Genomic DNA, 57,671 nt, shown 5'->3' with positions numbered 1-57,671 from the left:
TTTCCGTATCACGCGTATTATCGCACCGGATACTTAGGGGAATTTTTCCTTCAAATCGTTTCGAATCTTCCGATTTAAGGAATCTTTCTACTGCTTCGGTAACATCGACCGTCCATTCGTCATAACCTCCAACGTGTGCGCCAACCTTCTCTGTATAAATGTAAACTTCTGTTTTCTGTCCGGCACCTTCGAAGTGTAGTAATGTGCGTCCTTGCCGGTATGGATTGTTAATATCCAGCAACTTTTTGTACCATCCCGGACCCTGATAATAATTGACATCAGGATCAACCGCATCTTCTGCATTGAAGCAGTGAGGCAAACTTACCTGAGTCCATAATGGAACACTCTCCGGATCTCCTACAATTGCGGGGCGAACAACTTCCCAGATGCTTCCCAAATCTTCTCTGAGAAACTCCCAGCCATCATTCAGCCTTTCCTTTTGCTGATAGTTGATCTGAGCAAGAGTGTTTAGTGTTATACCGAAAAATATACATAGCAACAGTGTATGTTTACTTTTCATTTTAAACTTTTCATTCTTCATTTCAGAAAATTTTACCCGTTTGTTCTAGTTTCTGTTTTCTCAACAATGCCTCCAGAAAATAGTAGTCGGCATATACCAATGGTTTGTCTATTTCAAAGCCAAGCATTTTCCCCCCTGTCGAATGCAATAACAAGAAACCATAATCGCCACCTTCTTTTGCCAGATAGTTTTCGGATAGATTTTCGAGGATAGTATCGGCCCATTTTTTATACTGCGCTCCGTTTTCTTCATCGTACATGCTCAATTCATACAAGGCAGATGCCGTACATGTGGCAGCAGAAACATCTCTAGGTTCGTTAGGTATTTCGGGTGCGTCATAGTCCCAATATGGAATCAGGTCGTCAGGGAGATTTTTATGTGTGAACACATAATCTACCACATGCTTAGCCTGTTCTAAAAACTCTGTTTTGCCTGTTTCCCTGTAACACATGGTGTAGCCATATATTGCCCAGGCTTGCCCACGCGACCAGGCCGACTCGTGGGAGAATCCCTGATGTGTATTTTTCTTTAAAACTTCGCCTGAGATTGTATCATAATCCACTACGTGATAGGAACTGTAATCTGCACGGAAATGATTTTTCATCGTAGTTTCGGCATGATTCACAGCAATGTTGTAAAATGCAGAATCCTTACTTTCTTTAAATGCCCAGAAAAGCAGTTCCAGATTCATCATATTATCTATGATGACGGGAGATTGCCATTTATCTTTGTTGTGATCCCACGAGCGGATAATTTTAGCATTGGGTTTGTAACGGGTGATAAGGGTGTATGCCGATTCCAGCAATATTTTTTTATAATTCTCGTCGTTTGTCAGGCGATAGCCATTCCCGAAGCTGCAATAAACCTTGAAGCCCATATCGTGAGTAACTCCGTTTGTCTTTTCCCGTTCAATCGGTGCAGTGTATTTTCGTGCCGCTTGTTCCCATTTGGGGTCTTTTGTGTATTCGTACATATACCAAAGTTCTCCGGGGAAAAATCCGCTTGTCCAGTCGCGCGACGGAACTAATATCAAATCGCCGTTGTCTTCAATAGACCGGGGCGAAACTAATGGACCGTGTCCTTTTTTTTCTCTTTTTTCTTTGCTTTCTTCCGATTCGTTAGCTATGCCCTTATCCACTTCCTGCATGGCAAATGTTAGCTGTTTGGCTGCAAAGCCGAAATCTTTTTCTACGAGGTTTTCATTTTCTTTTTGCTTGTTTTGACAAGATGCTGAAACAATGAAAAAGAGAATTGGTATCAGATAAATGATTTTCTTCATAACGGTATTGTAAGTTTTATAATTCAGACTTTTTCTACAGTTACAAAATTCGATAATAGAAGCTGTTTCTATTTTAGAAAATCAATCAAATGTTATCAAAAATAGCTCTAAGTCCATCCTGTGCATCAGATTTTCTATTGTTTCATCTGGTTGGCATATTCGGTAGGTGAAATTCCATAAAGAGCCTTGAAGCAGTTGGAAAAATAAGCATGGCTATTGAATCCGACAGCTACATAAACTTCCGATACAGGAAGTTTTGTTTCCTTCAAAATTTTGGCTGCCATCTCCAGACGGAAGTTTCGGATAAATTCGTTTGGCGATAAGTTTGTCAGAGCTTTAATTTTCCGGTATAGGTTAGCTTTACTCATTCCAATCTCTTTAGAGAAACTATCCAGATTGAGTTCAGGATTGGAAACATTATTTTCTATTGCTTTATAAAGTTTTTGTAGAAATTTATCATCGGCAGAAGTTGTTTCCACCCCGAGGGTTTCCAATGAAAAACGTTTCCCGTAAATATCTTTTAGCTTCTCTCTCGATTGGATGATATTTTTCACTCTGGCTATCAAAACAGAGGAATTGAAAGGTTTTGTAATATAATCGTCAGCACCTGTTTCGTATCCCAGCTTCATATCTTCGGGCATACTCTTGGCTGTGATCATAATAATAGGGATATGCCCTGTGCGGAGGTCTTTTTTGAGGATGGTTGCCATTTCCATCCCGTCCATTTTTGGCATCATTACATCCGAGATAATAAGGTCGGGCATAGAATTTATAGCCTTGTCAATAGCCTCGCTACCGTTGGATGCTTTGATAATATTATAATCTTCCTCGAGATGCGAAATGATATAATTTCTCACATCTGCATTATCTTCTACTACCAGAATGTTATGTGTCTTCTTTTTATCTGATTTTTTTTCATTCCCATCATTTTTTCTAATCTCTATTTCGTAAGGCGTGAGTTCTATATTTTCGCTTTCCATTATATCATCTCTGTCGAAAAGATTTTTGTCGATAGGCAAAACGCAAATAAACGATGAACCTTTACCCAATTCACTCTCGGCCCAAATGATGCCATGATGCATCTCAATGATCGATTTGCTAAGGCTTAATCCCAGACCCGTGCCCGAACTGGAGTGTTCGTTCTGAGCCACCTGATAGAAAGGCTGAAATATCCTTTCCAATTCGCTTTCGGCTATCCCTGTGCCGGAGTCTTCTATTTTCAGTGATATATATTTGATGTCTTCATTGTCGAACGCCTTTGATCTTTCTGGTATTTCTGCTCGCAACTCTGATAATGTGCTGGTTTTTAATTGAACCGACACTTTGCCTTTGTTAGGTACATTCTTGAAGGCATTGGACAAGAAGTTGAAATAGACTTTTTCCATCAGGTTCATATCGAACCAATATTCGATGGCGTTTTCCGAATGGTTGAACGTAAAATCTATTTGGCGCGATGCTGCAAGTTCTTTAAAGAAAACAACCATCTCTTCGGTGAAATCGACAAAGTTTCCCCTGCTGATTTTTAGCTTCATGGTTCCGCTTTCTTTTTTCTGAAAGTCCATCAGGTTGTTGACAATGCGAAGCATACGTTGGCTATTGCTATACATCAACCTATGATTTTCCTTGACTTTGGGTGTAAACTCTTCGTCGTTCCTTACCATGTCTTCAAGCGGACTGATAACCAGTGTTAAAGGGGTTCGCAGTTCGTGAGAGAAGTTGGTGAAGAGCTTATTCCTTTCACGATGAAACTCTTCTTGCGCTTTTGCTTCCGCTTGTTTCAGTTTTATATCGTTTTCCAATCGTTTTTTCTCATAAAAATACCTGAGAACGAAGCCTACAATACCGAGGAAAGCCAGTGCGTAAAGACAATATGCCCACCATGTCTTCCAGAATGGAGGCAGAACGGTTATTATGATTGATGCTCCCTCGTCGTTCCATAATCCGTCATTGTTGGATGCTCTCACCATGAACTTATACTTTCCTGCCGGAATATTGGTATAATAAGCTATGCGGCGTGTTCCTACATCGTTCCAATCTTCATCAAAGCCTTCCAGCTTGTAAGAATACTGGTTCTTGTTCGAAAATATATAGTTCAGAGCGCTGAATTCTATAGAAATATTGGTTTCGTTATACTTTAGGGTTATTTCTTTTTGTTCGTTCAGCTGATTAGACAATATGCTGTTTTTATCGTCGGATGGAACTATCTTTTGGTTGTTCACATAAAGATTTTCCAGAATAACAGGCGGTATGAACGGATTGACAGACATTATCCTGGGGTTGAATGTCATGAAGCCGTTGTTCCCGCTGAATACTATCAGGTTGTTTGATAAACGCAGACCGGCATGTGGCGTAAATTCATTTATTTTTATACCGCTCGAGTGTGTATAACTTTTAAATGTTTTTAGGTCTAAGTCGTAATCGGTTATTCCCGATATTGTGCTAATCCATAAATGGCGGTTGTTGTCTTCAACTATGGCACATACATTGTTGTCGAGTAATCCGTTTTTACTGTTGTAGGTGGTGAAAGTTTTCGTTCTCATATCCAATAGACATAGGCCGCCGCCAAACGTGCCTATCCATATTTGTCCCATACTATCTTTATAAATGTAACTTATATAGTTTTCGGGTATTTCTTTATTTGCGTTTTCGGAATGAGTGTGCCTGTATTTTTCTAATTCCTGATTGCTCAGATTGTAATAATATAAGCCGTCGTTTCGGGTTCCGATAAGATATACATCCTTTTCTATTTCACATACATATCTTATGTTCTGAAAATCGGTTTCCTTGTTTCCTTTCAACGGGAATTTATTTTTTACGTGTCCATCTTTCGATATAAATACTAGCCCGATTTGGTTGACTCCACCAATGATAAGTTCTCCGTTTTTGTTTTCGTTTATATAATATATGCCGTTTTCGCTGCCAAAATCATGAAACAAAGAAAACTTTTTTGATGTAGGGTCAAAACTGTAAATCGTGCCGACATTTGTTCCGCAGAGAATTTTTTTGCCATCCCAATACAAAGATTTTAAGATGTTACGGGCATAAGAATTTTCTTGCGTATTGTAAAGCTTATAATGACTGAACTTTTCTGTTTCCAGATTCATCTCCAATAGTCCACCACCTTCAGTGGCAATGTAAAGATATTTACCTATTTCTACCATTGGCCCTATTATTCCCATCAGGTCTTTTTGCTCCGAACCGGGGTCGTAGAATCTGAATTTCTGTCCGAACGGATTATAGTAATTTACACCTCCGGCATACGTGCCCACCCAAAGGGTTTGCGAGCGGTCGTAATAGATGCTCGAGATGGAATAATGACTTAAACTCCCATAGCTGGGATTGAATGTCTTGTATTGGCTTATTTCTCCGGATCCAGTATCTACAAGGTTCAGTCCGTTGAAAGTTCCTATCAATATATTCCCGTCGGGAGATTCTACTATGCTTCTTACATAATTGTTGTTTAGTCCATTATCATTATTGTATGTCTCGAAGTTCTTTTCATCTTTCTTCAATATTTTCACACCATCGTTCTGAGTCCCAATCCAAATCGTCTCTTTGTCGTCAACAAAAATAGCTCTTACGTGAGAATGATGGAGGGTGGCTGTATTGGCTAAAATATCGAATGTTTTTTCTTTTTCATCATACACCACAGTACCTCGATTGAAAGTTCCGAAGTATAGTTTTTCATTTCGTCCCGTTATCGCATTTATGCTGTTGTTTGTGAATATTTCGTCTTTGATGCGGGAGATTGTCTTGTTTTGGGTGTTGTATGTGTTTAGTCCGTTGTTGGTTCCTATCCAGAGAATATTGCTTTTCGAGTCGAAATAAATGCTAGATACTAAATTGCTGGTCAGCGAATTTTCATTGTCTGAGTTTAGAAAAAAACGCTCAAACTTACCTGTCGATACATCAAGTCTGTTTAATCCATTATTTGTGCCTATCCATAAGTTGCCCGAATTGTCTTCGGTCATACATAATATGTGATTGTCGCTTATTGAAGATTCGTTTTCCGGATCAATAACAAATACTTCGAACGTATAGCCATTATATTTATTCAACCCATTTCTTGTGCCAAACCACATATAGCCCTTACTGTCCTGAAAGATAGAAGTAACTGTTATCTGCGATAATCCATCTTGCTGAGAAAGATTTGAAAAATTATAAGATGGCTGTGCAAGTAAAATTAATGGTAGCAAACACAGTATAATGATAGAGGTAGATTTCTTCATCGTATATGACATATAGCATTTTTATTTGATCTGTTTCTTACTGCCGCATCTCTTGCTAAGCCTTGACCTATTGGTTCTTTATTGTGTCAAGACAAAAAGAGCGTTTTTGTTATACTAACCCCGTAGTGTATTTAGAAAACAAAAGATAACTAGCTGAAACATAGTGTATATATGCGTTGTTGTCATGAGCAAAACGAAGGATATGGATTGAAATACACAGATTTTTCACTTCGTTCAAAATAACAAAACGGATATAAATCTTATAACAAATGAGTTAACATCAAACTCTTAAATGCACTACGGGTAGAACTTTATTCGTTTTTCAGATTAATGTGCTGTTGCGGATGAAATTTCTATTAATGTTGCTCTTTGCTATAAATTTATCAGGATTTGATTGAATCGCTTGTAGAACAAATAGCGGGAGATGAGGGTTTCCTTTCATCAAGTCTACATAATTATTAGTTATTAAATATATTTTTTCTTCTGTTGATGAATCTTGTTGCATGATGTCTTTTTTTTGATAGTTATTTATTGTCGATAAAAATAATTTGAATATTTGATTTAAACAAGTGTCTAAAATGGTATTTTGTACTATATTTGATTGGTATTTTCTGAAAACCGATATTAAATATCATTTTTTTCAGTACTTTTGTAATTCAATAAGTGTACAACTAATGTTCACATTACAAATTCATGGGGCTGACCGGTTTTGACAGCGAGATGAAGTGGTTTGTAAGCATGCAGTGCGTAGTCGGCTGGCACTATAATCTCAGACGTCAAAATTTTAACTGGCAATAACAATTACGCTCTTGCTGCTTAATCGAAGTATAGTAGATCTAGCTTAATCCTTGCACAGGTGTAAGGACAGGACATCACCCGGAAGCTGTGGCTTCGAAGCGTGCCGATAAGGTGGTGCAGACAAATCGGAGATAGGATGGGAGAGGCTTTGGCTTCTGTCTGAAATTAAAAAGCTAAGGTTTGAGTTGGTGGCTTTGGTCTTGCTCATTCCCGACAATTAAAGCAAAGATAAGCATGTAGAAAGCAAATTAGTTCCTTGTTTGGACGAGGGTTCGAATCCCTCCAGCTCCACAAAAAAGAAATGAAAATTGATGCAGAATCCTGTGTCATGTCTAGAGTCGACCAGAGCTTATTGCGGTCATGATATTTGCCGGACTTCTTTCGCTGAGTAGTTCTTTTTTCATAAAGTCCATATAAGGAGCAATGTGATCGAAAAAACGATAATAACCGTTGCAAAGATAATTCAACCCTGACTGCCCGTCCGGTGTCAACGCAAATCTGTTTTTGGGACATTCGCCGTTACAAGCAAAAAGATATTGACATTGTCGGCATTGATTGGGTAAATCCTGAGACTTGGCAATTCCAAACTTTTGTTGTCGCTCACCATACATCATTTCCACAAGTGTATTGGTATAAATATTTCCCAACTTGTATTCTGGAAAAACATAGTGGTCGCAAGAATACACGTCGCCATTGAACTCCATTACGCCTGCATGTCCGCAATTTTTTGCCAAAGAGCAAACTCCGGGTTCTTCCCCGACCCAATTGGCTAAAGTCGAATCAAAAATTTGAATGAAGAATTCGCCGACATCATTCCTTACCCATTTGTCAAAAATTGTACAAAGAAAGTTTCCCCACTGCTCAGCCGAGACAGAAAAATCTGCTAATTCAATTTCGTTATGCTCTGACGGGGAAGCTAAATATCGTCCATCATCATCATGAGTAATCCTTTCTACAATAGGGGTGAACTGAATATAACGGCAATCCAACTCTTTAAAAAAACTATAAAATTCTAAAGGATGATCAGCATTATAATTATTCACAACAGCCATAGCATTCCATTCTACTTTGTGTTTCTTCAAAAGTTGTATTCCTTTCATAACTTGGAGAAAAGATGGTTTTCCTATCTTATTTTTCCTATATTCGTCATGAAATTTTTGAGGCCCGTCAATAGAAACACCTACCAGCCAGTTGTTTTCTTTGAAGAATCTGCACCATTCATCATTCAACAATATTCCGTTGGTCTGGATACAATTATCTATCGTTCTTCCTTTTGCATACTTCCTCTGTAAGCATACCACCTTTTGATAAAAAGATAAAGGCCGCATCAAAGCTTCTCCTCCATGCCATGTGAATAGTATCTGGGACATGGTTTGCGAATTGATATACTCATCAACGAAACATTCAAGCAACTCTTCACTCATTACATGCTTAGGTGTGTTTTTGTACATATCCGATTTTTCGAGATAATAACAATATTCACATGCCAGATTACATACCGCACCTATAGGTTTGGTCATTATATATAATGGTTTGGCAAAAGGAGTATATGTTGAACGTTTCATTTCATCCGGTTATTTTGCTGCATCGGGCAATTCGTCAATTAACTCATTAATGACATTACCTTTCGCCTTGATAAGAGTACTTCCTTTTATTTTGCTTTGCTGCGTATTGTATTCTATAGCATCACCTTCATTATTTTTAATCACCAAAGAAGCCGGCTTATTTTCATCCATTTCGGCTGCTATTTGCCAATCAGACAACTTTATCTTCCCTGATTTGTAATCGGGAGCAATCAGGCTTTCCGTTGTTCCGTCTTCTTTTATTTGAATAACGCTCAAGAAGCGTATGCCTTTCGATTTCTCAATTGTATTTACTTCGGCATGCCAATGTTTCGAATATTCATACGCACCTTTACCATTGCTGTCTCCTCCTCTGTTTTTCCAGTTGATGGCAGGTGAGAAAAATTCATTCGTAATTTCGGTTGTCAATTTTTTTGGAGTAAAAATATCAACTCTGCTTTCAGCCACCCGATTTTGTCCGAAGATGGTATTCTCTTTATCTCCCTTTGTCATCTGATTGTAGCTATGCAACAACCATGTCCATTTCACAGGGTTTTGAGCTTCAAGTTCATCGTATATGATGATTACGTTCGGGCGCAAAAATGCCATGTGCCTTCTGAACCGTTCGATGTGAGGATTTCCGAAGCCGTTCTTGAGCGTATAATCTACTTCGAATTGCTTCATTCGTTCGATCCAAAAATCAGAGGTCATGTCATCATAAGCATGGGTTGCATCGCCCAGCACGTAAGTCAAGTTGTCAGTATTTGCAAATCGAGCAATCCATCCGTATCCGTTTTCCCCTATTACCTGAGCCATACCGTCGGCTAAGATAGTGTTGTGTCCTCTGGTCCTGTAATGTTTAAGGGTATGTGTATCGGTAAAGTTGCTATAATGTCCCGAACCTCCGAACATCTGTTTTCCTCCCACATTGATACCGAAACCATTGTGAGCCGCGTGTGCATGTCCTGTTGCACCAAATGGAAGAGCCATAAAACTAACCATGACATCTTTAGATGTGTCGGTTACGTCATCGTGCATCAGGGCAAATCCTGCATCTCGGAATAATAGGCTTTGTGGAAGTTCTTTCGGTGAACGGGCTGTAACACTCGTTTTTTTCTTGTTGGTCATTAAGCGATAGAATGTAAAATTTGTTGATCTGAACAGATTTTCATCTTTTCCTTCGGTCAAAACATCCGCATACCAACGAGCATAAGGATCGTTCACTTCACGAGCCAACGCATCTGCCATACCCCAATAGTTTTTAGTAGGTTTCTTCATATTTTCGGCATTATCGCCAAAACCTGTTGCATATGAATCGGGAGGAAATGAATATATCAAGTATTTAGACAGATTTTTATAGTAAGGAATATCAAAGAAGTCGGTGCCCGTCAATCGTGTAAGCATGAAAGGCACATAGATGAAAGTCTCAAAATTGACTTGAAAATAGCTGTTCCCATCGTGCCAGCCTCCATCATCACCACTCAAAATAGGAAAACGGCAATTCCATATTTCATAACAATATGATAACCATTTATCCGCTTCGGGCAAATCGCCTAACATAGCAATGGAAGTCATAAAAAATCGACGGAAAGTATGTTGCCATACATGATTATCCATCGAGTGGGTTTCAAATTTATTTGCATAATGATTGAAAAAGTGATCACCACGTTGTTTTATAGCTTCCAATAATTGTTTTTTCTCATTTTCTGTCAAGAATTTGAACCCTGTATCAAAAGCAACAGCCATTGCCAGCATCGCCGAAGACGAATTAAAATCATCGTTTGTGGCCGAACCTTTAGGATTCATTTTGCTGATATGCAATGCTTGTTTGATAGCTGTGCGGGCATATTCTTCTTTTCCTGTCAGAAGATAAGCCATCGACAGGTCTTTGATAGGTTCTTTCACCTTATCGCCAAAGCCATGATACATAAAAACTTCCATCACTTTTTTCTCCGATTCGGTCAACCCCGTAGTATCTCTGGGGCGTGTTGGGGCTTCTTGTATCAAATCTGCCGTTAATTGCTTGTCTGCCCTTTTAATCAAAGCCAGAGCTTCTTTATTATTCTTATTCCTGCTTTGGAAAGCGGAAAGTTCAGATTCTGTAACATACAACCTGAAATGAGATTTTTGTTTACATATCCGAATGAATTCGTCGATAGTCGGTGTTTCAAATATGCGGCTGTTTTTTCCAATAACAAATGAAAATGTTTCCGACCAGGTTTCTGTTCCACCTTTAATGGTGCTGTATTGCCAATACCATTTCCCTGAAGGTAATTTTTTATGGTGAGAATATGCAGCCCATTCTATCGGTTGGCTTGTGATCGTACTCGATGTAGGAAATTTTTCCGATTGAGATAGTCTTACCCTGTATTTAACAGGCTTTTCGGCTGCAGGCCAAAGCATGGATGGCGAATTGGTTTTCACTTCAACACCATTTGCCGGTGTACTCCATTCTCTATATCTTGGATGAATGGCTCTTTTAGTAATTGACTTTTCGGCTTCCATTTGTGCTGCTATCGGTTGTGCAACAAATATCATCATTATGAAAGTCAACAAAAGGTTACGACTGTTTTTCATTACAGGTATTTTTTTAATTACTATCTTTTATTTGATATATTGTTCTGTCATGCTGAATATTAGTGAAGCATCTGTTCTCTTTAGAATATAGATTTTTCTATACTCTCAGAATGACAAGAAACTAAATACCAGACAATACCAACTGCCCGGCACCCATAGTTCCGGCTTTGTTGCCCAGTTTTGCGGCAACTATCTCTGTATTCTCGGCACAAGCAGAAAGCCAGTATTTTGAGGCATATTTTTTCACTTTTTCAATGTAAAAATCTCCCGATTCGGGCAAACCTCCACCAATGATGATACGCTGAGGACTGAATATATTGACAAATCCTGCTATACCATGTCCCAAAAGACGGCAATGTTCTTCCAATACTTCTACGGCAATGCTGTCATTTGCCTTGAATTTAGTAATAATATATTCACCATTTATTTCAGGAGTATTGTCAAGTAAAATATTTTTTTCTTTTGCTCGTTCGATGTATCGTTCGATAAGGGCAACCGTTGACGCATAAGCCTCCAAACAACCTACCGATCCGCACATACAGGGTTTTCCGTTCGCAATGAGTGGCGTGTGACCGAGTTCCGTTCCCCGGTTATCGAACCCGTTGAATAGCTTTCCGTCAATAACAACAGCACCACCAATGCCGGTACCTACCGTTATGAATACAATATTCTTATATCCGATTCCTGCCCCATAATAAGTTTCACCCAATCCCATCAGGTTGGCATCATTACCAATGGTTACAGGAAGATTAATTTCCTTTTCCAAAATGTCGGACAAAAATACGTTTTCCCATCCAACAATATTTTCTGCTCCTCCTATTATGATACGGTTACTGTCGTCCACAATTCCGGGAGTGCCGATACCGACACCTTGTATAGCCATGTCATTTTCTTCTGCAAATTGCTTGCAGATATTGATAGCAGTAATCAATTGCCCTATCACAGCCTGAGCAGAGACATTGGCACATGAAGGAAGTTTGCCCGTTAAGGCAAACTCTCCATTGTGACAGATTAGTGAGTATTTTATGGACGTTCCGCCCAAGTCAATACCAATTGCATATTTTATAATCATTCTATAGTTTAGTATTATTTTAAAAGACGAAAATGGAACACTGATGACTCTGAATTTACAGGATTTACATTTATTGCTTTTCTACCCATATCGGAGTACTCCATGCCCATTGCTGGTCGCGTTGACGTACTCTGACATAATAATAGTCGGTATCTTTTTCAGGTGTATTGTCAACAACGTATTCTTCCACAAGGAAAGCCGATTCGGGCATAGCACGGTTGAACAGGATGGATTCGCTTAACCATCCCACCATGAAATGAGCCTTAGAACCATTCAATAATTCCTCCAATGTATGTTCAAATTTTTCACCGTTAAATTCAGCCACTATTTTCGCATTCTTAGGCATAGTCAAATCCAGAACAACACCTTGCATTGCTGCTGTTGTTGTATTCGGGTTTTTGGTAGAATACATTTCCAGATCAACTTTTTTATCTGTTTTGCTCAGTATCTTGTTCACGTTTGTCTTAAACTCATCGTGACCGCCTTTCAGGTCTTTTTCTTGCGGAGAAGTGTAAGCAGCACCACGGAAACAAGGAATTGCATCGTTAATCTTACCATCGGTAATGGAAAGATTACCAAGCCACTTAACCGGCGATTCTTCTCTGTTCCACCCGAATTCGACCCTTATTTTACATCTAACCACATCACCCTCTGGCACAATAGGAGTAAGAGGTCCACTTATCCGTTTAAGTGTTTTTCCGTTTTTCACGATGTCCACATAATCAATGGAGCTTTGAGCATCAACATTTACATATATCTTGCGCTCTTTTCCTTTCACCACATCACCCATAATGGCATTGTTGAGACGGAAATCAATCAGAATTTTATCTCCCGTAGAACAATATACATGTCTGTTTTTCAATGCTTCCCAAATTGCTTCTCGAGTAAGTGAAGGTGCAAGCACGGCTACACGACCGTCGCCGAAACTTCCCGGATAGCCTGCATGTTGGTCTGTGGAACCGATAATGCCGAACTTATGTCCCTGATCCAACCCATATTGTATAGAGCCTTCCCAACGTCGAGGACCCATATCGTGCAGATAGTTGTAATCGCCTTGGTCTGATTCTGCCAATCCGTGACGGGAATACATTTCAACAAACGGGGTTTGATCTCCTTCTGTGAAGAAGTCCCAGTTATACCCTCTGAACCCCTCCTGATATCCCATGTGATGAGGAGTGATGAACGCCTTTTTTCCTTTCAATTGTTTTTTCAAATCTTCAACAGAACTACCTTCCAAAAGAGGCGCATCAAGATCATAATTCATTACAACATGGTCGCCATGCTGCATGCTGTGACACTCGTAACCAAGGAAAGTAAGGAATTCTCCTTCTTTATTGTATTCGTTGGTCATTTTCACATACTCGTCCCAACCTCCTTTGCGCAGCCGCTCAAAAGCTCCTACGTGATAGTCTATTACCCACTGCAAGCGAGGGTCGTTTCTTCCCGGAATATCCGGCCACATGGCATGAGGAGTTACAGATACGAAATCGAGTTGTCCTTTGGCTGCTTCGAAAGCACTGCGCATATCTCCGTGCCCGTATGTCAGGTTGCAATGATTGTGTAAATCGCCCCAATATACATTTAAACCTGTTGATTCGGGTTTATCGAATTTTTCGTTTTTATCTTGATTGCATGAGAACAGGGCAAAGGCGACACACGCCAATCCTATTCCTTTAAGAAAATATTTTTTATTCATAAAGTTTAATTGATTAGTTTAAAATTATTTTTCCTTTTTTCATCGTTAACTCTGATGATCAGCATACCGGCAGGTAGATTCGATTTTGATACTTTTACAGTTTCATAGTTATTGAAACCTGAGATTATTTTTTTTCCTGTCAGATCGAAAATATTGAAATCGAAACTTTCGTTATTTTCGGAGTTTATTAATAAATTACCGTCATATTCCCTGATAGAAAAGCCTTTTGTGTCCTGCTCTAAGTTGTCAATAGACGAACCCTCCAAAGCCAGTTTCACCCTGTATGTTTGTCCGTCATGACCAGCAGGATATACAAGTTTTGTCTTTTCTCCTTCTATGGTCACAGATATTCCGTCATCGCCACCTCTTTTTTCAAATTTTCCATTTAAAACCACCTCTAATTGCGATTTTTTTCCATACTGATCGGCAACGGAAGGCGAAACGTCATCTCCTCTTGAGGCACTGTCTCTGTTCATATCGGGATCGGAAAATGCTATATCGACGCTTCCGCTCGGATTTTCCTTCACCATGACCATCATAGGCTTATTTACGCTATATACCTGACGGATATTTACCGGATTCTCCACATTGAAAACAGATAGGGCAAGTGTTTGTGTTGCTGAATTGAATATGGCATGCGCCGTTGAGTTTTGTGACAAAATCTCTATCGGAAGATTATTTTTATAATCCGAAACCTGCTCATCTGTAGGCTTCATCAACCATGAGTATGTATATTGTTTATCGGAAACTACTTTCCCATGATCCAGATATGCCAGCATAGCCGTATTGTTTTTCTTGATAGTTGCATAACCGTCGTGAACGATGAAAACATTGCCGTAGTTGTCTTTGATTGTCGGATTTTTCACATCTGTCAAGTCGGTAGTGTATTCCGTATCATTGATGTAAACGGAGTTGAATCCTGTTTTCAGCGTATTCTGGAAAAGTGTGGTGTAAACAGGCGTAGTTGTACTGCGACTGTTTATATTACTGCCCATGCAATAAATTATATTATCGAAAACGAAGACCGATTTATTGGCATAAAAGCTGTTGTCTATGGCATTGTCGTGAAGCTGATTGGTAAACATAGCACAATTTCCATTCAGTGCGATCCCTCCCAAAAATGTCATATCGGACAAGTTGCGGTGTTTGCCGTTAGTCTTGTTGAAATCCAGATTTGTATACGACAAATATTTGCTTGTTGTTCCGGGAATATGATTCCAGTTCCAGTCGGGGTTGGATGGATTATAGCTGGAATTTTTATTTTCCAAGTCGGTAAACTCCAAATGCCCGTAACTTAAATAGCGACCATAAATATTTTCGGTTGTCGAACTTTCATAATCCCATATATATTTACTGAATCCTTTTGCAGTAATCATCCACGCCGGTTGTCGTGCAATCATTAATCCCGAATATGGCATGAAAAGAGTTCCACTCGGATTTTCCTCGGCTATACCGCTTAGTGCGTCGAACTCCAATAGCAATTCTATCTCTCCCAATGTATTCGACATGCAAATATCTGTTTGCACTTTCTTTATATAAGACAACATTGGTTCTTGTGTAGGTTTCCACAAACGTTTGAATGCAGATTGCAGTTCAGAGTCCGGGGTAGGGGTAGACAAGCCAAGATAGGCAAAAGCAGGAAGTAGTTGTTGTACAACAGTTTGTTGTTTGGGAAATCGTCCTGTAATAGCTCCCGGAACATTGAATTCTCCACTAAGGAAACGAAACGTCAACAGAGCTTGTTTCAGATCATTGTACACTTCTTCACCTAACGAATAAGGCGTATCGTGCAAAAGATAATATATCAAACACCCTGCATATAGAGCATCGGGATAATATGCGCTGTAATAAGGTCCATTGTGATGATAACCTGAGTAGTCAGGCTTCATAGTCCCTTTAAATCCGGGTGCTTTACCCAGAGCATTTTTCATATAAGATTGATAAGACAACAAAGCCGTATTTCGTTGCGCTTCATCTTTAATGGTCAATGCATAGAAAAGTTTCGGCATAGCCAATGTGCGCAGGTAGTCTGCCAACTCGCCCGGAGTAGAAGGCGTTGAATAGGCCGTTCCGAACATTGCAAACCAACTGATAGCATCCATCAAATGGCTGAAACGCTCGTCGCTCCCCAAGTTATTTTTCAATAAATATACAGAGTGATAAAATCCAGCACTACGTAACATCTCGAAACGAAGCGACCCCAATCCGCTTCCGTCTGCCCAACCCTGATTGTAATACCAATCGTATATATTTTGCATGGTTTCGAGGCTTGTCTCATTTCCTGTACGTCGATAGTCGTATGCTAGTTGGATAAGGTATGTTTCGTTTATGTTTCGGAATGTTGTAATATTGACTCCATCCACTTTTGTGCCATGATAACTTACCGGGAATAAGCCTGTACCTTTCACAGTACCGTCAGATTGTTTTGTGAGATTGAGATTGCCGATCTTGTTTTTGGCATTTTTGATATAAGTATTAAAACTTTGTTCACGTAGTTTGTATGCCTGATTAGACACATATTTTCCTGTTCCCAGATACCAATTATCGAGGCGTGTCTCTATTGTTGAAAATGCGGTTTTTTGTTCTGCTGATGGTTCAACAAGAGATGGAGCAGGTGTATTGCGTATATCAAGAAAACTGATGATGTTTGAATTGGTTTGTTTCAGATTGTACTGAAAATCTGAAATCCTTTCCCATGATACTTTGTTGGAGAATTCGAGGAAATCAATGTAAAAAGTCCCGTTTGAAGAAGATGGGGCATACACTTTCATTTTTTGCAGTGTTGCGGTCTTCTTATTGAAACCCATGTCGTATCTGAATATCGCCCACAAGCATCGCCATCCTTCAAAGTCAAGTTTGAAATTTATAGAGCATTTTTCTTCGTCGGCACTGTCGGTGAACGAAAATTTCAGGGATTTGTCCGATCTGGTCGAATTGTATATCCAAACGGTAATTCCTCCGTCGTCTATCTGGCTCGAAGCCGAGAGGTTTGCAGGATTATTAACCGTCAGTACACTGTTACTGTTCCAATTCCATACCAACGATTTGTCTCCCAGTTTCGATTTATAATCACTGACAGACAGGCTTCCGTTCGTAGCAGAAAATTCATCCGGAACAGTACCGTTTTCGAACGAATAGACGTTTTGTGCCAAACCATTGAGAAATGGAAGAACGGAAAACAAAAGTATGTAAATTATTCGTTTATTATTCATGGTATGTCTTTGTTTAAGTAGATTCGACACCCCCTCACGTCCTCCCCCAAAAAAGGAGAAGGACATTCAGAATAAGGTGTCAATATTTTTTAATTCACCCTGCAGTGAGGTGTTTATAGCTTGTATGCCAAATTGTAGGTTTTACCGCCAATTTTTACTTCAACATTCATCTTGCTCATATCAGTGGCAGAGCTTTTTATGGCAGCTTTCATTTTCGGAGCAGAAGTTCTGTCTGCAACAGGATAAATGACTGTCACATAACGTACATTCTGTCCCGCTTTTTTATCGACATTGAAAGCAAACGCAGGGCGTTCCTCTTTCTTTCTGTAGTCGGTAGACATCCAACCTTCTTCGTCTTTCATAGTCATGGTTTTTTCTCCAAAGCATTGAAGAATAATGTTGTTTTTGTCGCCGAAAGTTGTTGTGGCAGAGAAGTTCTTATGATTTATATCGGCTTTTCCTGCACATAATTGATAGTGTATGGCAACGTCGCCTGTTGCAGAACCGATTGCCTGATCTACAACAACAAAGAATTTATTATCGACAAAAAATACAGAACGGCGGTGTTTCAGATCTTTGTAACTCGGATTTTCAACGACAAGTATTTCAGCATTGTCTTTTTTCTCCCAAAGTAAACATTTAGTATCAGCTGTTTCAATGTTTTTGTTATCCAACGTCAGAGTATTGTGAACCATTGTTTGCCTGAACCAATCGCGTTGTTTGTTCACTTCTTCACTACCCGCATATACATAGCTTCCTGAATCTGTGAAGAAATCACGTCCTTTGATCCATAATTCGAATGTTCCGTTATCGGGCTGACAGTGCCAGAACCCGGGAGGGCCTGCTTTGAGGATCATAACCGTAGCATCGTTAGCCCATGAATTTCTGAAAGTGTAGAACCCTGATGTTTTGAATGCTTCAGTCAGGTTTTCAGGCAATTGTCCTTTTTTACCTTCCGTGGCAAAATATTTTATTTGTTCGTTATCGGGGAACACCTTCGACCAGTTTTTATAGTGCTTCACCATCTCCTCCTTTTTTGTAGCCTTTGCATCGCTGAAGCAAGGATTAGAATAATCGGGGAAACATATATTGAAATAGAAAACGATCATTTTTTCAACCGTATCCAGATATTTTTTAGGAAACTCGCTTCTGAAACCACCTACATCGGCAATCTGAATGGCTTTGTAGAAAATATTGATTGCAGCCAAATGATAGTGAGGATCGAGTTCGAATTGCCCGCCATCGCTATACACCTGAACATCTACTTCTTCGTTCAATACGCCTATACCGCTTTTTCTCCAGGTGGAGGCATCTTTAAGTTCTGGGAAAAATGCTCCTGCCGCAAGAACACGTTGAGCTTCGAACAACAAGTGGTTGCCCTGATCGGAATAGTTGGCAAGTATATGTTGCGCATGTTTGTGGTAGTTAACCAAAAACTGGCTCAAAAACTCAGGTGTAAAATGTGGCGATTTTACGAAATACAGGAATTGTCCTGTCTGATCTTGCAAACGGTGACTCACTTCCAACGGCCTCCATGCAAAGCGCATGTTTTCACGTTGGGCAGAGGTTGCAGTTTTTCTATCCAACAATGGATTTTTCTTGATCCAATCCATGTATTGAAATGCCCATTCTTTGGCATATTTTTCATCTTTCGACACCTGATAAGCTTTTCCCATCGGACCAAACCACTTATGGCGGTGCAATTGCCAGCGAAGCTCATTGTCTTGTACAGGCCAGTATGTCCAATCGATATCATCACCATAAAAGTATGATGGCTGATATCCTTTGTGCGAAAAGAATTTATGTTCAAGTGCTTCATCCGCCATTTTCTGGTCGCCTTTCGAAATCCTGACTCTGGTCAGGTCTATATCGGGATGCTTAACATCTTTCCTGCTACGGTAGTAGTTCAGCAACTCTTTCATTGCTTCTTTATCCTTACCTTCGCTGTGTAATGCTTTTACTTTTTCCAACCCTTTATAGTCCAGATTGACCAGATTTAAAGCCTCTTTGTTTAATTCCTGAGCATTCACTGTTCCCGAAACAAACAGGCAGAAGGCTATCAGTATATATTTTGTGATATTATTCATGGTATGATTTATATATCTTTTTTTTAACTAATTATTTAACTTATCTAGCTTTATTTTCAGCAACCAGTTTTTTAGTATCTATTCCTTTTATAGCGGCGTATCTTTTTATTGACTCAAGATAATAATAGTCGGCATAATTGAGGGGCGTATCAATTTCAGAATCTGCCGGCAGATGACCTACCGAGTGCATCAGGATGAAACCTTGATTTTCGCCAATCTTCGCCAGATATTTATCACTTGACAGGTTTTTAAGAATGGTTTCGGCATATTTGAAATATTCGTCGCCATTTTCAACCAATGTGCTTAGGTCTAACAATGCTGCACAGGTAACGGCCGCTGCCGAAGCGTCTCTCGGTGCATTGGGTATATCGGGTGCATTATAGTCCCAATAGGGTATAAGGTCTTCTGTCTTTACACTTTTCATGATGTAATCGGCAATTTTGATTGCGAAATCAAGATATCGCTTGTCTTTTGTTTCCTCAAAGCATTCAGTGTATCCATACAATCCCCAAGCCTGACCTCTTGCCCAAGACGAATTGTCGGAATATCCCTGAAATGTTCCTTTCGATTCCACCGCTCCTGTTACAGGCAGGTAACTGATTACATGATAGGATGAGTAATTATCCCTGAAATGGTTTTTCATCGTAGTATTTGCGTGCTGGATAGCAATATTTCTGAATTTTTCGTTCTTCGATATATCGCTGGCATAGAAAAGAAGTTTCAGGTTCATCATATTGTCTATGATTACGGGATAGCTCCAATCTCCGAAATCCCACGAACGAATTGCCTTGATGGTATCGTTGTAACGGCTAGCCAGACTTTCGGCACTTTCTATCAATACTTGCTTGATGCTATCGTTAGGACTTAGTCTTTCGGCATTTCCATAACTGCAAAATACCATGAAACCCAAGTCGTGCGTTCCTTTATAATCTTTCAGGTCGTGCAAAAGATTTGTGAATTTCGATGCTTGTGTTTCGAAGTATTTATCACCTGTCAGTTCGTATTCGTACCACAAACTGCCGGGGAAAAAACCGCTTGTCCAATCGTACAGATCTTCGAGTCTGCGCTCTCCGTTTTTTATGGATCTGGGGAATTTTGTCGAATCGGCAATTTCTTCTGATGTTAGTCGAAGTTGCGAACTGCTCACTTCAATGGCGTTAGCCAACCAATTATAATCTTCTTGTTGAGTTTTGTTGCAAGATGCAAAAAACGCATAGGAGATTAACAACGTAAAAATAAGGTTAGTTTTCATCTTATAGTTCTATTATGAGTTTATGAATTTTCATGGTGAATTAGAAACCATAACAAAAATATAATTTGACCAGATTTTACTTGTTCATGAATGTTGAAATGAATTGAAAATAGGCTTTCTCTACTTTTAATTTTGTTGAATAGAATAGCAACTTTGTTATTTTCTCAGGTTTTTAACATATTCTGTGGGCAAAAATCCGAAATATTTTTTAAAACTCGTTGCAAAATAGGATGGTGAATTGAACCCTACCATAGTGCTCACTTCCGAGATATTATAGCGTCCGTCTTTCAATAATTTGCATGCTTCGTTGAATCTTATTTTACGTATAAATTCGATTGTAGACTCTCCTGTGATAGCTTTCAGTTTCAAATGCAAATTAGATCGGCTCATTGCCATTTCACGGCTGAAATCGTCGGCAGAAAATTCTATATTATCCATGTTGTTTTTAACAATCTCGGTTGCTTTTCGTATCAGTTCTTCGTCCATTGCATTGAATGTGATTTTCTCGGGTTCAACATCGAACGAGTTTGAATAATGATCCAACATCCGCTTGCGTGAGCGTAAAATATTGTGGATTTTGGAAAGCAGTATGGCTATGGAGAAAGGTTTTGTAATGTAATCGTCTGCGCCAACTTCCAAGCCTTCCAGCTGATCTTCCGTATTTGCTTTTGCCGACAAGATGACGACAGGGATATGGCATGTCCTGATGTTTTGTTTTATGGCCTTGCATAATTTTATTCCACTCATTTCGGGAAGCATAACATCTGTCAGAACGAGGTCTACATCCTGATCTTTCAATACCTCAAGGGCAGGAAGCCCGTCTTCTTCAATAATAACATTATACTCTTTATTCAATTCGTTTTTCAGGTAATCCAATATTTCCACATTGTCTTCCACAACCAATATTGTGCCCTTTTTCACATCTTCGTTCAACTCATTGTTTCCGGCTATTTCATCATCGGATGATATAATATCTTCTGTAGTTTTAGGTTTTCTTTCCGCTTCTTCGTCTTTGCTATCGGCAAATTCATTTTCGGCATAAACGGACTTGTTTTGAGGTATGAAAATCCTGAAACAACTTCCTTTTCCTTCTTCACTATTCAGTTCCACCCTTCCGTGATGCATGTCCACAAGATGTTTTACCAGTGATAAACCTATGCCGCTACCTGTATGGTCAGGGCTGGTCTGATAGAAACGGTCGAATATTTTTTCCTGCAAATTGAAGGGAATACCTTTTCCTGTATCTTCCACTTCCAATACAATATCCTGACCCGATTTCTTTATCCTGACTGTGATTGTTCCCTGTTCCTTTGTGTACTTGAAAGCATTGGATAACAGGTTGTTTAATATTATCTCAATATACTGTGGCGAAAATAGGACTTTCCGGTCCGTAATTTCGGAATCGAAATAATAGTCTATTTTTTTTCTTTTAGCCAGACTTTCGTAAAGTATAAAATTATCGTATGCAAAATCGTTCAGGTTTTGTTCCACTACTTTCAATTCAAATACACCCAGTTCAGCCCTCCGGTAATCTATCAACTGATTGATTATGTGCATCAACTTATTTGTATTTTTCTTTATATATTGAAGCTGGCTTTGCATCCACTTGTCATTATTTCCTTTATTCATTATTTCTTCCAATGGAGACTGTATGAGTGTAAGCGGAGTTCTCAGTTCATGCGAAAGATTGATGAAGAAACGGGTTTTCATCTGGTTCAGTTCATCCTGACGTAACTTATCCAATTGTTCCATTTTCAATTCTTTTTTAAGCATCTTTCTGAACCAGACCGTACGGATAACGATGATAGAAATAGCTATAATTGCAACCGAAAACAACAATATAGCCCACCAGGTTCTCCACCATACAGGCAAAACTTTTATTTCCAGAGTCCTCACTTCTTTCGACCATATTCCGTCATTGTTGGCAGCTTTCACCAGCAGTGTGTAAGTGCCGTCACTGAGGTTGGTATACGTAACTATTCTGTTGTCGGTGGTGTATATCCAATCTTCATCAAAACCTTCTAGTTTGTATGCGAAAAGGTTGTGCTTGTTGGATACATAGTTAGACACAACAAACTCTAAGGAGAAAGAAGTCTGATTGGCCTTTAGAGTGATCATATCCGTCAGCGAAATAGCTTTATCCAAAATTCCTGTTTCGTCGTCGGGCATCACATCTTTATTGAACAGGAATAATTTGTCTATTGTTACTATCGGAGTATACGGATTGTCTACAAGTTTTTCGGGATGAAATACGGTGATGCCATTTATGCCGCCAAGATACATCAATCCGTCGTAAGTTTTGCAATATGAATATGAGTTGAACTGGTTGCTTTGTATGCCATCATTTTGGCTGTAGACACGAAATTCCTTGGAGTAAGGAGTAAAACACACCAATCCTTTGTTCGTGCTTAGCCATAAACGGTTCAGGCTATCGTCTAGTATTCCGTAAACCACATTGTTGGGCAACCCGTTTTTTGTGGTATAATGTTCTAATGTCCGGTCTTTTTCCGAATATATATACAAGCCGCTTCTTGTACCTATGCAGATTTCGCCTTTGTTGTTGTATGTGATACAATTTACAAATGCTGTTTTCAATAATTGGTTATTCTCTATAATATCTAGTTTTACAATCTGTTTGTTTGTAGGCGAATAAATAATCAATCCGTCTTCTTTTCCTATCCAAAGCCTGTTTTGAGAATCCTTGAAAATCTGGGTAATAAAAATATTATCCAACAAATCCGATTCGGCGACAAAAGAATTGTCTTTTGGGTAATACCTCATAACTCCTTTCAGTGTGCCTATCCAGAGAAAGTCCAGACCACTGTCTATTATGGAATAGATGTTGTTTCCGGTCAGCGAACTGTTGTTTGTATTGAAATGCTGAATCCGCCCTGTTTTTTTATTCAATACACTCAGTCCTCCTGCATGTGTGCCAATATATACCAAGCCATTGGCGTCGTCTACATATATTGCTTTAATATTGTTCGACTCTACTCCGTTATCGTAGTTCAGAGAATTCATATAATAAGTAAATTTCCCTGTTTTTGTATCGTAAAAATTCACTCCGTTGTCGTTGGTTCCTATCCATAAATTGTGATCGGCATCTTCTACAATGCAGCTAACTACATTGTCGTTCAGCGAATTTGTATTAGGAATCAGCTTCATGTGCATGAAGCGGTTGTTCAGCGAATGGTAATAGTTTAAGCCACCGAAATACGAACCGCACCACATGCCACCTTGGTTATCCTTGAAAATGGAACGGATTGAGTTTTGTGAAATTGAGCCTTCTTGCAGTGGTTTGTTTTTGTAACGGAAAAAGTTGTCTTCCCGTTTATTATAAATATTCAATCCATCGAATGTGCCTACCCAAAGCCGTCCACTGTTATCCAGAGCTAAAGAACGGATGAAGTCGGAGCAAATACTGTTCGGATCGGATTTGCTTGAACGATAGGTTTTAACCGTATTGTATTTGTCATTGATTAAAAATAGGCCTGAGCCTTCCGTTCCTACCCAGATTTTATCATCAGCTTCTTGTAGCATGGACTGGACAAATAACCCTTCGAGATGAGAGATAGAGCGGGTTACTTTTTTGCCTTTTTTGTTATAAATAATCAATCCGTTATTCAATCCTATCCAGATATCACCACTCAGATGAAGAAAAGCATTAGCCATGAATTGGTTATCTTCCATACCCGGAACAGGAATAAAGTTTTCTTTATCCGTATCAAATAAAATCAGTCCGTTGTTAGTACCCAGCAATAAGAGATTATTTTCTAGTTCTGTAATACTATTTACCTGCGATTTAGAAAATCCCTTTAGATTCTGAGTGTAATTTTTAAACGTCTCTTTCTCGAAATTATATCTTGACAAACCATTTCGTGTGCCTATCCAAAGCCTGTTTTGAGAATCAACAAACAATGTACGTACAATGTCGGACGCAATGCTGTTGGGGTTTTCGGGATCGAAACGGAAAACCGTGAAGTTATAACCGTTATATTTGCTCAGTCCGTCGTAGGTGGCAAACCATAAATTATTGGCATTATCCTGCACTATGTTAAAAACCGTACTTTGAGATAATCCATCATTGATAGAAATCTGTGAGAAATTTATATTATCAGGTGTATTTCCGAACAGGACACTTCGATATATGTAAAATAAAGATATAAATACACAGGAAAAGATGTATTTTTTCATATAGGTACAGGTAATAAAGATTCATTAGTTAACACAAAAATTATCTTGACTTTATACATTCAGGATGATAGAAATGAATAAAAAAAGAAAAGTCGAGACAACTTCATAAACAAATATAGAATATTCTTAATGCAGAAACAATAGAGTTTATGTTTTTAACAACACACTTTTACCTCCCTCTTGAAAGAAGAAGTTTATTATAGGTTGGCAGATATCACTCGCAACTAATTGCTATGGTAATGAAGCCTTTTCGCTACATTCGACCAAACAACTTTTATTGTCTAAATATGTATTATAATCCGTCTTTACATTGTTGGCACAGTATTTCATTGTTATAGTTTTATTTGCGTATTTGTGACTTCAGAAAATCTTTCATGGTCTTATCCAGCTCCTTTGCAACAGCCAGATAATCTGTTTCATTCACTACATTAGTTGTCTCGAGTGGATCAACATCATAGTCATACAATTCGCGGGCAAAAATATGATCGTTTTTTAAAGGCTGTGCACTTGTATAGTTATCTTTCATCCAACAAGTATACCTGTATCGTTTTGTGCGGATTGTGTAACCCATAACACCGTCATCACGAGGATATTGGCTTACTGCGAAACCTTTGAATTCTTTTTCAGGCTGCTTCATTAAGGGAACAAGGCTTTTTCCATCCAGATAATCGGGAATGGGAAGACTTGTCAAATCGACTAAAGTAGGGAAAACGTCCACAAATTCGGTAAGTGAAGTTGTATAACCTTTTTTCAATTCCGGTGCAGAAATAATAAGAGGCGAACGTGTAGCTTGTTCAAAGTTGGTCTGTTTGCACCAAAGATCGTGATCGCCAAAATGCCACCCATGATCTCCCCAAAGGATAATAATTGTATTGTCTGTCAACCCAAGAGAGTCTAATTGCTCTAACAGAATTCCGATTTGCGCATCCACAAAAGAAATAGCGGCATAGTAACCGTGTATCAGTTCTTTTTGTTTATGTAACGGTATCTTGGCTTCACGCTTATCAGTGAAACTTGTCCAGAGAGGTATGTCGGTATAGCTGCGCAACTCCCATGAGTTGTGATAGGCAAATTCGTATGTGTTTTTTGCATGTAGCTGAAAGGGTTCGATAGACATATCTTCCCTGTCATACATGTCCCAGTATTTTGTAGGAGCTACGAAAGGTAAGTGCGGGCGGGCAAAACCAACCCCTAAAAAGAAAGGTTTATTCCCTTTTGCCAGATCAGACATTATATCTTTTGCCTGCACAACCATAGCCCCATCCTTATAAGCGGCATCAGGAACATCAATATTTTCTGTTGATGGCTTGATACGCCTCACAACATATTTACGAGCTTCAACAGAGTCTAATTTGAGTTTTGCGGCTTCTGCCTCGTATTTTTCCACCAAACGTTTTGTTTCCGGGTCTTGAAAATAGTCAAGAGCTGGAGGTGTAAAACCTTCGGGATATCGGGTTATTTCATGAGCCGGAATAGTCCAGGATGGTTTATCTGCAAATGAGTCCACACACCTTGGGTCGTAGATTTTTCCTATACTTGTGGTTTCGTATCCTTGCGACGCAAGATACTGAGGAAGTGTTACAATATCAGGATTAATATCTCTCATTCGGGTCTTTAAATCCCACACTTGGGTATAATCCGGGCGTTTCCCCGTCATAATACTTGCACGAGTAGGGCCACTTACAGCCTGTTGGCAATGGTTACTAGCAAAGACAGTACCCCTATCGGCAAGCTTATCTATATTTGGTGTTTTTATCAGTTTATTTCCGTAACATCCTAATTCCGGTTTCAGGTCGTCGATGGCGATAAAAAGTATATTGTATTTTTGCTCTTGAGCAGATGTGTGACTTATTCCGGATATAGCGCACAATGCAACCGAACAATAATATATTTGTCTTTTTTTCATATTTCGATCTTATTTACTTTTATCCAATATTTCTAAAGCCTCGTAATCTTTATATTTTAATATTTGGTCTTTCAGTTTCTTTTTCAATTCAGTCACAATCCCTTTATATTCAGGATTGTTAATCAAATTGCACATTTCTTGCGGATCAGTTTTAAGATCGTATAATTCCCAATTGTCAACTCCTCCATAAAATTTTACAATTTTATACCTTTCGGTACGGATACCAAAATGAGGAAAGACATGATGAGGTTCGGGAAACTCATAGTAATGATAATATGAGGCATCGCGCCACTTGGTATTTATTTTAGGCTTCGCTAATAAAGGCAGAAAAGATTCGCCTTGTATTTCGTCAGGTATTTTTGCTCCTGCAATATCCAAAACGGTAGGTGCCCAATCTATATTTGAGATGAGATTATCGTTTCTTGTTCCGGCTTTTATAACATTCGGATAGCGGATGACAAACGGTGTTTTCAACGATTCTTCATAAATGAAACGCTTGTCGAACCAACCATGTTCTCCCATATAGAATCCCTGATCGGATGTATAGATGATAACAGTGTTGTCTGCTAAGTTATTTTCGTCCAGATAGTCCAATACCCTTCCTATATTTCTGTCCATAGAATTTGCAACTGCATAATAATCCTTCAAGTAGCGTTGAAATTTCCACTCAGTCAGTTCTTTTCCCGATAGGTTCTTGTCATCAAACTCTCTAGTTATTTTGTCTTCGTAGTAGTTTTGGAATATTTTTTTCTGTTCATCTGTGAAGCGGTTATAACTGGGGTGATTTACATAATCACCATGAACTTTAAGGTCACGCTTCAAGTCAAGAGTTTTTTCTATACTCATGTCTTGCTTCGAAGCTGCTTCACGACCTTCATAATTATCGTAGAAATTTTCAGGTAAAGGAAAGTTTATATCATCGTATGCTCCTAAATCCTGCAAATCGGGTAGCCACTGCCGATGGGTTGCCTTGTGTCCAATAACCAGAAAGAATGGTTTGGAAGATTCTCTTTTTTTGATCCAATCTAAAGACAAATCGGTGACAACATCAGACACATAACCATCAAACCTGACCGTATCATTGGGTTGGCAAATAAAATCCGGATTGTAATAGTGTCCTTGTCCGGGTAGTACACTCCAAAAATCTAAACCTCGTGGCAAACTTCCAAGGTGCATTTTTCCTATCCATGCGGTTTGGTATCCCGACTGCTTCAATACATCGGTAAAGAGAAGCTGATTCATATCGAAGTCGTCTTTTTCATTTTCCTTAAAACCATTCATGTGGCTATATTTTCCGGTCAACAAACATGCCCTGCTAGGGCCACTGATAGAATTTGCTACAAGATTGGTTGTCAATAACGCCCCTTCATTTGCAATACGGTCAATGTTTGGTGTTTGGGCAATTTTGTTACCATACGCTCCAATGGCTTGATATGCGTGGTCGTCGGAAAGTATGAAAATAATGTTGGGTTGTTTCTTTTCTGTGTTCTGGGTTTGAGCATTCATGTGCAGGAAAGATACAGATGCGCACCCAAATGCGATTGCCGTTGCTTGAAGAGTTTTTTGCATGGTTGTAGGTGTGGTTTAAGTAAAACCCGACTAACTGCATCACAAATTAGCCGGGTTCAACAGTTTTGATTATTATGTTAAAGTCGTCTTGAATTTTTAGTTATAATTACTTTGATGCTTTGATTTGAGCATGGCAAAATAAGTAAAAACTAAAAGTTGTAAATTTACTTAATGATAAATTTAAGAGTCTTCGCTTTATTATCTGCGGTTACTTTAGCTACATAAATGCCTTTTGCCAATCCGGAAAGGTCTATTGAAGTTGAAGGGTTGCTAGCTGCTAAAACCTGAGAACCTGTAACATTGTAAACTTCAACTTTATTCACCTCGGCACCAACCATTAGCTCGTTGCCATTAACATATACATTAGCATCTAAAGTAGATTCTTCAATGATTGTACTCACTCCTTTTTCTATGGAGATGTTGTTCATTGATACAGTTTGGACTCTTTTTGTATAAACCCATTTTACATAACGTACATTTGAAGAGGGAGTAAAGTCATAAGAAGTAGCTGTATTTGTTATAGGTTTTTCACTATTAAACTGCATTTCACTTTTCCAGTTAATACCATCTTCCGAACTGAATACATCAAAGATACCCTCCCCATAAACACCATTAGCAGTCATTGTAAATGATACTTTTCCGGGAGCATCGGAGAAAGCAGTGATGAAAGCTGCGGATGTGTTAGCAAAACGTACTATTTTAGAATTGTTATCTGCCGGATCAAAAGCGGCTCCTGCCCAACCTACAGTATTTGCATCCCAACTGTTTGTCATGAATCCGGCTGAAAAAGTAAGATCGAGGGGCAATGTCGATGGTTTCAGTTTTCTGAAAGTAACATTCCATGTCCTGGTTACTCCTGTTGCTGTTATTTTCGTGATAATAGTTTGAGGTGATGAAAAATTGGTAGGGAGAGGACTGGTTACGATCTCGTCATTTGAGCCAACTGCACAGTCTAAAATAACATTAGTTACATCGAAATTTTCAGGAACTATAATGTCTAATTGTCCAGCTCCTGGTCTAGTTGAAAAGTCATTCAATATTTTCACTCCAGCATTATCGGTTGCATTAAATTTCGTGAAATTTTGAGCTGAAATACTCGAAGCCATTAAACAAACGGCAAAAAATGTAAATAATTTTTTCATAATCATTGTATATTAAAAAAGTTTATAAATTTTATTTTGGAGATACTATAATATTGTTCAGATTGACATTTTGTTTCTCACGAGTAACATATGTCCATTTCACAAAACGTACATCACTTTCGAGCTCGTTGGTGAAACTGTTGTCTGTTGAGAAAGGCGTTTTGCTGTCGTAAGTCACTATCGTGTTCCAGTTTTTACCATCAGGAGAAGCGCTTACTTCAAATTTTCCGTCAAATTCAGTTCCTTTTGCTCCAACAACCTTTAGGTCGTACGAAACGTCTTTTGCTTCACCATCGAAAGCAACCAAAAAACTAACATCCGAGTTGCCAAACCTTACTACTTGCGGCTTACCTTCGTCGGTGTTAAATGTCACCCATCCCTTGGTAGAGGAATTGTAAATAGAAGGATCATCGTTTGAGAAACTTATATCCAAGGGCAGCGTTGCAGGTTGTAATTTCTTCACCAGTATAGTCCAGTCTTTGCTTGTTGCATTCTTGCTGATCTCAACTTTTTGAGGAGAAGTGAAATTTTTGTCTATTTTATCTTCTAAACGACATGCACTAAGTAGTTTGTACTTGAATTTTACATTTTTCAGATCAACATCATTACCAACAATAACTTCTACTTTCGAAGGTCCTGTCTTTATGTTTTTTATGCTCGATTTGAACAACGAACCCTCCACATCGAAAGATGCGAATCCTTGAGCAAATGTATTTACCGAACATGCCATAGCTAATAGTGCCAATAAGCATATTTTTTTAGAGTGTTTCATATTTCTAAATTTTTGCGTTTTTATGTTATATCAGAAAGGGATGCCTCACGGCTTTGGAGGCATTCCCTATATTGTTTTTGTTAGTATCCGGGATTTTGAATTATTGTTCCTCCGGTTTCCCTTACATCGTAGTCAGGTATGGGATATAGCTCATGTACACCCGTTTTGAAGCGAATTGCAGCCGTGAATGTATAAGAGTTCATTTCTTTGTTTGCAATAGCATCATCAAATTTCTTTTTGGTGTCAGTCAATGTTTTGTTAAGCAATCCCCAACGAATCAAGTCCATGCGGCGATGACCTTCGAAACATAGTTCACGGGCACGTTCCTCAAACAGATAATTGAAGAAAGATTCTTTATCACCAAAGTCAGAAATTCTCAGATCGAAGGCTGCATCTGCTGTCAAATAATCTTTACCGAAGGCACGGCGACGCACTTGGTTAAGTGCTTCAATTGCTAGGTCATTCGGACCTCCATTCAATTCGTTTTCCACTTCGGCACGCATTAATAATACGTCGGCATAGCGAAGAATAACAGCGTTCAGATCTGTATTGTTATTATCTTTTATCTTTCCTGTATGCCAGTTGCGACGCCATTTACCCGGTGCCCAGTTGTAACTTTGCTTTCTGTTAATTTCTTTTACTACATCGTCTTTATTTATGCTGAAAGTAGCTATAGCAACGTCCCTTCTTAGGTCACCATTCGGATCAAATGTATCGTAGAAGAAATTTTGAGTTTTTATAAAAGAATTGGCACGTCCGTATGATGAAGCGGCATTTATTTCTGGTCCGTTATAAGTACCCACCGTACTGGATGTTCCTACTTGCCCGGTGAGCGAGAAGAATGATACTTCAAACATATTCTCGAACGGATCGTATTCCAATTCGCACATATTCCTGAAGACCCGCTCATAACTTTTAAGTAATCCGTGTTTATTTGCAGTGATTAATTCGTCCAATACTTTTTTAGCTTCTTGGTAATATTCTTTGTAGTTGTCAGGACGTTTCAATGTTCCTGAGCTTCCTGCGCCATATAGAGAATATCCACCACGGAACAAATATACTTTTGCCAACATTCCCATTGCGGCTCCTTTAGATATACGTTCTCCTGTTTGGGTCATTTCGTCTCTCCAAGGAAGATCAATAATGGCACTCTTCAGATCAGCAATTATGGTGTCATAGACAATTGCACGGTCGGTTTTTGGCACACGTACTTCGTCATATTTGTCTGCCGATTTTGTTCTCAAAGGAACATCTCCAAACAACTTAACCAAATCGAAATAGTATATTGCCCGTAAAGCTCTGGATTGTCCTACCAGATTTTTAAAAAATATGGTGTCTTTTTCATCCGTTATTTGAACCTTGTCCATGTTCTCCAGAATGAGATTCACACGATCTATACCGGTATAATAAGTAGCCCATGTGTCTTGTAGCCAAGAGTGTGTGCTGTATATGTTGTAATGCCCCAAATCTCTGGCAACATGACCTATATCAGAACCTTTTATGTGCGACAGGTCGGTGTCGGTGTCGTATACCATCCAATATTGTCCGTAAGTTGTTTGATTGCATAATCCTATATAGGCAGCATTTACAGCCATTTCAAGTCGCGATGTATTTTCAAAATAGTCATCTAACGGATAAAAATTATATCCTTCTTCATCCAGATCGCAACTTGTTACACTAAAAACAATGGAAGCGATAACGGATAGTCTCAATCCATTTTTCAGCAATTGCTTCATATATCTGTTATATATTGTTTTCATTATATTATTCTTTTTATAGTGTTAGATTTATACCAAAAACCATCGTGAAACTTCTTGGATATGCACCCCAGTCTACATTAGGGGTCAGTCCGCTGTTTGGTTTTACGTTTACCTCCGGATCAAATCCTGAATAATTGGATAGCGTCCATAGATTATATGTTGAAGCATAAACCCGAAGATTGCTCACATAAAATTTTCGCAATAGTTTTTTTGGAATGGAATATCCGAATGTAATGTTATCCAACCTCAAGAATGATCCGTCTTCAACATATCCCGAATGAAATACCATGTTGGCCGAACCTCTGATGGATGCAAATTGTTTGTCTTGGTTTATTCGAGCTAATTCAGCAGGATTACCAAATACATTACGTCCGTTTTCGTCAATGTATGTGAATCTGTCTAGTGACTGTTTCAATGAGTTACGTCCTCTGTTGCTCATTTTTGTATAATACATCTTGTTGGCGTTGTAAACATCACCACCTATGCGATAAGTGAAACCAATGGAAAGATCAAAGCTTTTGTATGTAAAATTATTGATGAATCCTCCGAACAAATCGGGTGTTGCATCTCCAATCACAGTTTTATCTTTTGCATTGATTATGCCTTTTTCACCATCAGACTGATCTACATCAACGAATTTCCAACTACCCGGTTGCAATGAATTTTTCTCCATGTTGTTGACATTATACTGGCCGGGATCGTAAGCTATACCATCTTTCAACTGATAACCAAATTTGCCGGGACTGTATTCTACATAATCAAAATCGTCTACAGTGTATATTCCTGCCGATTTGTAACCATACATCAACCCTACCGATTTGCCTACTCTTGTTATATAATCGTCAGCATTGAACTCGGATGTTTGTACCCAACCCGAACGTGTAGTGAAATAGCTGGCATCAGCAAGTTTCTTTACCTTATTTCTGTTGTGTGCAAGATTCAGGCTTGTAGTCCAACTGAAATCGCTAGTTGTAATGTTTACAGTATTTATAGCAAATTCAATACCTCTATTTTGTGTTTCACCGATATTTGCCATATACGACCCGATTCCTCCACTCGTTGAAAAAGGAACTTTTCTTTGCAGGAGCAGGTCAGTAGCATTGTTCTGATAAATATCTAAACTGGCTTGTATTCTTTGATCAAGGAATCCGAAATCCAGACCTATATTGGCTGTCGTATTAGTTTCCCACTTCAGATCAGGGTTTGCAAGTTTCTTTTGTGCATATCCGTTCACCATAGCATTGTTGAATGGTAATAGCGAAGAATGCATTGTAGCCAATGATAGATAACTTGATATGGCATCATTACCCGATGTTCCGTAGCTAGCTCGTAATTTAAGATCTGAGAAAATATTCAATTTATTGATGAAATCTTCTTCAACTGCACGCCAAGCGAGAGAAATGGCAGGGAAGTAACCCCAACGATTGTTTTTACCGAACTTGGTAGAACCATCGGTACGGAATGTAAAGGTTGCCAAATATTTTTCGTTATAGTTATAGTTGGCACGTGTAAAGAACGAGTATTTACGGTAATCTGTTCTACTATTAGATGGTATACCTATTTGAGTGGCAAGTCCCAAATCTTCCAATCCGAAATTATCCCCAGGAAATTGAGTATATGTATGTGTGCGGGTTCTAGGATCATTTATTGCTGTTTCCTGACCCACCAAGACATCTATTTTATGTAGTTTGTTTATTTTGGTATTCCATGTCAGAGTATTATTGTACTGAAGTGTATAATATTCATACTCATCACGTCTACCCCAAGGACCACCAGAGTTTATAGCTTGACGGCTACCTGAAGCATAAAACATATCATTGTCAGTTGTACGTGTACGCAAACCTATAGTACCTCTGTATCGTAAGTTTTTTAATATAGCATAAGTTAGTTCTCCGTTCAAAGACATCAGTTTATTACGTCTTTCTCTTTTTTCATTTTCTATGGAAATGAGTGGATTTTGCATTTGATTACCGTTTTCATCTTCCTGAACCGGATCATTTTGCATATTAAGCAAATAACTGTCATCCGAATGTTTCATATACATCGGACGATATTGAATGATATGTTGCATACGGCTAAATTGACCTGCATCATTCAGAGATCCCATTCCCCTAGTTACTTCATCTGTATACGAGACATTAGCCGAGAACCTCATTTTAGGATTCAGTTGATAAGAAAACTTACCACGTAGAGAGTTTCTGGTTAATCCACTGCCGGGCATGATACCATCTTCGTCCATATAGGCATACGATACGTTGTAAGTTGAGGTTTTGTTACCTCCTGATATACCTATTTTATGGCTTTGCGAAATGGGCGTGTTACCGTCAAATACTTCATCTTGCCAGTTTATACCTGGTCTGTTGGCATACACTTCATGAATTTGACCGTGCGCTAAATACATATTATCTAATACATTAGGATATGTAACTGCATCTCTGCCATCACCATAACGATTCAAGAATCCGTTTTTTTCCGATTCGTCACCTATCATGGCTCTTTCATATTCCAGATTGACAAAATCTTCCACATTCATCACGTCCATACGTTTAGTCAATTTCTTGAAACCAACATAACCATCGTATGTTATCACGGCTTTTCCTTCTTTAGCTGTTTTGGTTGAGATAAGGATAACCCCGTTTGCTCCGGCCGATCCGTATATGGCTGTTGCAGAAGCATCTTTCAGTACATCTATGCTTGCTATATCGCTTGGGTCGATACCCAAGAGTCCACTTTCGCTGATGAACCCGTCTATTACAAACAATGGGTCGTTGTTTTGGGTGATCGACATTCCTCCACGTACCCGTATCTCAATGGCTGCATCAGGCGAACCTTGCGACTGTGTTACCTGAACCCCTGCCACCTTACCGGCTAATGCTTGTCCGACATTGGTAACCGGGATTTTTCCGATTTCTTTACCTTTTACGGAAGATACAGAACCGGAAATATCGTTACGTTTCATTGTGCCATAACCAATAGCAACTACTTCATCTAATATCACACTGTTTGGACTTAAGGTTACATCAATAGTTGTTCGGTTATTTACCTTTACATCTTGAGATTCCATTCCTATGTATGAGAATACAAGTATGTCTTTAGAGGGGTCATTTATTGTTATTGTATATCTACCATCCATATCGGTAACAGTACCAACTGATGATTTTCCTTTAACAATAATGGTAGCACCAATGATCTCTATGCCTTCCTGATCTACGACTTTCCCCTCAATTCGGGTCTGAGCTTTTATGAAACCTGCCGACAATAAGAGTAGAGTTATCATAAGCAGGGATTTTCTTTTGACACATTTTTTTAACATGCTTCAATGGTATTAATATTAAGATTATTCAAAGAATTTACTACATAGGCAAAACTAGACAATATTATAAAAGGTCTTATTTAAATTTGTTTTTAGCTTTTGCTAGAATCTGTTTCAGAATATCAGAAATGTTGAATATTATTTCAATTTTATCTAAAAGCAGACTTATCGTCGGTTTAATATTGAAATTCAAGGTTTATAATTAATATTTTATAGAAGGAAGATGAATCTCGTTATGTCATTATGGATTCGAGATTAATTAGGGTAAGAAGTTAAACAAATTTAAAAGTTTTTGCTGAGTTGATTAAATACTATCCGATGAAGCAGTCTCTATTATAAAATAATATAGTATTTTTACATCCTGTTATCGAAAAGTTTAAAATATTATGCAAATAGTAAGATATCCAGACAGAAAAAATTGGAAAGAAACGTTGAAGCGCCCTGCTTTTGACACATCGTCATTGAATCAAACAGTTTCCGATATATTGAATAAGATTAGAGAAAGAGGCGATGAAGCTGTTATCGAATTTAGCCAAAAATTTGATAAAGTTGTATTGGATAATTTGCAAGTGTCGGATGCCGAAATATGCGAAGCCGAAAATTTAGTCCCCGATGAATTAAAAGAAGCTATCCGCACAGCTAAAAATAATATTGAGACATTTCATAACTCTCAAAAAGTAGAACTAAAAAAAATAGAAACTACCAAAGGTGTAGTTTGTTGGCAAAAATCTGTCGGAATAGAAAAGGTAGGGCTTTACATTCCGGGAGGAACAGCCCCTCTGTTTTCTACCGTTTTGATGCTTGCTGTTCCTGCTAAAATAGCCGGATGCAGAGAGATTGTTTTATGCACTCCTCCAAATAAGGAGGGAAAAGTAAATCCTGCTATTTTGTATGCAGCCAAAGTGGCGGGCGTGGATAGGATATATAAAATTGGTGGGATTCAAGCTATTGGGGCGATGGCATACGGAACAGAAACTGTAACGAAAGTGTATAAAATATTTGGTCCCGGAAATCAGTATGTGACAGCAGCTAAACAACTCGTAAGCCTGCGTGACGTGGCTATCGACATGCCTGCCGGACCATCCGAAGTGCAGGTGATTGCAGATGAAACGGCAAATCCGTCTTTCATTGCAGCCGACTTGCTGTCTCAGGCAGAACATGGAGCCGACAGCCAGGTGATATTAACAACAACTTCGGAAGATATTATAAATGAGGTTGTAAAAGAAATAGAGAAACAATTGCCATTGCTTCCTCGCAACGAGATGGCAAAGAAGGCTTTGGATAACAGTAAGTTGATCTTGCTGAAAGATGAACAGGAAATCATCGACATGACAAATGAATACGCACCCGAACACTTAATCATTGAAACTGCCGATTATATGAATATTGCCGAAAAAATAGTCAATGCAGGATCCGTTTTTTTAGGGCATTATACCCCCGAAAGTGCGGGTGATTATGCTTCGGGCACTAACCATACTTTGCCCACAAATGGCTATGCGAAAGCATATAGCGGAGTCAATCTGGATAGTTTTATCCGTAAAATTACTTTTCAGGAAATAAGTAAAGAGGGAATTCATAACTTGGGTGTTACCATTGAGATAATGGCAGAAACAGAACAATTAAATGCCCATAAGAATGCAGTTACTTTGAGACTGAAGGATTAAAAAAGTTTATTCAGAAATAAACAAATCGGTTCACTTAATGGTTTATAATTAAGGTCTAATCGATTAAAACTTTATTACGATGAAACGAATCTTATATTTTTTGTTCTTAGCCACTTTGATAACTTCTTGTAACAATAAGAATAAACAGGCATCTAACGAAACCTCCGACTCAAAACTATCATTTCACATTGTAGAGTTCGACGAAGAGTCTAAATTGGCAGGCAAACCGCAATCTACACTCAATGCTTCTATTCCTGTTGCTGGTGGCGATAGTATGGTCATTAGTAATATTAATTCTACCATTTTTCAATCAGTGAAATGGATAATAGCCGAAGACAGCGACAGTTCTGCAAACTATGATGAACTTTTCTCCGGATTTATTCGCAGTTATGAAGATTTTATAAAAGAATATTCCGATTCTCCCGGAGGATGGGAAGCAATCATAAAAGGAGCAGTTGAATACGACAGTCCTGAGCTTGTAAATATAAAACTGGATTCGTATACAATGACCGGAGGTGCTCACGGAAACAGCAACATGACCTCACTTTTGTTTGATCCGAAGACAGGTAATCAGCTATTTTTGAGCGATATAGTGAACGATACTTTGGCTTTGACTCGCATTGCCGAAGAAAAGTTCAGAAACAAATATAATATTCCGATTGGTAAGCCTATAAATTCGACGGGTTACATGTTCAATAACGATAAATTTGCCTTGCCTCAAAATATTTTCGTTACAAAAGAAGGCTTATTGCTTTATTATAATCCTTACGAAGCGGCTGCTTATGTTGAAGGACCAAAGGAAATAACTTTGCCATACGAAGAAATAAAAAATTACCTGGTTTTAAAATTCGAATAAACAGATATTCATGCTACTTGTTCAAGTATGACAAATATTGTTTAACCAGTGCTTCCTCTTTATTCAAACTTAATTGATTTTGCAGGCAATATGCGTGCAATCAGATAGGATGGACCTATCATCATCAGTAAGGATACAAGAAGTGTTCCTATATTGATGAGTAAAATGTAGATAATATTCAACTCGATAGGAACCTGTGAAACGTAGTATACGGAAGCATCCAACTTCAATATTCCGAAATATTTTTGAACGAGGCATATTGTCAATGCTATTACATATCCCCACAGCATACCTTTCAGTATGAGAAATGAAGAAACATAGAGGAATGTTTTTCTGATTGTTTTTCAGTGTGTTGATGAAACACCTTGTATTCGGGGTAGATATAATCCCGTCCGATAATTTCTGGATTGGGGTAGGCTATAACCCTAAAGTACATTCGGATATGAAAATACAGGATGGCAATAAATGGGGCGGCTGGAATGCCGGAGCCGGATTGAGGGTAAAAAGATTTAACATAGGTTTTACTTTAGCACAATTCCATCCCGATGCCACTTCCTATCACTTCAGTTTGGGGATTGATTTGTCTAAGTATTAAAGCGCAACCCCAGATTTCTACCTTTGTTTTCAATTGAAAATTATTTATTTTTGTCATGTTAAAATTAACATGAATAGCTTGCACTATGAAAAAAACAGGTTTCGTTTTATTAGTATTATTTCTTTCTCTGAGTGTCGGAAATTTATTCTCTCAAAGTTTAAAAAGTTATGTCGGCGAATGGGGTAATTTAGGCGGTACTGCAAAATATAAATATTATGAGAATGAGGACTATGAAAAGGTTATAACAGGCGCCTTCTCATTTTATAAGAATAATAAATATCTTGCTATAGACGAGAATATAAAAGGAAATTTTTCCGATGGATTGAAAAGTGGCAAATGGACTACCGTAAATAGACAAAGAGCTACTTCAGGCTTGATAACAAAGACTTATACCGGAACGTTTACGGATGGTAAGCGAAATGGAGAGTTCGCCTATACCATAGTTGCAAACAGAGGTAACTCTAAAACTGTTTTCAAATTCAGAAGTGATACATTAATAGCCATCAACTCTAAAAATCTGAATGGGAGCTTTGATGACAACGGGAACTTTATAGGAAAATGGATTTATGTAGACGAAGGTAATAAACGAGAACACATATTGGAGTTCGACAATAATATTATTCAAAAATACATTGAACGAAGACTAGGAAATCCTGAAATTATCTATAAGTATACGATTGATAAAACCAAGAAAATAACATCTGGAGTCAAGGTTGATCTGGAAGATAGATTAAGATATTTTAGAAATCTAGTTATTGGATTTATAAAAGGAGCAGAGCTGAGTTTAGATTTGATAAGTTATGGAAGTAACGAGCCAATTGTAATATCTCCCCAAATATCAGGCCATTAAGAACAAAAGAATACTAGAATAAAGTTTTACTTAATTACTGTAAAGAAATAATTAATTTGTTACAAAAAACGAACTTTGGTAGATCAAATTCTGTTTTTTAGTAATAACTTTGTCACATGAAAAAAATTACAATTGCTATTGATGGTTTCTCTTCGTGCGGAAAGAGTACTATGGCTAAAGATCTAGCTAAAAAAATTGATTATATTTATATTGATAGTGGAGCCATGTACAGGGCTGTTACGCTATTTTGTATTCAAAACGGATTGTTTGACGGAAATGTTCTGAATGAAGAAAAACTTAAAAAGCAAATTGCAGAAATTGAAATAATATTCAAACTAAACAAAGATACGAATAAACCCGAAACATATTTGAATGGCGTAAATGTTGAAGAACGAATACGCCAGATGGATGTTTCAAACAAAGTGAGTATAGTTAGCGCTGTGACGTTCGTAAGGGAAGCAATGGTACATCAACAACAGCAAATGGGTAAAGCTAAAGGCATTGTGATGGATGGCCGTGACATCGGTACGGTTGTTTTTCCTGATGCCGAACTGAAAATATTTGTTACAGCATCGCCTCAGATAAGGGCTGAAAGAAGACTGCTAGAGTTAAGAAATAAAGGTGATCAGCAAACTACATTCGAAGAAGTTTTCGAAAATCTGAAAGAACGAGATTATAAAGATCAGAACCGTGCGGAAGGTCCTCTACGTAAGGCGGATGACGCCTTAGAACTGGACAATTCTCACATAACTATTGAGCAGCAAATGCAATGGCTTCTGGATAAATTTAACCATGTTATAGACGATGAAAAATAACATCGAAATTGATCAAAAGTCAGGATTTTGTTTTGGCGTGGTCAATGCTATCAAAAAAGCAGAAGAAGAGTTGAAAAAAGGAGGAGTCCTTTATTGCTTAGGAGACATTGTTCATAACAATCTGGAGGTTGACCGTCTTGCCAAATTAGGCTTGAAGACTATCAATCATGAAGAGTTTGCAAAACTGAAAAACGTAAAAGTTCTTTTGCGTGCTCACGGCGAACCGCCATCAACTTACGAAATTGCCAAGGCTAACAATATAGAGATTATAGATGCCTCGTGTCCGGTTGTATTAAAATTGCAGAAGAAAATACATGATAAATATAATCAGGAAATCGGCAATAATACCCAGATTGTTATTTACGGCAAAGATGGGCATGCAGAAGTTATCGGACTGATAGGGCAAACCGACTCGAAGGCTATCGTGATAGAGAAGAAAGAAGATCTGGATAAACTGGATTATTCGAAAAATATCTGTTTGTTTTCGCAGACAACCAAGCCTTTGGATGGGTTTCAGGATATAATTGACGAGATTAAAAGTAGAATATCCCCGACTGCCAATTTCGAATATTTTGATACAATATGCCGTCAGGTATCGAACAGGATACCGAATATCAAAGAATTTGCACAGAAGCATGACTTGATATTCTTTGTTGCAGGCGAAAAAAGTTCGAACGGGAAAGTGCTCTTCGCAGAATGCCTGCAGTATAATCCCAATTCTTTTTTCGTATCTTCGCCGGCTGATATTGATCCTGAAGTTATCGGAGAAAATATATCAATAGGTATTTGTGGAGCCACATCAACGCCTAAATGGCAAATGGAGGAAATAGAGAAAACAATAAACAGACTGGTTGAACTTAAAAATTAATATATAGGGTTATTTAAAAAGTAGTTAAGGTAATATGGCAACAATTAGACGTATAGGGATTCTTACATCGGGTGGCGATGCCCCGGGAATGAATGCTGCTATCAGGGCAGTAACTCGTGCTGCTATTTTTAGCGGAATGGAGGTAAAAGGCATTATGAGAGGTTATAAGGGTCTTATTTCTGACGAAATAGAAACCTTTAACAGCAGCAGTGTCAGTAATATCATTCAACAAGGAGGTACTATCTTGAAAACTGCTCGCAGCAAGGAGTTCATGACACCCGAAGGCCGTCAGATAGCTTACGACACCCTTGTGAGGGAAGGTATTGACGCTCTTGTGGTGATTGGCGGTGATGGTTCGCTAACAGGTGCTAAACTTTTTGCTCAGGAATATAATTTCCCGATTGTCGGATTGCCGGGCACTATCGACAACGACTTGAGTGGCACTGATATGACTATTGGTTATGATACGGCTCTGAATACAATAATGGAAGCTGTGGACAAGATACGAGATACTGCCAGTTCGCACGAGCGGCTGTTTTTTATCGAAGTAATGGGGCGTGAATGTGGCTATTTAGCTATAAACGGAGCCATTGCAACAGGAGCCGAAGCTGCTATTATTCCTGAAATGGCATACGAAAAAGACCAGTTGGGTGAACTTATTTCGCAAGGATTCAGAAAAAGCAAAAACAGTAGCTTAGTATTGGTAACGGAAGGTGATATAACCGGAGGTGCTATGGCTATGGCTGAACGTATGAAGAATGAATATCCTCAGTACGATGTGCGTGTTTCTATTCTGGGACATGTTCAGAGGGGTGGTTCGCCATCTGCCAGCGATCGCATTCTAGCCAGTCGTATGGGAGCAGCTGCTGTTGATGCTCTGAACGAAGGTCAGCGGAATGTGATGATCGGTATAGAAAACGACAAGATCGTTTACGTTCCTTTTTCAAAAGCCATAAAAAAGAATAAGCCATTCAATGATGATTTAATGAATACATTGCGTATTCTTTCTATCTAAGTTTTTGATATAAATGGATATGAAAATGGGACTATTTTAATTGAAATAGTCCCATTTTTTTCTTAATATTAGATTAGTTATATCCGGTTATTTAGCTTTAAACAACCATCTTGTACCTACAAGAAATGTATGTGTGTCTACATTTCCTTTACTGCTGAAATTTCCTAAGAAATCGGTATTACCATAAGCGTATGCAGCATGAAAGCGTAAATCTTTAACCAGATTGTTGGTGAAAGGATAGAACTCTACAACTGCCTGAATACCTTTGGTTTCGTAAGCATTGTTGTCGAAATCCTTGTCGTGACGCTGATTCCATGTTCCCTTTACAAAAGGTTTCCATTTGCCAAAATCATATTTCAGATTCAATGATAGAGATTGGTCACGCACATATCTTGTGCCGAGGTCTGCAACTTCCACCACCGAACTGTAATCCATATTACGGTTGCCCAGATAATAATCCAACTCGGTAGTAAATTTGCCGATATTCAGCTGAGTACCTGCTGTCAGCCAGTTATAAAATTTCTTTTTACTATGTTGAAATGCTCCATATCCCCAACGTGTTTTCACCATTCCATCCAGAAGATTTCCTTCCCATAATACGTTCACAGCAAGAGCCTTATTTTTGTATTTCTCACTTGCAAATTGTGGCGCATCCGAGTTAACGACTTGCAGATTCATTGTTTGCCCTGCAAAACGATATGCGACATTAACTCCGGTCTTATAAGCATCCAAATCGTCGAATGCCATTGTCGGTTGATAAATATCGGCAGGATTGTAATCGTATTCGAACGTACCGAATTGTACGGATTGCTTACCCGCAGTGATTGTCCAATCTTTACCTATGTCGAAGGCTAACCATGCCTGGTCTGTTGCTCCCGAATAACCTTCACGAAGAGGTGTTTGCGGCTTGTTTAGACGATGGCGAACCCGATAACGGATTCCGGGTATAATTTCTCCCGCCAACCAAATCTTGAACGTTTGACCTTTGAAGGTGGCTTCGTCAAAATCTCCGTTCTTTATACTTGTTTGAAAATCAACACGGGTATCGAGCATTATGTTGAGCATCTTGTCGTCCCACAGCAATTTATCCAATATATTTTGGCTCTCTTTATGCTGCGCGAAAGCACTGATACTTAGAAACAAAGCTCCTAAAAGTATGTATATCTTTTTCATATCATTTTAAGTTAAATTGTAGGGTGGGGGATAACCCACCCCCGAAAACAAAATGTCAATATTCCGAAAACATTCGCTGTATCTCTTTGTAGTCATTGGTTTTAGTCAAAGCCAGCATCAACAACACACGTGATCTGTATGGGTTGATAAACCAAGATGCAGCAAAACCTAATTGATCGTCGTTCACTTCGTCCCATTGAGCAGTTGGTCCTGTCATGATTCTGGAAGATCGAACCACAGCTACACCATGTTGCTTTGTCGCTTTTTCCAATTCGTTTTGCATAACAGTTGTCATGTTTCCATTTCCAACGCCAGCCACAACAATTCCTTTTGCTCCGGCTTTCAAGGCAGCATCAACAAACAATGCCGTTGCGTTAGAATAACTAAGAATAATCTCCACACGAGGAAGTTTGGTAACATGGGTGATGTCAAATTCCGACTTGGATGTATGACGTTTTACCGATTCTCTCGTATAGATAGGTTTTCCATTGTAAACAATGCCTAAAGGTCCGTAGTTTGGATTCCGGAATGTTCCTACACTCAATGTGTTTGTTTTAGCCAAATCGTCTGCTCCCAGAATTTTATCATCCATAACCACCATTACGCCTTTTCCTGTCGAAAGAGGTGAAACGGCTGCAGCTACTGCATTGTAGATATTACGCGGGCCATCGGCACTAATGGCAGTTGACGGACGCATAGACCCTACCAAGATCACAGGCTTATTGCTTTTCACCGTCAGGTTCAGAAAATAAGCAGTTTCTTCCTGTGTATCAGTTCCGTGAGTAATAACGATACCATCGGCATCACCCTTCAGCAATTCATTTACTCTTTTACTTAGTTTCAGCCAAACTTCGTCGTTCATATCCTGACTACCGATATTCGCAACCTGTTCGGCCTTGATGTTTGCTATATCCTTGATTTCAGGAACTGCGCTCAACAACTGGTCTACGGTTATAGCTCCGGCTTTGTATCCTGCCGTTACTTCCGTTGCACCTTGTCCGGCAATAGTTCCGCCGGTTGCTAATATGTAAATTGTCGGCTTATTCTGACCAAATGCCGCAACTGACATGAATAGAGTAATCATCAACAGACCAAATACTCTTTGCATTTTACTTGTTTTCATAATGTGCATATTATTTGATTAATTTACTTTTTTGTACTTTTCCAAGCCTCTACGTAATCTTGCATGGTTTCGGCCAGTTCTTTACCTATCACACTATAATCCTGATCTTCCAGATTGGCAAGAGACACACGTACAGACCACTCAGGTCCGGCAAATCCGCCACCATTAAGTAAAACGATAGATGATTTTTCAGCTAATCGGAAAACAATATCCACGGGTTCGAAATTTTTTTCGAGGAACGCTACAAATTCCTTTCCGTAATTGTTCAATGCCCACTCGTGAATATCAATTTCGCAGTAATAAGCTGCCCTTTCAGGATCGGGTATCACAGGGATATTCAATCCTTGCCAAAGAAGATTGTATCGGTTGCGAAGAAGTTTAATAGACGCTTCTTTATATTTATCTTCAGTATCGAGCAATGCAAAAGCTGCAAAAAGCATCATCTGCATTTGTTGCGGAGTGGACAATCCGGCTGTGTGATTTAAAGCAACCTGACGACTATCGGCAACCAAACGGTCGATAAACTTCAATTTTTCGGGATGTAGTGTCAGGCTTTCATATAGTTTTGCCAACCTTTGCTTATCTTTTTCGGGAATTGCCGAAAGCATCCTGTCATATACATTATCCTCATACAGAGCAATAACGCCTAAACGCCAACCTGTTGCACCAAAATATTTTGAGAAGGAATAAACACACAACGTATTTTGTGGAAGCTCGTTCATCAAGGAGTTAAATCCGGGAACAAATGTGCCATACACATCGTCTGTCAGAATCATCAAATTGGGATTCAGATTTTTAATCACTTTTACAAGGTATTTTCTGCTCTTATCAGAAATTTCGACAGAAGTCGGATTGCTAGGATTTACAATAAAAAATGCCTTTATTGATTTATCACCCAACTTATCCAACTCTTCCTCAGGATATTGGAATGTAGAGTTTCCGTTTTCATCTTTAGCAACTCCGTTTACATAAGTTACTTTGAGCTGATATTTGGCAAGATCCGGAATTTCGAGATATGGGGTAAAAATAGGAACACCAAGAGCTATCCTGTCTCCTTTTTTCAATAAACAATTCTCAAATAACGAATCAAAGATATAACACATTGCCGCCGTACCGCCTTCAACCGCAAACAGGTCGTATCTACCGCTACGTAGAGGGTTTTTTGCACACATTTCCTGAATCAGATAATCATGTACAATAATTTCGGCATGTTTCAGCATTCTCACCGGACTTGGATATTGGTCGCCCACAATGCCTTCTGCCATTTCAAAAACCCAACTGTCAGCATCGAAATTATGTTTGTCAATACCATATTTATAAATGCCTTTCAAGAGATCAACTCCCGGAAGTTGCTTGTTTTTTTCAAGAAAATCTTCAAATCTTTTTGCTATTCCTTTTTTCTGGGGAATACCAGCCAAACCGACCGGGTAATCCATTGCCAACTTTGACTCCTGAACCCCGAACTGACCTAAAGTAAAGAACGCTTCACGAGGCACTGTTGCTGTCCAGTTTGGATTGCCACGACCTGCATTTAGCATTGTTTTTACAGGCTTTTTTTGTTGGTCGGATGCCAAGCTGATTAAGTTATCTTTCAATTCGAACGGACTTAGCTGCTCTAATTGTTGTTCACGTTTTCGTGATGTTTTTAATTTATCAATATCCATAACTTTTATTTTTTTTGTGAAAGATTTTATCTTGAATAAGATTTATACTTCTCGTTTTTAATTAATTATTTTAAATGTTGGTTTTTCTTCTCAACTTTTTGGTGTCAAAAAGTTGCAAAAAACAGTGCTTCGTGACTCGCCGACCTGACAAAGCGATTCGTTGACTAAACTAAATAAACTCGCTACGCTCAGACAGACATTTAGTTTTGCGCCAACTTTATCGGTCAGGTCACCCAGCTGCGTCACTAATGCACGTCACGCTTACGCCCAATTTTAAAAACGTGACATTTAGCTGATTGACGGGGTACCCACACAGCGCAAATAAGCGGTAGAAACAAAAAGCTGTTTGAGCATAGCCGAACCATTCTAGTTTTAACAGTCTTTTGGTGCGAGTTATTTTTTGTTCAGCTTATAAGCTGTATAGTGGGTCGGCAAGAAGCCTGAGTCACAGAAAGCCTTTTTGATTCCTTTTGCGGCTTAAGGCAAAAGGAATGCAAGCAATCTATATGATTGTGCGCAGAACAAACTAATGATAATGAATCAAATAACACTTTATTCGATATAATGTCTAATAATTTTTTACTCACTCATTAAGTAACAAACTTATAATTGGCTTTGATTTTTATATTTACCAAAGTAATAGGAGGACTGCGATCTAACTCATTAACAACACGATAACCACACCCCAAATGATAAGAAGGGTATTTCCTACGGCATAGGTTGTTGTGTATGACAACGCAGGCACTTTACTTTGAAGCGAATCTTCCAAAGCTCCGAGAGCTGCGGTTGTGGTTCGTGCTCCGGCACAAGCTCCAAGTGTGATAGCAGGCTGAAATTTAAATACATATCGTCCTAAAAGAATACCGATGAGCATAGGAATAAGGCTGGCGAAGATGCCGGCAATAAACAAGCTGACGCCTGCGGCTTTCAATCCGGCGATAAAATCCGGTCCCGCATTAATACCTACAACGGCTATAAATATGTTAAGACCAAGGTTGTTCATCAGCCAAATTGCAGGTTCGGGTACAGCTCCGAACGTTGGGCGGCGAGAACGTAACCAGCCGAAAATAATTCCCATGATGAGAACTCCACCACTGGCACTTAAACTTAATGGCACGTTTCCTGTGTGAAATGTCAATGACCCTAAAATTCCTCCTAGAAATATTCCTGCTCCTACATAGAGTAGATCTGTAATATTTGTGGGGCGTTCGGCAAATCCAAGGTATGCGGCAAAGCGGTCGACATCGGTTTTTCTGCCTTCTATTTCAACAATATCTCCACGTTGAAGTTTTACTTCTTTCAACAAAGGCAGAGTTGCTTTACCCCGATGTATCTTCCTGATTACGACGCCATGACGTTCTTTACTGGTTTTCAACGCCCGAAGAGTTTTACCTTCGGCTTTCTTGTTTGCTACAATTACCCTCAGAGCTTCTGATCTGAAATCGAGTAGCTCTATGTCTGCAACTTCAACGCCTATCAGATTTTCATCAGCCAGCAATGTGTCTAATGGTCCATTCAGTACAAGGTTGTCTCCTTTGTTTATTTTAGTATTTAAGTCAGGCTCAGAAATTATTTCACCTTTACTTGTGCGAATACGTTCTATAAAAACAGGCCAGTCTTTTACAACTAACATATCTTCAACTTCCTTCACCGTTCTCTCCTGACTGAAAAAATCGCTGGTTGCCTGTATTACCCTGAAAGTAGTTCCATCGTAGGCATCTTCTTCACTAGCGTCGCTTTCATTCAGAGAGCCGCCTAAGGTTGCTTCATATTCTTTCGTTTGCTTGATGATGTCTTTCCCCAACAATTTAGGGCCAATTGAAGCCAAAAACCAAGCAGTTCCGGCCGTACCGAAAATATAAGTCACGGCATAAGCTACGGGTATCTGATTAATGTATTGATGCTTCTCAGCATCGCCAATAGACAATTGATTAATTGTATCGGAAGCAACTCCAATCACTGCCGATATTGTGTTTGCTCCCGCAAGCAATCCGGCTGCGTTGCCTAAATCAAATCCCGCAATCAGGGCAGCAACCCACGATACCAGTAAACATGCCACACACACGATAGCAGCAAAAGCAATTTGAGGTAGTCCGTCTTTTTTCAATCCTTGAACAAACTGCGGACCAACGCTGTATCCGACAGCAAACAAGAAAATAAGAAAAAATGTTGATTTCACTGTCGGGGAAACAACAATGTCTAATTGCCCGATAACCACCCCCATCAACAAAACTCCGGTTACAGAGCCTAACCCAAAACCTTTTATTTTAATCTGCCCAACGGCAAATCCTAATGCAAGAGTGAGAAAGACTGCCAACTCCGGAGAGTCCTGCATAGTTTTTATTATCCATTCCATAAACTCAATGTATTTTTTTTATTACTTCAATCATAAATACAACAAGTCTCCGGTTATTTTGTTTGAAAAGGAAATGGAATAGATGTTTTTATGAGTAACGAAAACGGACAAAAAAAATAGGGAAGATGTTTTCACACCTTCCCCATTTTGAATATTTATTGTCTTAGATTTTATTCCACAGGAATGTCTTTGTTCACATTTTTAGATCCGATTGCAGCATAATACAGCAAATAAGCAAGACCAGCAAATATGATCCAATACGAAGTCATATATGTAGTTGCATCAGCTATCACATTTTGCAATAGTGGAAGGATTCCTCCACCTACAACCATCATCATGAAGATTCCGGATGCAGAAGCAACATATTTACCCAAACCTTCTACCGCAAGATTGAAGATTCCACCCCACATTACAGATGTGCAAAGACCACACAATACAAGGAATAATGCACTGATAGGCACCGAAACCATTGCTACGGAAGATCCTGTAAATGCAGGCATAGAAACTGTTGTTGTGATGGGCGAGAATATAGCAGCAACTACAAGTGCCAAAGCAACTGCAGATGCTACGGTAAGCATAATTTTACTGGAAACTTTTCCTCCGATAAATCCACCAACGAAACGACCGATAAGCATAAGGAACCAATATGTTCCTGTAACGAATCCGGCAATTGTAGCTCCTACATTCCCTGCTTTTGCATCTTCAAGGAAATAGTTCATAGTTCCCGGTATACCGATTTCAACTCCTACATATACGAAGATACCAATCGCACCTAAAACAAAGTGTTTGAAACTCCAAGCACTGAAACTGTCTTTTACCTTATTCACCACATCGGATGCTTTTTCAAGGTGTGGCTCCGGTATTTGAACCATTGATAGAATGATAAATGCAACTGCAAAAACACCCATTGCAATGAACAATACAGGGTTTACGTCAGAAATAGCTGTGTCTTTTGTTACTTTACCGATCAAAGCTCCAACCAACATCGGAGTGATTGTTCCTGCCAATGAATTGAAAGAACCTCCAATTTGTAGCAATTGGTTTCCCTTTCTGCCACCACCACCAAGAGTGTTAAGCATTGGGTTAACCACGGTATTCAACATACATACACAAAAACCGCAAACAAATGCTCCAAGCAAATAAACATAAAAATTGAGCGGAAGAGAGAATAAAAATTCACTGGTAGGTGCAATTCCTGACAGGAACTGGATTCCCACGCCAATAAATCCAACAGCTACGGCAATAAGCGCCGTTACTTTGTATCCTCTTTTACTTAACAATTTACCGGCAGGTATTCCCATGAAGAGATAGGCCGCAAAGTTCATCAAGTTACCCAACATTCCGATAGTATTGGAACCTGCAAACTGATTTTTCCAGATTACCCCAACAGGGGCAGCCAGATTAGTTACAAAAGAGATCATAGCAAAAAGCATGATCATCATCACAATTGGAACTGTGTAATTCTTGTTTTCAGTAGTACTCATAAAAAAAAATTAGTTAGTTTTTTTGATTATTATATAGATAAATTCGTAAATTATAGTGATATCATCGTAATATTTTCCTTTGAAATAGACTTTTGTATAATGAAAACGCAAAAATCATGTAAATTTATTATGTTGATTTAGGCTAGCCTAATAAATAATAGTGTTCTAAAACATATTTACAAATCTTGCAAAATTAAAAAATTCATACAACTCAGCTAAGTGACGATATTTCTGTTATTCGTCTTTCTTTTCACGGAAAAGTTTTAGTTTTGTAACGCGAAATAAATAATTTCCCTTTCTAAATTAATGTCAGCTACTCTAAAATATACAATAATTGCCACAGTAGGAATCGTAATACTGTTTTTCGCCAATCTTTTCTTCGGATCGGTTAATATTCCTATTGAATCTGTTTTTGAGATACTTATAGGAAAGAATGTTGAACGGCAGGCATGGGCACATATTGTTCTCGAATCTCGATTGCCTCAAGCATTTACAGCCTTATTCACAGGTGGAGCTATTGCCGTCTCCGGTCTGCTTTTGCAAACTTCGTTCCGAAACCCGCTTGCCGACCCCGGTATATTGGGTATCACATCAGGGGCTAGTTTGGGCGTGGCATTGATTGTACTTCTGCTGGGCGGTGCTGTTGGGGGAATTGCAGGATTAGATATATCCCAATCTTTATTTGTGGTGTTTGGGGCTTTTCTGGGCGCATTGATGATATTATCTGTTATTATTGGATTTGCATCTGTTGTGAAAAGCAACGTAATGTTGCTTATTATAGGTATCATGGTCGGGTATTTTACATCATCTATTATAACGTTGCTTCAATTTTTCAGCGATAGCGAAAGCCTCTTTTCATATACAATATGGGGCATGGGTAGTTTTGCCAGCGTATCGTCAGATCAGTTGCCGTTCTATTGCATCACAGTCTGCATTGGTTTGTTTTTATCCGTTTTGTTGATAAAACCTCTCAATGCTTTATTGCTGGGAGAGCGATATGCTGCAAATTTGGGTGTGAACGTAAAGCGTATAAGGCTGCTTCTTTTGCTGTGTGCAGGTTTGTTAACTGCCATAACAACAGCCTATTGCGGACCTATTTCCTTTATCGGGCTAGCTGTTCCGCACATAGTGAGGTTGATATTAGGAACATCAAACCATAAGAGTTTATTACCTTTAACCATTCTCACAGGTGCATGTGTGGCACTGTTATGCAATCTGCTGAGTGTTATCCCAAGTTTCGGAATAATTCCGCTTAATGCGATTACGCCCATATTTGGTGCGCCTGTCATTATTTATGTTATTATCAATCAGCGTAAAATTCAGTACTTTAACTAGAAAATATTATGAGAAATGTATTGTTAGTATCAATTCTGTTATGCAATCTTATTTTGCATGGAGCAATGTATGAGTTGGAAGGAACAATAGGTAAATACCCTATTTTTATGCAGTTAGAAACTTATGATGATGGAGATATACGGGGAACTTATTATTACAAATCATCTTTAAAAGATATTGTTGTCAGTGGCAGGCTGAAAGCCGGTGTTTACAAAATGACAGTAGAATCGGAATACGATAAAGTATCGGAAACATTCACGCTTCGCCGTAGTGGGAATAATTTTACGGGTACTTGGGTGAATGACAAGAAAAAGAGTTTGGCAGTCTCCTTAAAACCTTTAAATGCGGCTCCCTATAAAAGTTTGTATGATCATTTGCCAATAATGCAAAATATGAGAGAGGAAGATCCTTACAGTTATGTACGCATGAGTTTTGTTGCTTTGAAGCGAGATACTGTGGAGGTGAAAAATGGCAAGTCAATTGTTTGGTTCACCGAAAAGCATTGCGATATGCCGTTTTTCCGTTTAGGAAATGGTTTTAGCAAAGATCAATTATCGAAAGTAAATCCTTTGCTCGATGAAAAGCATCTCGATTTTATACTTGCACAACTGACTTGTGCTTCACCTTGGACATATAATGAGGGTTCGAGTGTGGGATACCGAACCTCAGTAGATTATTTATCAGACGATTTACTCGGTTTCGAAGTTTTTGCATCATATTATTGCGGGGGTGCGCATCCCGATTTTTACACTATGGGTTTTCTTGTCGATTTACACTCAGGAAGCGAATATAAGAAGGAAGATGTTTATGATATATCGACAGAGCAATTGCTCAAAGTGTTGCAAAGCGAACACCACTTTACCCCGCCAACCGATGACGATGATTATTGCGACTACACGGATTCTTCTATATGGGAATATCCAAGTTTTTCGTTCACCGAAGGAGGCGTGAGAGTGATACCATCTTTTTTCCGTGCGGCCAGATCATGTGAAGTTGATTTCTTTATCCCGTATTCAAAGCTGAACGCTTACAAGTTGAGTAGTTTTCCATATACCTTAAAATAGTTGATGGAACAAGAAGTGCTCATATCGTCCCAAAATCTGAGTATCGGGTATACACAGGGAAAAGAAAAGCAAGTGTTGTACAACAACCTTTCGTTCGATCTGTTTTCGGGCGAACTGACTTGTCTTATCGGAACAAACGGAGCCGGAAAATCTACATTATTCAGAACCATAGGTTCTTTGCAGATGCCGCTTTCGGGGAAAATATTAGTTAAAAACAAAGATGTTAGAGAATATTCGGAGCAAGAGTTATCTCAATTGATGGGATTGGTACTTACCGACCAAACATCTGTCGGAGGACTGAAAGTTAAAGAAGTGGTGTCACTTGGCCGTTACCCGTATACGGGTTTTTGGGGAAAACTTTCGAAGGAAGACAAACACATCGTGGCAAATGCAATGTCGGATGTAGGGATACAGTATAAGTCGAAAACATATATGGCCGAACTTTCCGACGGAGAGCGGCAAAAGGTGATGATTGCAAAGGCTTTAGCGCAAGAATGTCCTATCATTATTTTAGATGAGCCAACTGCCTTTCTGGACGTAACAAGCCGTATCGAGGTTATGGATTTGCTTCATCGGCTGGCGGTGGAAAAAAACAAGGCGGTGGTTATGTCGACTCACGATATTGAACTGGCATTGATGTTGGCTGATAAATTGTGGCTGTTGTCGAGAGAAAATGGCTTACACTGCGGAAATACGGAAGATATAATTCTTTCGGGGCAAATGTCCGAATTCTTCTCAAGCGATAATATCCTTTTCGAAAAACAGTCGGGGCGATTTAAGCCGTCATCGAAAAAAGGAAGAAACGTTCGTCTGACAGCTTCGGGCGATCTGCAGTATTGGGGTAGAAATATACTTGAACGTAAGGGATATACGATAGTTGAAGATAAAGAATCGGCGGCACTGAACGTGATAATAGAATCCGGAGAGCAAATTACAATAGAAACAGGAAATAATACAAAAACAGTGTCTTCATTTGGCGAATTGTCAGATTATCTGAAAGAACTACAATAAAAAGATTGATAATAGGCTAATTCTGCTTACTTTTGTGTTTCGGAGTTGAGTAATTGATAATATTCAAGATATATTTAATAGTTGAACTATGAACCTGCAAAAACTTGTACGAAAAAATATCCGGGAAATGAAGCCGTATTCTTCGGCACGAAACGAATTTAAGGGAGAAGCATCTGTTTATCTTGATGCAAATGAAAACCCTCTGAATTCGCCTTACAACCGCTATCCTGACCCATTGCAAATGAAACTAAAGGAAAAAATAGCCGGGCAGAAAGGTGTCGATCCATCCCGAATATTTCTGGGTAATGGCAGTGATGAGCCTATTGATCTGGTTTTTCGTGTTTTTTGCGAACCGGGTGTGGACAATGTTGTGGCAATTGACCCCACTTACGGAATGTATAAGGTTTGTGCAGACATCAATAATGTAGAGTATAGGAAAGTCTTATTGAATAAAGATTACACACTCGATTCGAGCCATTTGCTTGATGCCGTGGACGAAAATACAAAGCTGATTTTCTTATGTTCACCAAACAATCCGTCAGGGAATCTTCTTGATAAGGATGAAGTGAGGAAAATTATAACAACATTCAACGGAATTGTAGTGTTGGACGAAGCGTATATCGATTTTGCCGTAAATGAAAGTTGGTTGCCTGAATTGGATAAATATCTCAACCTGATTGTTTTGCAAACATTTTCAAAAGCATGGGGATTGGCAGCAATACGGTTGGGAATGGCTTTTGCTTCACCTGAAATAATCAGTTTTTTTAATAAAGTAAAATATCCGTACAATATCAATCAATTGACTCAGGAATATGTTCTGAATGAGCTGGATAGACAAGAAACAAAAAATGAATGGGTAGATTATATCATTCAACAAAGAGATTTTTTAGAAAAAGAATTGGCTGATATAGAATTGGTTGAACAAATAATACCTTCCGATGCAAATTTTATATTGATAAAGGTTTCCGATCCTGTTGAAATTTACAATTATCTGGTACAGAATGGAATAATTGTGAGGAACAGGCATCTGATTTCTCTTTGTGAGGGTTGTTTACGGATAACCATCGGAACGAAAGAAGAAAATGAAAAACTAATCGCAGCACTTAGATCGAAATGAAAAAGAAAGTACTCTTTATAGATAGGGATGGAACAATTATAGTAGAGCCTCCCGTTGATTTTCAGATAGATAGCCTTGAAAAATTGGAATTTGTTCCGAAGGTGATACGAAACCTCTATTTTATTCGTAAAAACCTTGATTTTGAATTTGTTATGGTTACAAATCAGGATGGATTGGGCACTACGTCTTTTCCTGAAGATACGTTTTGGCCTGCCCAGAATAAAATGCTAAAGACATTGGAGGGCGAGGGCGTCTATTTTGATGATATACTGATAGATAAAAGCTTTCAGGAAGAAAATCTGCCAACCCGCAAGCCCGGAACAGCAATGTTGACAAAGTATCTTTCCGAAGAATACGATATGCAGCAGTCTTTTGTTATCGGCGACAGATTGACGGATGTTGAGTTGGCTAAAAACTTGGGATGCAGAGCCATTCTCATGCAAGAAGATATTGAATTGCCTACCGAACTGAAAGGTGTATGTGCCTTACAAACAACCGATTGGGATATAATCAGTGAATTTTTATTTGCGGGAGAGCGAAAAGCTGAGATAAAGCGAAAAACAAAAGAAACCGATATTTATATAAGCCTGAATCTGGATGGAAAAGGTAATTGTGAGATTGAAACCGGATTAGGGTTCTTTGATCACATGCTCGAACAGATAGGTAAACACGCAGGCGTGGATTTGTCCATAAAAGTTAAAGGCGATCTGAATGTAGATGAGCATCACACGATAGAAGATACAGGTATTGCCTTAGGCGAAGCCTTAGCACTTGCTTTGGGCAACAAAAGGGGTATAGAAAGGTATGGTTTCTGTCTGCCGATGGACGATTGCCTTTGCTCTGTGGCTCTTGATTTTGGAGGTCGTCCGTGGTTGGTTTGGGATGCCGATTTTAAGCGTGAAAGGGTGGGGGACATGCCTACCGAAATGTTCCTGCATTTTTTCAAATCGGTGAGCGATTCGGCTAAAATGAACTTGAACGTAAAGGCAGAAGGAGAGAATGAACATCACAAAATAGAAGGTATCTTTAAGGCTTTTGCCCGTGCCCTGAAAATGGCAAAGAAAAGAGATATCTTCAATTATGAATTACCATCAACAAAAGGAAAGATTTTTTAAAAGTTTGTAATGTCTTTATGGTTAAATCGTTATGAATGGAAAATAATTTCATTTTTTCTTCGGTAAAGAAAGAGCAATAAGCAATATTAAGCCATAAGACGCATCACATAACGATTGTTTCAGATTTTCAAACTTTTACTTTGCTCGAGGTCAATAAGTTAGTAACTTTGTATTGCGATAAAGAAAATAGGTGCTTATATCGAAGTGCCTATTTTTTTGCCTTGAAGATGACACCAGTACCACTTTTTATTATCCCACTTATTTATGAAGTACAATACTTATGAAGAATTAAAGAAACTTGCAACCGAAGCATTAAAGAGAGAAAATTAGAACCTTAAACCAAATGCAAAGAACATTGGAATATGGTTAAAGAAGAACGGATATATCAAAGTCCGAAAATAGATTGACAATGAACGCCGATTTTATTACTACCAACTACGCAACAGATAAAAAATAATCACTAGATATACTCCCTCTAGAAGATAGTTGTATAAGAAAAGTTTAGGAAAACCTGCGTTCGACAATTTGTATAAAACCTGCTGATAATTCACTACCTTATTCTTCACTACCTATATCGGTAAAAACTATTCCTTCGGAATAATTTTTTCATTTGGTTTACTTCTTTAATAAATACCGATATATACTCCTTCTAGATGAAATATTAATCAGATTAAATGAAATAACAATATAAATTAATAGATATGAACTATATCGTAATTCCGAAAGATATAATCGGATATAAAAGTAATAGCAAACTATCAGATATTTATACTTATGCCTGTATGAGAAGCACTATAAATTACAAAAGTGGAATATCAAAGATAAATTAGAAAACCTTATCTGAAATATTTGATATACCCGAACGAACTTTGTGCGATTCAATAATGAGATTACATAATCAGAAATTAATCACGATTGAAAGAAAAAAATATAAGAATGAAAACTCTGAAACAATACGGAAAAATTATTATCATTTCAATTTGAATCCTGAAAATTACTTCTTCGTGTTGAATAATTTCTTAAAATCTAATTTAGAGAGAGAAATAAAAGGTTTCCTTTTAATATTGAAAGCAATCTGTTTTAATAATACAAATACATATTCTTCTACTAGGAGGATAAAAGGCGGTCTTAATAAATCTGAATTGTCAAGACTTATAGGTATGAATATAAAGACTATCGAAAAGTATTTGGATATATCGGAAAAGTTAGATGAAATTGAGATTATTGATAATCAAATAGTAATAAAAAATAATTGTTTTCCATTAAGAGTGAAAGAGCATGGAAGTAAATTAGAAAATAGAAAAACTGAAATTATAAATACTATTCAAGAAATATGTAATAAGTACAATGCGATTATGCCTCTAGTAAGTGGAGAGGTATTAGATAGAATATTGCTTTATTATCCTTTACTAGAAGATAGCATTGAAAGAACAAATGACAATAATCTTATAAAGCAATGTTCATTTAGATATATACTAAATGAGAGATTAAAAAAATCATTACCGAAACAGTTTAATACAGAATATATTTTAAAGGTGTTAAATATATCCAAACCAGAGAAAAAAGAGATTACAAACTACAAATTTATTTTAGACTAACCTTATCCTCAAAAATTACCCCTCCTCATAAGTAAAAAGTAAAGACTTATATATATAAACAACGGCTTAGATACATTTATGTCCCCTCCAACCATTGACTAAGGAAAAACAAATCTTTCACGCAAAAAATATTTAAGAATCGGTTTAGAAAAAAACTGAGGGAAATTTAGGCGTTTTTTGTTCTCTGAAAAAACACTCCTAAAGTCTTAATATATCATCCTTTTTTCTAGAATAAAAATATAAGATATAAACCTAAAAAATGAATCAATAAGAAGAATAATAAAATCAAAAAATCAAGCCGTATTATTACGCCTATGAAGTGAAAAATATAGAACTACACTCTGTCTTAGGAAATCGCCAAAATTCTATCAGAGGGAACGATAAACGCCTGCACTTTTTTAAGTGTGGGCTTTGTCGTTTTAAGTCAATTAATCGGAGTGGCATTTTAATAACGTTCGTTATTGTTATGCTACTTTTTACTAGTAAAAAAGGATATTATGAAATATGTTATTTATTACAGAGTTTCCACAAAGAAACAAGGTGCAAGCGGTCTAGGATTGGAAGCACAAAAGACCATAGTAGAAAACTATACAAAGAATAGTATTGTCATTGCAGAATTTACAGAAATAGAAACAGGAAAAAGCGCAAATAGACCACAATTAAACAAGGCTTTAGAATGCTGTAAAATAAATAATGCTACTCTACTAGTTGCAAAGTTAGATAGGCTTGCAAGGAACTTGAATTTTATTACTTCTTTACAAGCCTCAAATATTGACTTTGTTTGTTGTGATATGCCAACTGCAAACCGTTTGACAATTCATATAATTGCAGCCATAGCAGAAAACGAAGCGCAATTAATCAGCCAACGAACAAAACAGGCACTCACAGAGAAAAAGAAACAAGGCATAAAGTTAGGCAATCCAAAAAATAACGGTTTAACCCTAGAGAATATTTCAAAAGGTTGTGCGACTAGTGAGGGGCTGAGAACGAAGCGGGGCGGCATTTGGGTGAGTGGTAACACGTAATTA

General features: G+C 38.4%; 36 protein-coding genes, 1 other RNA gene and 1 pseudogene (1 of these 38 running past the window's edge). 15 read left to right on the top strand and 23 right to left on the bottom strand.

Annotated features, from left to right (window positions below; genetic code table 11):
* The 3 genes from D0T56_RS08260 to D0T56_RS08250 form a co-directional block, all read right to left on the bottom strand.
* Nucleotides 1–520: the start of a glycoside hydrolase family 2 TIM barrel-domain containing protein gene (locus tag D0T56_RS08260; protein ID WP_163319758.1), read on the bottom strand. 1,949 nt of this gene lie to the left of the window's left edge; the window shows 520 of its 2,469 coding nt (coding positions 1–520); the start codon lies at nucleotides 518–520; its stop codon lies off the left edge, out of view.
* Nucleotides 521–542: 22 nt separating this feature from the next.
* Nucleotides 543–1,799 carry a glycoside hydrolase family 88 protein gene (locus D0T56_RS08255; protein WP_163319664.1) on the bottom strand — a complete coding sequence of 419 codons (1,257 nt, stop codon included), beginning with the start codon at nucleotides 1,797–1,799 and terminating at the stop codon, nucleotides 543–545.
* 134 nt (nucleotides 1,800–1,933) lie between these two features.
* Nucleotides 1,934–6,040 (bottom strand): hybrid sensor histidine kinase/response regulator transcription factor, encoded by a 4,107-nt coding sequence (locus D0T56_RS08250; RefSeq protein ID WP_255491108.1) that lies wholly within the window; start codon nucleotides 6,038–6,040, stop codon nucleotides 1,934–1,936.
* A 683-nt stretch (nucleotides 6,041–6,723) separates the two neighbouring features.
* On the opposite strand from D0T56_RS08250, the gene ssrA reads away from it, so the two are divergent.
* Nucleotides 6,724–7,120, top strand: a transfer-messenger RNA (tmRNA) gene (ssrA, locus tag D0T56_RS08245).
* A 38-nt stretch (nucleotides 7,121–7,158) separates the two neighbouring features.
* On the opposite strand, the gene D0T56_RS08240 is transcribed toward ssrA, so the two are convergent.
* The 14 genes from D0T56_RS08240 to D0T56_RS08175 form a co-directional block, all read right to left on the bottom strand.
* Nucleotides 7,159–8,391 carry an anaerobic sulfatase-maturation protein gene (locus tag D0T56_RS08240; protein ID WP_163319663.1) on the bottom strand — a complete coding sequence of 411 codons (1,233 nt, stop codon included), beginning with the start codon at nucleotides 8,389–8,391 and terminating at the stop codon, nucleotides 7,159–7,161.
* Nucleotides 8,392–8,400: 9 nt separating this feature from the next.
* Nucleotides 8,401–10,965: a DUF4962 domain-containing protein gene (locus D0T56_RS08235; RefSeq protein WP_255491107.1), complete on the bottom strand. Its 2,565-nt coding sequence runs from the start codon at nucleotides 10,963–10,965 to the stop codon at nucleotides 8,401–8,403.
* 121 nt (nucleotides 10,966–11,086) lie between these two features.
* Complete coding sequence (locus D0T56_RS08230; RefSeq protein ID WP_163319662.1) at nucleotides 11,087–12,037, bottom strand: ROK family protein; 951 nt, start codon at nucleotides 12,035–12,037, stop codon at nucleotides 11,087–11,089.
* Nucleotides 12,038–12,107: 70 nt separating this feature from the next.
* Nucleotides 12,108–13,733 (bottom strand): Tat pathway signal sequence, encoded by a 1,626-nt coding sequence (locus D0T56_RS08225; protein WP_370458792.1) that lies wholly within the window; start codon nucleotides 13,731–13,733, stop codon nucleotides 12,108–12,110.
* Nucleotides 13,734–13,738: 5 nt separating this feature from the next.
* Nucleotides 13,739–16,945, bottom strand: a complete 3,207-nt coding sequence (locus tag D0T56_RS08220; protein ID WP_163319661.1) for a chondroitinase family polysaccharide lyase — start codon at nucleotides 16,943–16,945, stop codon at nucleotides 13,739–13,741.
* Nucleotides 16,946–17,058: 113 nt separating this feature from the next.
* Entirely contained in the window at nucleotides 17,059–19,032 is a 1,974-nt protein-coding gene (gene hepC / locus D0T56_RS08215; protein ID WP_163319660.1) for a heparin-sulfate lyase HepC, read from the bottom strand.
* A 40-nt stretch (nucleotides 19,033–19,072) separates the two neighbouring features.
* Complete coding sequence (locus D0T56_RS08210; RefSeq protein ID WP_163319659.1) at nucleotides 19,073–20,284, bottom strand: DUF4995 domain-containing protein; 1,212 nt, start codon at nucleotides 20,282–20,284, stop codon at nucleotides 19,073–19,075.
* Between the two features lie 156 nt (nucleotides 20,285–20,440).
* Entirely contained in the window at nucleotides 20,441–24,478 is a 4,038-nt protein-coding gene (locus tag D0T56_RS08205; RefSeq protein ID WP_163319658.1) for a two-component regulator propeller domain-containing protein, read from the bottom strand.
* Nucleotides 24,479–24,818: 340 nt separating this feature from the next.
* Nucleotides 24,819–26,384 carry a sulfatase gene (locus tag D0T56_RS08200; RefSeq protein WP_163319657.1) on the bottom strand — a complete coding sequence of 522 codons (1,566 nt, stop codon included), beginning with the start codon at nucleotides 26,382–26,384 and terminating at the stop codon, nucleotides 24,819–24,821.
* Between the two features lie 9 nt (nucleotides 26,385–26,393).
* A complete protein-coding gene (locus D0T56_RS08195; protein ID WP_163319656.1) occupies nucleotides 26,394–27,953 on the bottom strand; it encodes a sulfatase in 1,560 nt (519 codons plus the stop codon).
* Nucleotides 27,954–28,117: 164 nt separating this feature from the next.
* Nucleotides 28,118–29,095 carry a T9SS type A sorting domain-containing protein gene (locus D0T56_RS08190; RefSeq protein WP_163319655.1) on the bottom strand — a complete coding sequence of 326 codons (978 nt, stop codon included), beginning with the start codon at nucleotides 29,093–29,095 and terminating at the stop codon, nucleotides 28,118–28,120.
* A gap of 31 nt (nucleotides 29,096–29,126) precedes the next feature.
* Nucleotides 29,127–29,867: a discoidin domain-containing protein gene (locus D0T56_RS08185; protein WP_163319654.1), complete on the bottom strand. Its 741-nt coding sequence runs from the start codon at nucleotides 29,865–29,867 to the stop codon at nucleotides 29,127–29,129.
* 80 nt (nucleotides 29,868–29,947) lie between these two features.
* Complete coding sequence (locus tag D0T56_RS08180) at nucleotides 29,948–31,627, bottom strand: RagB/SusD family nutrient uptake outer membrane protein (RefSeq protein ID WP_163319653.1); 1,680 nt, start codon at nucleotides 31,625–31,627, stop codon at nucleotides 29,948–29,950.
* 13 nt (nucleotides 31,628–31,640) lie between these two features.
* A complete protein-coding gene (locus D0T56_RS08175; RefSeq protein ID WP_255491106.1) occupies nucleotides 31,641–34,904 on the bottom strand; it encodes a TonB-dependent receptor in 3,264 nt (1,087 codons plus the stop codon).
* Between the two features lie 422 nt (nucleotides 34,905–35,326).
* Between D0T56_RS08175 and hisD the strand changes: the two genes are divergently transcribed.
* Both hisD and D0T56_RS08165 read left to right on the top strand, forming a co-directional pair.
* Nucleotides 35,327–36,604: a histidinol dehydrogenase gene (gene hisD, locus D0T56_RS08170; protein WP_163319651.1), complete on the top strand. Its 1,278-nt coding sequence runs from the start codon at nucleotides 35,327–35,329 to the stop codon at nucleotides 36,602–36,604.
* 79 nt (nucleotides 36,605–36,683) lie between these two features.
* Nucleotides 36,684–37,460: a DUF3298 and DUF4163 domain-containing protein gene (locus tag D0T56_RS08165; RefSeq protein WP_163319650.1), complete on the top strand. Its 777-nt coding sequence runs from the start codon at nucleotides 36,684–36,686 to the stop codon at nucleotides 37,458–37,460.
* 59 nt (nucleotides 37,461–37,519) lie between these two features.
* Here the strand turns inward: D0T56_RS08165 and D0T56_RS08160 are convergent.
* Nucleotides 37,520–37,801, bottom strand: a pseudogene (locus tag D0T56_RS08160) (ABC transporter permease); the annotation flags it as partial.
* 14 nt (nucleotides 37,802–37,815) lie between these two features.
* On the opposite strand from D0T56_RS08160, the gene D0T56_RS08155 reads away from it, so the two are divergent.
* From D0T56_RS08155 to pfkA, 5 genes are all read left to right on the top strand, one after another.
* Entirely contained in the window at nucleotides 37,816–38,055 is a 240-nt protein-coding gene (locus tag D0T56_RS08155) for a hypothetical protein (RefSeq protein ID WP_163319648.1), read from the top strand.
* A gap of 85 nt (nucleotides 38,056–38,140) precedes the next feature.
* Nucleotides 38,141–38,905: a hypothetical protein gene (locus tag D0T56_RS08150; RefSeq protein ID WP_163319647.1), complete on the top strand. Its 765-nt coding sequence runs from the start codon at nucleotides 38,141–38,143 to the stop codon at nucleotides 38,903–38,905.
* A gap of 116 nt (nucleotides 38,906–39,021) precedes the next feature.
* Nucleotides 39,022–39,720 carry a (d)CMP kinase gene (cmk, locus tag D0T56_RS08145; protein WP_163319646.1) on the top strand — a complete coding sequence of 233 codons (699 nt, stop codon included), beginning with the start codon at nucleotides 39,022–39,024 and terminating at the stop codon, nucleotides 39,718–39,720.
* A complete protein-coding gene (locus D0T56_RS08140) occupies nucleotides 39,710–40,588 on the top strand; it encodes a 4-hydroxy-3-methylbut-2-enyl diphosphate reductase (RefSeq protein WP_163319645.1) in 879 nt (292 codons plus the stop codon). The genes cmk and D0T56_RS08140 overlap by 11 nt, the downstream gene beginning before the upstream one ends.
* Nucleotides 40,589–40,622: 34 nt before the next feature.
* Entirely contained in the window at nucleotides 40,623–41,603 is a 981-nt protein-coding gene (gene pfkA, locus D0T56_RS08135; protein ID WP_163319644.1) for a 6-phosphofructokinase, read from the top strand.
* A gap of 87 nt (nucleotides 41,604–41,690) precedes the next feature.
* Here the strand turns inward: pfkA and D0T56_RS08130 are convergent, their stop codons facing one another.
* The 5 genes from D0T56_RS08130 to D0T56_RS08110 form a co-directional block, all read right to left on the bottom strand.
* Nucleotides 41,691–42,776 (bottom strand): porin, encoded by a 1,086-nt coding sequence (locus D0T56_RS08130; protein ID WP_163319643.1) that lies wholly within the window; start codon nucleotides 42,774–42,776, stop codon nucleotides 41,691–41,693.
* Nucleotides 42,777–42,831: 55 nt separating this feature from the next.
* A complete protein-coding gene (locus D0T56_RS08125) occupies nucleotides 42,832–43,899 on the bottom strand; it encodes a type II asparaginase (RefSeq protein ID WP_221412344.1) in 1,068 nt (355 codons plus the stop codon).
* Nucleotides 43,900–43,922: 23 nt separating this feature from the next.
* Nucleotides 43,923–45,563 carry an aspartate 4-decarboxylase gene (gene aspD / locus D0T56_RS08120; RefSeq protein ID WP_163319642.1) on the bottom strand — a complete coding sequence of 547 codons (1,641 nt, stop codon included), beginning with the start codon at nucleotides 45,561–45,563 and terminating at the stop codon, nucleotides 43,923–43,925.
* Between the two features lie 655 nt (nucleotides 45,564–46,218).
* Nucleotides 46,219–47,919: an aspartate-alanine antiporter gene (aspT, locus tag D0T56_RS08115; RefSeq protein WP_163319641.1), complete on the bottom strand. Its 1,701-nt coding sequence runs from the start codon at nucleotides 47,917–47,919 to the stop codon at nucleotides 46,219–46,221.
* Nucleotides 47,920–48,089: 170 nt separating this feature from the next.
* Complete coding sequence (locus D0T56_RS08110; RefSeq protein WP_163319640.1) at nucleotides 48,090–49,403, bottom strand: MFS transporter; 1,314 nt, start codon at nucleotides 49,401–49,403, stop codon at nucleotides 48,090–48,092.
* Between the two features lie 306 nt (nucleotides 49,404–49,709).
* Here D0T56_RS08110 and D0T56_RS08105 point away from each other — a divergent pair, with 306 nt between their 5' ends.
* From D0T56_RS08105 to D0T56_RS08075, 7 genes are all read left to right on the top strand, one after another.
* Nucleotides 49,710–50,738: an iron ABC transporter permease gene (locus D0T56_RS08105; protein WP_163319639.1), complete on the top strand. Its 1,029-nt coding sequence runs from the start codon at nucleotides 49,710–49,712 to the stop codon at nucleotides 50,736–50,738.
* Nucleotides 50,739–50,746: 8 nt separating this feature from the next.
* A complete protein-coding gene (locus D0T56_RS08100) occupies nucleotides 50,747–51,802 on the top strand; it encodes a hypothetical protein (protein ID WP_163319638.1) in 1,056 nt (351 codons plus the stop codon).
* A 3-nt stretch (nucleotides 51,803–51,805) separates the two neighbouring features.
* A complete protein-coding gene (locus D0T56_RS08095) occupies nucleotides 51,806–52,813 on the top strand; it encodes an ABC transporter ATP-binding protein (protein ID WP_185153863.1) in 1,008 nt (335 codons plus the stop codon).
* Between the two features lie 88 nt (nucleotides 52,814–52,901).
* A complete protein-coding gene (hisC, locus tag D0T56_RS08090; protein ID WP_163319636.1) occupies nucleotides 52,902–53,930 on the top strand; it encodes a histidinol-phosphate transaminase in 1,029 nt (342 codons plus the stop codon).
* The gene (gene hisB / locus D0T56_RS08085; RefSeq protein WP_163319635.1) at nucleotides 53,927–55,045 is read left to right on the top strand and encodes a bifunctional histidinol-phosphatase/imidazoleglycerol-phosphate dehydratase HisB; all 1,119 of its coding nucleotides are present in this window, start codon (nucleotides 53,927–53,929) and stop codon (nucleotides 55,043–55,045) included. The genes hisC and hisB overlap by 4 nt, the downstream gene beginning before the upstream one ends.
* Before the next feature lie 884 nt (nucleotides 55,046–55,929).
* Nucleotides 55,930–56,643, top strand: a complete 714-nt coding sequence (locus tag D0T56_RS08080; RefSeq protein WP_163319634.1) for a hypothetical protein — start codon at nucleotides 55,930–55,932, stop codon at nucleotides 56,641–56,643.
* 497 nt (nucleotides 56,644–57,140) lie between these two features.
* The gene (locus D0T56_RS08075; protein ID WP_163319633.1) at nucleotides 57,141–57,668 is read left to right on the top strand and encodes a recombinase family protein; all 528 of its coding nucleotides are present in this window, start codon (nucleotides 57,141–57,143) and stop codon (nucleotides 57,666–57,668) included.
* Nucleotides 57,669–57,671: the final 3 nt, after the last annotated feature.

Origin of the sequence: Dysgonomonas sp. 520 (assembly GCF_010501095.1) — a bacterium.
GTDB lineage: Bacteria > Bacteroidota > Bacteroidia > Bacteroidales > Dysgonomonadaceae > QVMP01.
Note: the sequence above shows the minus strand (reverse complement) of the source record. Positions and strands in the feature narration are given on the sequence as shown.

Coding starts and splice junctions, on each gene's coding strand:
- D0T56_RS08255 (WP_163319664.1), bottom strand. CDS start 1,799: ATGAAGAAAATCATTTATCTGATACCAATTCTCTTTTTCATTGTTTCA.
- D0T56_RS08250 (WP_255491108.1), bottom strand. CDS start 6,040: ATGTCATATACGATGAAGAAATCTACCTCTATCATTATACTGTGTTTG.
- D0T56_RS08240 (WP_163319663.1), bottom strand. CDS start 8,391: ATGAAACGTTCAACATATACTCCTTTTGCCAAACCATTATATATAATG.
- D0T56_RS08235 (WP_255491107.1), bottom strand. CDS start 10,965: ATGAAAAACAGTCGTAACCTTTTGTTGACTTTCATAATGATGATATTT.
- D0T56_RS08230 (WP_163319662.1), bottom strand. CDS start 12,037: ATGATTATAAAATATGCAATTGGTATTGACTTGGGCGGAACGTCCATA.
- D0T56_RS08225 (WP_370458792.1), bottom strand. CDS start 13,733: ATGAATAAAAAATATTTTCTTAAAGGAATAGGATTGGCGTGTGTCGCC.
- D0T56_RS08220 (WP_163319661.1), bottom strand. CDS start 16,945: ATGAATAATAAACGAATAATTTACATACTTTTGTTTTCCGTTCTTCCA.
- hepC (WP_163319660.1), bottom strand. CDS start 19,032: ATGAATAATATCACAAAATATATACTGATAGCCTTCTGCCTGTTTGTT.
- D0T56_RS08210 (WP_163319659.1), bottom strand. CDS start 20,284: ATGAAAACTAACCTTATTTTTACGTTGTTAATCTCCTATGCGTTTTTT.
- D0T56_RS08205 (WP_163319658.1), bottom strand. CDS start 24,478: ATGAAAAAATACATCTTTTCCTGTGTATTTATATCTTTATTTTACATA.
- D0T56_RS08200 (WP_163319657.1), bottom strand. CDS start 26,384: ATGAAAAAAAGACAAATATATTATTGTTCGGTTGCATTGTGCGCTATA.
- D0T56_RS08195 (WP_163319656.1), bottom strand. CDS start 27,953: ATGCAAAAAACTCTTCAAGCAACGGCAATCGCATTTGGGTGCGCATCT.
- D0T56_RS08190 (WP_163319655.1), bottom strand. CDS start 29,095: ATGAAAAAATTATTTACATTTTTTGCCGTTTGTTTAATGGCTTCGAGT.
- D0T56_RS08185 (WP_163319654.1), bottom strand. CDS start 29,867: ATGAAACACTCTAAAAAAATATGCTTATTGGCACTATTAGCTATGGCA.
- D0T56_RS08180 (WP_163319653.1), bottom strand. CDS start 31,627: ATGAAAACAATATATAACAGATATATGAAGCAATTGCTGAAAAATGGA.
- D0T56_RS08175 (WP_255491106.1), bottom strand. CDS start 34,904: ATGATAACTCTACTCTTATTGTCGGCAGGTTTCATAAAAGCTCAGACC.
- hisD (WP_163319651.1), top strand. CDS start 35,327: ATGCAAATAGTAAGATATCCAGACAGAAAAAATTGGAAAGAAACGTTG.
- D0T56_RS08165 (WP_163319650.1), top strand. CDS start 36,684: ATGAAACGAATCTTATATTTTTTGTTCTTAGCCACTTTGATAACTTCT.
- D0T56_RS08155 (WP_163319648.1), top strand. CDS start 37,816: ATGAAACACCTTGTATTCGGGGTAGATATAATCCCGTCCGATAATTTC.
- D0T56_RS08150 (WP_163319647.1), top strand. CDS start 38,141: ATGAAAAAAACAGGTTTCGTTTTATTAGTATTATTTCTTTCTCTGAGT.
- cmk (WP_163319646.1), top strand. CDS start 39,022: ATGAAAAAAATTACAATTGCTATTGATGGTTTCTCTTCGTGCGGAAAG.
- D0T56_RS08140 (WP_163319645.1), top strand. CDS start 39,710: ATGAAAAATAACATCGAAATTGATCAAAAGTCAGGATTTTGTTTTGGC.
- pfkA (WP_163319644.1), top strand. CDS start 40,623: ATGGCAACAATTAGACGTATAGGGATTCTTACATCGGGTGGCGATGCC.
- D0T56_RS08130 (WP_163319643.1), bottom strand. CDS start 42,776: ATGAAAAAGATATACATACTTTTAGGAGCTTTGTTTCTAAGTATCAGT.
- D0T56_RS08125 (WP_221412344.1), bottom strand. CDS start 43,899: ATGAAAACAAGTAAAATGCAAAGAGTATTTGGTCTGTTGATGATTACT.
- aspD (WP_163319642.1), bottom strand. CDS start 45,563: ATGGATATTGATAAATTAAAAACATCACGAAAACGTGAACAACAATTA.
- aspT (WP_163319641.1), bottom strand. CDS start 47,919: ATGGAATGGATAATAAAAACTATGCAGGACTCTCCGGAGTTGGCAGTC.
- D0T56_RS08110 (WP_163319640.1), bottom strand. CDS start 49,403: ATGAGTACTACTGAAAACAAGAATTACACAGTTCCAATTGTGATGATG.
- D0T56_RS08105 (WP_163319639.1), top strand. CDS start 49,710: ATGTCAGCTACTCTAAAATATACAATAATTGCCACAGTAGGAATCGTA.
- D0T56_RS08100 (WP_163319638.1), top strand. CDS start 50,747: ATGAGAAATGTATTGTTAGTATCAATTCTGTTATGCAATCTTATTTTG.
- D0T56_RS08095 (WP_185153863.1), top strand. CDS start 51,806: ATGGAACAAGAAGTGCTCATATCGTCCCAAAATCTGAGTATCGGGTAT.
- hisC (WP_163319636.1), top strand. CDS start 52,902: ATGAACCTGCAAAAACTTGTACGAAAAAATATCCGGGAAATGAAGCCG.
- hisB (WP_163319635.1), top strand. CDS start 53,927: ATGAAAAAGAAAGTACTCTTTATAGATAGGGATGGAACAATTATAGTA.
- D0T56_RS08080 (WP_163319634.1), top strand. CDS start 55,930: ATGAGATTACATAATCAGAAATTAATCACGATTGAAAGAAAAAAATAT.
- D0T56_RS08075 (WP_163319633.1), top strand. CDS start 57,141: ATGAAATATGTTATTTATTACAGAGTTTCCACAAAGAAACAAGGTGCA.